The 55,406-nt window shown below is 68.5% G+C and carries 60 protein-coding genes (1 of these 60 only partly in view); 29 read left to right on the plus strand and 31 right to left on the minus strand.

Annotation, left to right across the window (positions count from 1 at the left end):
- Window positions 1-43: 43 nt before the first annotated feature.
- On the minus strand, window positions 44-607 hold the full coding sequence (locus tag IG04_RS0124310; protein WP_051770556.1) for a CGNR zinc finger domain-containing protein: 564 nt from the start codon (window positions 605-607) through the stop codon (window positions 44-46).
- 81 nt (window positions 608-688) lie between these two features.
- Between IG04_RS0124310 and IG04_RS0124315 the strand changes: the two genes are divergently transcribed.
- Both IG04_RS0124315 and IG04_RS0124320 read left to right on the plus strand, forming a co-directional pair.
- Window positions 689-1,117, plus strand: coding sequence for a nuclear transport factor 2 family protein (locus IG04_RS0124315; RefSeq protein WP_245816061.1), 429 nt, complete (start codon window positions 689-691; stop codon window positions 1,115-1,117).
- The gene (locus tag IG04_RS0124320) at window positions 1,114-1,803 is read left to right on the plus strand and encodes an MOSC domain-containing protein (protein ID WP_211257801.1); all 690 of its coding nucleotides are present in this window, start codon (window positions 1,114-1,116) and stop codon (window positions 1,801-1,803) included. Before IG04_RS0124315 ends, IG04_RS0124320 begins: the two co-directional genes overlap by 4 nt.
- On the opposite strand, the gene icmF is transcribed toward IG04_RS0124320, so the two are convergent.
- Window positions 1,800-5,006 carry a fused isobutyryl-CoA mutase/GTPase IcmF gene (icmF, locus tag IG04_RS0124325; RefSeq protein WP_030479015.1) on the minus strand — a complete coding sequence of 1,069 codons (3,207 nt, stop codon included), beginning with the start codon at window positions 5,004-5,006 and terminating at the stop codon, window positions 1,800-1,802. The genes IG04_RS0124320 and icmF overlap by 4 nt on opposite strands.
- A gap of 119 nt (window positions 5,007-5,125) precedes the next feature.
- Window positions 5,126-6,370 (minus strand): helix-turn-helix transcriptional regulator, encoded by a 1,245-nt coding sequence (locus tag IG04_RS48660; protein ID WP_030479016.1) that lies wholly within the window; start codon window positions 6,368-6,370, stop codon window positions 5,126-5,128.
- Window positions 6,371-6,509: 139 nt separating this feature from the next.
- Between IG04_RS48660 and IG04_RS0124335 the strand changes: the two genes are divergently transcribed.
- The gene (locus tag IG04_RS0124335) at window positions 6,510-7,418 is read left to right on the plus strand and encodes an NADP-dependent oxidoreductase (RefSeq protein WP_030479017.1); all 909 of its coding nucleotides are present in this window, start codon (window positions 6,510-6,512) and stop codon (window positions 7,416-7,418) included.
- On the opposite strand, the gene IG04_RS0124340 is transcribed toward IG04_RS0124335, so the two are convergent.
- Entirely contained in the window at window positions 7,379-8,263 is an 885-nt protein-coding gene (locus IG04_RS0124340; RefSeq protein ID WP_030479018.1) for a polyprenyl synthetase family protein, read from the minus strand. The genes IG04_RS0124335 and IG04_RS0124340 overlap by 40 nt on opposite strands.
- A gap of 180 nt (window positions 8,264-8,443) precedes the next feature.
- Between IG04_RS0124340 and IG04_RS0124345 the strand changes: the two genes are divergently transcribed.
- Together IG04_RS0124345 and IG04_RS0124350 are read left to right on the plus strand one after the other, a co-directional pair.
- Complete coding sequence (locus IG04_RS0124345) at window positions 8,444-9,409, plus strand: aldo/keto reductase (protein WP_030479019.1); 966 nt, start codon at window positions 8,444-8,446, stop codon at window positions 9,407-9,409.
- Window positions 9,410-9,439: 30 nt separating this feature from the next.
- Window positions 9,440-9,838 (plus strand): TOBE domain-containing protein, encoded by a 399-nt coding sequence (locus tag IG04_RS0124350; protein WP_030479020.1) that lies wholly within the window; start codon window positions 9,440-9,442, stop codon window positions 9,836-9,838.
- 82 nt (window positions 9,839-9,920) lie between these two features.
- Here the strand turns inward: IG04_RS0124350 and IG04_RS42845 are convergent, their stop codons facing one another.
- Together IG04_RS42845 and IG04_RS42850 are read right to left on the minus strand one after the other, a co-directional pair.
- The gene (locus IG04_RS42845) at window positions 9,921-12,467 is read right to left on the minus strand and encodes an AfsR/SARP family transcriptional regulator (protein WP_036015556.1); all 2,547 of its coding nucleotides are present in this window, start codon (window positions 12,465-12,467) and stop codon (window positions 9,921-9,923) included.
- 89 nt (window positions 12,468-12,556) lie between these two features.
- Window positions 12,557-12,781 (minus strand): hypothetical protein, encoded by a 225-nt coding sequence (locus tag IG04_RS42850; protein ID WP_036015559.1) that lies wholly within the window; start codon window positions 12,779-12,781, stop codon window positions 12,557-12,559.
- Window positions 12,782-12,842: 61 nt separating this feature from the next.
- On the opposite strand from IG04_RS42850, the gene IG04_RS0124365 reads away from it, so the two are divergent.
- Genes IG04_RS0124365 through IG04_RS0124375 form a run of 3 tightly spaced genes read left to right on the plus strand, consistent with a single transcriptional unit; the run spans window position 12,843 to window position 14,651 of the window.
- A complete protein-coding gene (locus IG04_RS0124365) occupies window positions 12,843-13,430 on the plus strand; it encodes a TetR/AcrR family transcriptional regulator (RefSeq protein WP_030479022.1) in 588 nt (195 codons plus the stop codon).
- 34 nt (window positions 13,431-13,464) lie between these two features.
- Window positions 13,465-13,929, plus strand: a complete 465-nt coding sequence (locus IG04_RS47720) for a hypothetical protein (protein WP_030479023.1) — start codon at window positions 13,465-13,467, stop codon at window positions 13,927-13,929.
- A complete protein-coding gene (locus IG04_RS0124375; RefSeq protein ID WP_030479024.1) occupies window positions 13,926-14,651 on the plus strand; it encodes an alpha/beta fold hydrolase in 726 nt (241 codons plus the stop codon). Before IG04_RS47720 ends, IG04_RS0124375 begins: the two co-directional genes overlap by 4 nt.
- Here IG04_RS0124375 and IG04_RS0124380 read toward each other — a convergent pair.
- On the minus strand, window positions 14,621-15,220 hold the full coding sequence (locus IG04_RS0124380) for a TetR/AcrR family transcriptional regulator (RefSeq protein ID WP_030479025.1): 600 nt from the start codon (window positions 15,218-15,220) through the stop codon (window positions 14,621-14,623). The two genes, IG04_RS0124375 and IG04_RS0124380, sit on opposite strands and share 31 nt — an antisense overlap.
- A gap of 81 nt (window positions 15,221-15,301) precedes the next feature.
- Between IG04_RS0124380 and IG04_RS0124385 the strand changes: the two genes are divergently transcribed.
- Window positions 15,302-16,246 (plus strand): beta-ketoacyl-ACP synthase III, encoded by a 945-nt coding sequence (locus IG04_RS0124385; RefSeq protein ID WP_030479026.1) that lies wholly within the window; start codon window positions 15,302-15,304, stop codon window positions 16,244-16,246.
- A gap of 335 nt (window positions 16,247-16,581) precedes the next feature.
- On the opposite strand, the gene IG04_RS0124390 is transcribed toward IG04_RS0124385, so the two are convergent.
- The 4 genes from IG04_RS0124390 to IG04_RS42855 all read right to left on the minus strand — a co-directional run bounded on the left by IG04_RS0124390 (window position 16,582) and on the right by IG04_RS42855 (window position 20,219).
- Window positions 16,582-17,958 carry an NAD(P)/FAD-dependent oxidoreductase gene (locus tag IG04_RS0124390; protein ID WP_051770558.1) on the minus strand — a complete coding sequence of 459 codons (1,377 nt, stop codon included), beginning with the start codon at window positions 17,956-17,958 and terminating at the stop codon, window positions 16,582-16,584.
- Complete coding sequence (locus IG04_RS0124395) at window positions 17,955-18,797, minus strand: ferric reductase-like transmembrane domain-containing protein (protein ID WP_030479028.1); 843 nt, start codon at window positions 18,795-18,797, stop codon at window positions 17,955-17,957. The genes IG04_RS0124390 and IG04_RS0124395 overlap by 4 nt, the downstream gene beginning before the upstream one ends.
- A 178-nt stretch (window positions 18,798-18,975) precedes the next feature.
- The gene (locus tag IG04_RS0124400; RefSeq protein WP_051770559.1) at window positions 18,976-19,692 is read right to left on the minus strand and encodes a DUF4142 domain-containing protein; all 717 of its coding nucleotides are present in this window, start codon (window positions 19,690-19,692) and stop codon (window positions 18,976-18,978) included.
- A gap of 14 nt (window positions 19,693-19,706) precedes the next feature.
- A complete protein-coding gene (locus IG04_RS42855) occupies window positions 19,707-20,219 on the minus strand; it encodes a hypothetical protein (protein ID WP_051770561.1) in 513 nt (170 codons plus the stop codon).
- Window positions 20,220-20,333: 114 nt separating this feature from the next.
- Between IG04_RS42855 and IG04_RS0124410 the strand changes: the two genes are divergently transcribed.
- From IG04_RS0124410 to IG04_RS0124425, 4 genes are all read left to right on the plus strand, one after another.
- Window positions 20,334-20,903 (plus strand): sigma-70 family RNA polymerase sigma factor, encoded by a 570-nt coding sequence (locus IG04_RS0124410; RefSeq protein WP_030479030.1) that lies wholly within the window; start codon window positions 20,334-20,336, stop codon window positions 20,901-20,903.
- Entirely contained in the window at window positions 20,900-21,643 is a 744-nt protein-coding gene (locus IG04_RS0124415) for an anti-sigma factor family protein (RefSeq protein WP_030479031.1), read from the plus strand. The genes IG04_RS0124410 and IG04_RS0124415 overlap by 4 nt, the downstream gene beginning before the upstream one ends.
- 105 nt (window positions 21,644-21,748) lie before the next feature.
- On the plus strand, window positions 21,749-22,159 hold the full coding sequence (locus IG04_RS0124420) for a hypothetical protein (RefSeq protein WP_030479032.1): 411 nt from the start codon (window positions 21,749-21,751) through the stop codon (window positions 22,157-22,159).
- Window positions 22,160-22,187: 28 nt separating this feature from the next.
- Window positions 22,188-22,658: a YkvA family protein gene (locus IG04_RS0124425; RefSeq protein ID WP_030479033.1), complete on the plus strand. Its 471-nt coding sequence runs from the start codon at window positions 22,188-22,190 to the stop codon at window positions 22,656-22,658.
- On the opposite strand, the gene IG04_RS0124430 is transcribed toward IG04_RS0124425, so the two are convergent.
- Window positions 22,593-23,078 (minus strand): GNAT family N-acetyltransferase, encoded by a 486-nt coding sequence (locus tag IG04_RS0124430; RefSeq protein ID WP_211257810.1) that lies wholly within the window; start codon window positions 23,076-23,078, stop codon window positions 22,593-22,595. The two genes, IG04_RS0124425 and IG04_RS0124430, sit on opposite strands and share 66 nt — an antisense overlap.
- Window positions 23,079-23,143: 65 nt before the next feature.
- On the opposite strand from IG04_RS0124430, the gene IG04_RS0124435 reads away from it, so the two are divergent.
- From IG04_RS0124435 to IG04_RS0124445, 3 genes are read left to right on the plus strand one after another with little or no spacing between them, the layout of a single operon-like run.
- The gene (locus tag IG04_RS0124435; protein WP_030479035.1) at window positions 23,144-24,289 is read left to right on the plus strand and encodes a PP2C family protein-serine/threonine phosphatase; all 1,146 of its coding nucleotides are present in this window, start codon (window positions 23,144-23,146) and stop codon (window positions 24,287-24,289) included.
- A complete protein-coding gene (locus tag IG04_RS0124440) occupies window positions 24,286-25,791 on the plus strand; it encodes a sensor histidine kinase (RefSeq protein ID WP_030479036.1) in 1,506 nt (501 codons plus the stop codon). The genes IG04_RS0124435 and IG04_RS0124440 overlap by 4 nt, the downstream gene beginning before the upstream one ends.
- On the plus strand, window positions 25,788-26,228 hold the full coding sequence (locus tag IG04_RS0124445; RefSeq protein WP_030479037.1) for a response regulator: 441 nt from the start codon (window positions 25,788-25,790) through the stop codon (window positions 26,226-26,228). The genes IG04_RS0124440 and IG04_RS0124445 overlap by 4 nt, the downstream gene beginning before the upstream one ends.
- On the opposite strand, the gene IG04_RS0124450 is transcribed toward IG04_RS0124445, so the two are convergent.
- From IG04_RS0124450 to IG04_RS0124470, 5 genes are read right to left on the minus strand one after another with little or no spacing between them, the layout of a single operon-like run.
- Window positions 26,203-26,643 (minus strand): ClpX C4-type zinc finger protein, encoded by a 441-nt coding sequence (locus tag IG04_RS0124450; RefSeq protein WP_030479038.1) that lies wholly within the window; start codon window positions 26,641-26,643, stop codon window positions 26,203-26,205. The genes IG04_RS0124445 and IG04_RS0124450 overlap by 26 nt on opposite strands.
- Window positions 26,644-26,703: 60 nt before the next feature.
- Entirely contained in the window at window positions 26,704-26,853 is a 150-nt protein-coding gene (locus IG04_RS46665; RefSeq protein WP_157512986.1) for a hypothetical protein, read from the minus strand.
- A complete protein-coding gene (locus IG04_RS0124460; RefSeq protein WP_245816060.1) occupies window positions 26,850-27,575 on the minus strand; it encodes a lysophospholipid acyltransferase family protein in 726 nt (241 codons plus the stop codon). Before IG04_RS0124460 ends, IG04_RS46665 begins: the two co-directional genes overlap by 4 nt.
- Window positions 27,572-28,561 (minus strand): MBL fold metallo-hydrolase, encoded by a 990-nt coding sequence (locus IG04_RS0124465; protein WP_030479040.1) that lies wholly within the window; start codon window positions 28,559-28,561, stop codon window positions 27,572-27,574. The genes IG04_RS0124460 and IG04_RS0124465 overlap by 4 nt, the downstream gene beginning before the upstream one ends.
- Before the next feature lie 35 nt (window positions 28,562-28,596).
- Complete coding sequence (locus IG04_RS0124470) at window positions 28,597-28,866, minus strand: GNAT family N-acetyltransferase (protein WP_036015738.1); 270 nt, start codon at window positions 28,864-28,866, stop codon at window positions 28,597-28,599.
- 38 nt (window positions 28,867-28,904) lie between these two features.
- Here IG04_RS0124470 and IG04_RS0124475 point away from each other — a divergent pair, with 38 nt between their 5' ends.
- The 4 genes from IG04_RS0124475 (at window position 28,905) to IG04_RS0124490 (ending at window position 33,906) form a co-directional block, all read left to right on the plus strand.
- On the plus strand, window positions 28,905-29,882 hold the full coding sequence (locus tag IG04_RS0124475; RefSeq protein WP_051770565.1) for an LLM class flavin-dependent oxidoreductase: 978 nt from the start codon (window positions 28,905-28,907) through the stop codon (window positions 29,880-29,882).
- A gap of 46 nt (window positions 29,883-29,928) precedes the next feature.
- Complete coding sequence (locus tag IG04_RS0124480; protein ID WP_030479043.1) at window positions 29,929-30,414, plus strand: hypothetical protein; 486 nt, start codon at window positions 29,929-29,931, stop codon at window positions 30,412-30,414.
- A 293-nt stretch (window positions 30,415-30,707) separates the two neighbouring features.
- Complete coding sequence (locus IG04_RS0124485; protein WP_248782533.1) at window positions 30,708-31,394, plus strand: ABC transporter ATP-binding protein; 687 nt, start codon at window positions 30,708-30,710, stop codon at window positions 31,392-31,394.
- The gene (locus tag IG04_RS0124490; protein WP_030479045.1) at window positions 31,387-33,906 is read left to right on the plus strand and encodes an ABC transporter permease; all 2,520 of its coding nucleotides are present in this window, start codon (window positions 31,387-31,389) and stop codon (window positions 33,904-33,906) included. Before IG04_RS0124485 ends, IG04_RS0124490 begins: the two co-directional genes overlap by 8 nt.
- A 242-nt stretch (window positions 33,907-34,148) precedes the next feature.
- On the opposite strand, the gene IG04_RS0124495 is transcribed toward IG04_RS0124490, so the two are convergent.
- Window positions 34,149-34,988 (minus strand): dienelactone hydrolase family protein, encoded by an 840-nt coding sequence (locus IG04_RS0124495; RefSeq protein WP_030479046.1) that lies wholly within the window; start codon window positions 34,986-34,988, stop codon window positions 34,149-34,151.
- A 241-nt stretch (window positions 34,989-35,229) separates the two neighbouring features.
- On the opposite strand from IG04_RS0124495, the gene IG04_RS0124500 reads away from it, so the two are divergent.
- The 3 genes from IG04_RS0124500 (at window position 35,230) to IG04_RS0124510 (ending at window position 38,563) form a co-directional block, all read left to right on the plus strand.
- Window positions 35,230-37,167, plus strand: a complete 1,938-nt coding sequence (locus IG04_RS0124500) for an endo-beta-N-acetylglucosaminidase (RefSeq protein WP_051770566.1) — start codon at window positions 35,230-35,232, stop codon at window positions 37,165-37,167.
- Window positions 37,168-37,262: 95 nt separating this feature from the next.
- The gene (locus tag IG04_RS0124505) at window positions 37,263-38,099 is read left to right on the plus strand and encodes a DUF1996 domain-containing protein (protein WP_063758306.1); all 837 of its coding nucleotides are present in this window, start codon (window positions 37,263-37,265) and stop codon (window positions 38,097-38,099) included.
- A gap of 2 nt (window positions 38,100-38,101) precedes the next feature.
- Window positions 38,102-38,563, plus strand: coding sequence for a hypothetical protein (locus IG04_RS0124510; protein ID WP_030479049.1), 462 nt, complete (start codon window positions 38,102-38,104; stop codon window positions 38,561-38,563).
- Here the strand turns inward: IG04_RS0124510 and IG04_RS0124515 are convergent, their stop codons facing one another.
- Genes IG04_RS0124515 through IG04_RS0124525 form a run of 3 tightly spaced genes read right to left on the minus strand, consistent with a single transcriptional unit; the run spans window position 38,564 to window position 40,463 of the window.
- Window positions 38,564-39,223, minus strand: a complete 660-nt coding sequence (locus IG04_RS0124515; protein ID WP_030479050.1) for a hypothetical protein — start codon at window positions 39,221-39,223, stop codon at window positions 38,564-38,566.
- Complete coding sequence (locus IG04_RS0124520) at window positions 39,220-40,095, minus strand: ATP-binding cassette domain-containing protein (protein WP_030479051.1); 876 nt, start codon at window positions 40,093-40,095, stop codon at window positions 39,220-39,222. The genes IG04_RS0124515 and IG04_RS0124520 overlap by 4 nt, the downstream gene beginning before the upstream one ends.
- Complete coding sequence (locus IG04_RS0124525; protein ID WP_030479052.1) at window positions 40,095-40,463, minus strand: GntR family transcriptional regulator; 369 nt, start codon at window positions 40,461-40,463, stop codon at window positions 40,095-40,097. The genes IG04_RS0124520 and IG04_RS0124525 overlap by 1 nt, the downstream gene beginning before the upstream one ends.
- Before the next feature lie 64 nt (window positions 40,464-40,527).
- Here IG04_RS0124525 and IG04_RS0124530 point away from each other — a divergent pair, with 64 nt between their 5' ends.
- Together IG04_RS0124530 and IG04_RS0124535 are read left to right on the plus strand one after the other, a co-directional pair.
- The gene (locus IG04_RS0124530) at window positions 40,528-41,346 is read left to right on the plus strand and encodes a DMT family protein (protein WP_051770568.1); all 819 of its coding nucleotides are present in this window, start codon (window positions 40,528-40,530) and stop codon (window positions 41,344-41,346) included.
- Window positions 41,343-42,020 (plus strand): SDR family oxidoreductase, encoded by a 678-nt coding sequence (locus tag IG04_RS0124535; RefSeq protein WP_030479054.1) that lies wholly within the window; start codon window positions 41,343-41,345, stop codon window positions 42,018-42,020. Before IG04_RS0124530 ends, IG04_RS0124535 begins: the two co-directional genes overlap by 4 nt.
- A gap of 4 nt (window positions 42,021-42,024) precedes the next feature.
- Here IG04_RS0124535 and IG04_RS0124540 read toward each other — a convergent pair whose 3' ends face one another.
- The 8 genes from IG04_RS0124540 to IG04_RS0124575 all read right to left on the minus strand — a co-directional run bounded on the left by IG04_RS0124540 (window position 42,025) and on the right by IG04_RS0124575 (window position 50,075).
- Window positions 42,025-42,219, minus strand: a complete 195-nt coding sequence (locus tag IG04_RS0124540; RefSeq protein WP_030479055.1) for an MbtH family protein — start codon at window positions 42,217-42,219, stop codon at window positions 42,025-42,027.
- Between the two features lie 21 nt (window positions 42,220-42,240).
- Entirely contained in the window at window positions 42,241-43,491 is a 1,251-nt protein-coding gene (locus IG04_RS0124545) for a lysine N(6)-hydroxylase/L-ornithine N(5)-oxygenase family protein (protein WP_030479056.1), read from the minus strand.
- Window positions 43,492-43,644: 153 nt separating this feature from the next.
- Window positions 43,645-44,601 (minus strand): ABC transporter ATP-binding protein, encoded by a 957-nt coding sequence (locus IG04_RS0124550; protein ID WP_030479057.1) that lies wholly within the window; start codon window positions 44,599-44,601, stop codon window positions 43,645-43,647.
- Complete coding sequence (locus tag IG04_RS0124555; RefSeq protein WP_084401063.1) at window positions 44,598-45,416, minus strand: ABC transporter permease; 819 nt, start codon at window positions 45,414-45,416, stop codon at window positions 44,598-44,600. The genes IG04_RS0124550 and IG04_RS0124555 overlap by 4 nt, the downstream gene beginning before the upstream one ends.
- A 7-nt stretch (window positions 45,417-45,423) precedes the next feature.
- Window positions 45,424-46,404: an ABC transporter permease gene (locus tag IG04_RS0124560; protein WP_030479059.1), complete on the minus strand. Its 981-nt coding sequence runs from the start codon at window positions 46,402-46,404 to the stop codon at window positions 45,424-45,426.
- Complete coding sequence (locus tag IG04_RS48985; protein ID WP_030479060.1) at window positions 46,401-47,321, minus strand: ABC transporter ATP-binding protein; 921 nt, start codon at window positions 47,319-47,321, stop codon at window positions 46,401-46,403. The genes IG04_RS0124560 and IG04_RS48985 overlap by 4 nt, the downstream gene beginning before the upstream one ends.
- A complete protein-coding gene (locus tag IG04_RS0124570) occupies window positions 47,321-48,964 on the minus strand; it encodes an ABC transporter substrate-binding protein (protein ID WP_030479061.1) in 1,644 nt (547 codons plus the stop codon). The genes IG04_RS48985 and IG04_RS0124570 overlap by 1 nt, the downstream gene beginning before the upstream one ends.
- 115 nt (window positions 48,965-49,079) lie before the next feature.
- The gene (locus IG04_RS0124575) at window positions 49,080-50,075 is read right to left on the minus strand and encodes a LacI family DNA-binding transcriptional regulator (protein WP_030479062.1); all 996 of its coding nucleotides are present in this window, start codon (window positions 50,073-50,075) and stop codon (window positions 49,080-49,082) included.
- A gap of 264 nt (window positions 50,076-50,339) precedes the next feature.
- On the opposite strand from IG04_RS0124575, the gene IG04_RS0124580 reads away from it, so the two are divergent.
- A complete protein-coding gene (locus IG04_RS0124580) occupies window positions 50,340-50,879 on the plus strand; it encodes an MOSC domain-containing protein (RefSeq protein WP_144065291.1) in 540 nt (179 codons plus the stop codon).
- A gap of 274 nt (window positions 50,880-51,153) precedes the next feature.
- On the opposite strand, the gene IG04_RS0124585 is transcribed toward IG04_RS0124580, so the two are convergent.
- Window positions 51,154-51,891 carry an alpha/beta fold hydrolase gene (locus tag IG04_RS0124585; protein ID WP_030479064.1) on the minus strand — a complete coding sequence of 246 codons (738 nt, stop codon included), beginning with the start codon at window positions 51,889-51,891 and terminating at the stop codon, window positions 51,154-51,156.
- 145 nt (window positions 51,892-52,036) lie between these two features.
- Here IG04_RS0124585 and IG04_RS0124590 point away from each other — a divergent pair, with 145 nt between their 5' ends.
- The 3 genes from IG04_RS0124590 (at window position 52,037) to IG04_RS0124600 (ending at window position 55,017) form a co-directional block, all read left to right on the plus strand.
- Entirely contained in the window at window positions 52,037-52,969 is a 933-nt protein-coding gene (locus tag IG04_RS0124590; protein WP_245816059.1) for an anti-sigma factor RsbA family regulatory protein, read from the plus strand.
- A 61-nt stretch (window positions 52,970-53,030) separates the two neighbouring features.
- Entirely contained in the window at window positions 53,031-54,329 is a 1,299-nt protein-coding gene (locus IG04_RS0124595) for a wax ester/triacylglycerol synthase family O-acyltransferase (protein WP_030479066.1), read from the plus strand.
- A 22-nt stretch (window positions 54,330-54,351) separates the two neighbouring features.
- On the plus strand, window positions 54,352-55,017 hold the full coding sequence (locus tag IG04_RS0124600) for an HAD family hydrolase (protein WP_030479067.1): 666 nt from the start codon (window positions 54,352-54,354) through the stop codon (window positions 55,015-55,017).
- Between the two features lie 30 nt (window positions 55,018-55,047).
- Here the strand turns inward: IG04_RS0124600 and IG04_RS44210 are convergent, their stop codons facing one another.
- Window positions 55,048-55,406, minus strand: partial view of a serine/threonine-protein kinase gene (locus tag IG04_RS44210; RefSeq protein ID WP_051770570.1) — the 3' end only. It continues 916 nt past the right edge of the window; the window shows 359 of its 1,275 coding nt (coding positions 917-1,275); its start codon lies off the right edge, out of view — the gene reads right to left on this strand; it ends in the stop codon at window positions 55,048-55,050.

The raw sequence follows: 55,406 nt of genomic DNA on the forward strand, positions 1-55,406 counted from the left end.
CCGTTTAATCGGAATCGGGGCGGCTCATGTTTACCCCCACCGATCAGGAAAACCCGTTCGGACCAGGGGATTCACCCCGATTGCGCCGGTAGTGTCGGGCCGCGCGGACCCTGTTGCCGCACGACGGCGAGCACCATTCCCGACGTGGGTGGTCCTTCACGAAGTACAGCACGCAGCCCGGCGCATAACAGGCGCGCAACAGAACCCGGCGCTCGCCGGTGAACAGGTCCACTGCCTCCGTGGCGATCGAGGCGCGCTCACGATCCGCGAGTGATCCGTCGCTTTCGTTGTGCCGCAACAGTTCTCCGTCGCGCACGGCCAGCTGCGGCCACCGCTGCGCACTGCGCGCCGCACGGTTGACCTCAGCCACGGCCCGCTCCAGATCACGATCCCGCGCGACCGGACGCGTGTCCTCGGTCAGCACGCCCGCGAGGTCGCGCAGTGCCTGCCGCAACGAGCGGAACGCGCCGAGATCGGCCTGGCTCGCCGGAACGCCCAGGAAGTCGCGGAGTCCACCGACAGTCGTCAGGTCGTCGTGGACCTGTGACCGATTGGCCCAGATGGTGTTCATCAGCAGGACCGGACGGGGCTCGTCGGGCGTCAGCACGCCTAACGGTAACACAGGCTTGCATCCGTTAGGTTCTCGTTCTAACGTTTGCAACGTCGCCCAACCGTTGGAAGGACCATCGTGAAACCTCCGTTCGACGCCGAGACCGCCCGCCGCAAGGTGCAGGCCGCCCAGGACGCCTGGAACACCAAGGATCCGGTGCGCGTGGCCGGCGCTTACACACCGGATTCTGTGTGGCGCAACAGGTCCGAATTCGTCCACGGCACCGACGAGATCGTGGCGTTCCTGACGAAGAAGTGGGAGCGCGAGCACGAGTACGTGCTGCGCAAGTCGTTGTGGGCGTTCGGCGACGACCGCATCGCCGTGCGCTTCCAGTACGAGTGGCACGACGACGAGGGCCAGTGGTGGCGCAGCTACGGCAACGAGAACTGGGAGTTCGCCGAGTCCGGCCTGATGCGTCGGCGCGAGGCGAGCATCAACGACGTGAAGATCGCCGAGTCCGAGCGCCGCATCGACCCGAACTCGACCTACGAGATCCCGGCGGAGTGACGGCCGTGCACGTCAAGGCGTTGTGGCGGTTCCCGGTGAAGTCACTGGGCGGCGAAGAACTCCAGCAGGCGAAGTTCACGTCCGACGGCGTGGAGGGCGACCGGCTGGTGCACGTGCAGGGCCCGCGCGGCGTGCTGACCGGGCGCACCCGGTACGGCCTGCTCACGATCCCCGCGACCACCGGCCCGGACGGTCCGTTGGTGGACGGACATCCCTGGGACAGCTGGCAAGCTCACGAGAGGGTGCTGCCGTTCGGCGGCAGGCTGACCCGTTACACCGGCCCGGAGCGGTTCGACGTGCTGAACGTCCTGGTGGCAACGGACGGCCAGGTCGAGGCCGCGGGCGTCGACGTGCGGCGGCTGCGGCCGAACATCCTCATCGGCGGTGTCGAGGCCGGCGAGGAGGACAGCTGGCCTGGGCACGCGCTGGTGGTCGGTGATGTCGTGATCGGCATGTACCAGAAGCGCGCCCGGTGCGTGGTCACGACGATCGACCCCGACACCGGCGCGCAGGACCTGGACGTGCACCGGCGCATCCGGCACGAGTTCGGTGGCGTGCTGTGCCTGGACAGCTGGGTCATTCAGCCGGGCGTGGTCAACGTCGGAGATGCCGTTGAGCTGGTGCCGACCGACGAACTCCCCGAGCACATCGGCGGGTGGATCGTCGGCCGGCCCTACGCGGTCTAGATGTTGCGGCGGTACTGGCCGCCCACCTCGAAGAACGCCTCGGTGATCTGGCCGAGCGTGCACACACGGGCCGCGTCCATCAGCACCCCGAACACGTTCTCGTTCGTCTGCGCCACCTCACGCAGCCGCGCCAACGCCTTCTGGGCCTCGTCGCGGTGCGCGGCCTGGTACGCACGGGTGCGCTCGACCTGCGACTCCTTCTCCTCCTCGGTGGCGCGCGCGAGTTCGATCTTCACGACCTCGCGCGTGCCGTCCTCCGGCAGGAAGGTGTTGACGCCGATCAACGGCAGCGAGCCGTCGTGCTTGCGCTGTTCGTAGAGCATCGACTCGTCCTGGATGCGGCCGCGCTGGTAGCCGGTCTCCATCGCGCCGAGCACGCCGCCGCGTTCGGAGATGCGGTCGAACTCCATCAGCACGGCCTCTTCGACGAGGTCGGTCAGCTCGTCGATGACGAACGAGCCCTGCAGCGGGTTCTCGTTGGCGGAGAGGCCCCACTCCTTGTTGATGATCATCTGGATGGCCATCGCGCGACGGACGGACGACTCCGTGGGAGTGGTGATCGCCTCGTCGTAAGCGTTGGTGTGCAAGGAGTTGCAGTTGTCGTACAGCGCGCAGAGGGCCTGCAACGTCGTGCGGATGTCATTGAAGTCCATCTCCTGCGCGTGCAGCGAACGGCCCGACGTCTGCACGTGGTACTTGAACTTCTGCGAACGCTCCGCGGCGCCGTAGCGGTCGCGCATGGCCACGGCCCAGATGCGGCGCGCCACGCGGCCGATGACGCTGTATTCGGCGTCCATGCCGTTGGAGAAGAAGAACGACAGGTTCGGCGCGAAGTCGTCGATGTTCATGCCGCGCGCCAGGTACGACTCGACGTAGGTGAAGCCGTTGGCGAGCGTGAAGGCGAGCTGGCTGATGGGGTTCGCCCCGGCCTCGGCGATGTGGTAGCCAGAGATCGACACCGAGTAGAAGTTGCGGATCTGCTGCTGGATGAACCACTCCTGGATGTCCGCCATCATGCGCAGCGAGAACTCCGTGGAGAAGATGCAGGTGTTCTGGCCCTGGTCCTCCTTGAGGATGTCGGCCTGAACGGTGCCGCGGACGTTGGCCAGTGCGAACGCCCTGATCCGGTCGTGCTCCTCGGCGCTGGGCTCGCGGCCCTCCTTCTCGGTGAACACGGCGACCTGCTGGTCGATCACGGTGTTGAGGAAGTACGCGAGGATCGTCGGCGCCGGGCCGTTGATCGTCATCGACACGGACGTCGTCGGCGCGACCAGGTCGAAGCCGTCGTACAGGGCCTTCATGTCGTCGAGCGACGCGATCGAGACGCCGGAGGTGCCGATCTTGCCGTAGACGTCCGGCGGGGTGTCGGGGTCGCGGCCGTAGAGCGTCACCGAGTCGAACGCCGTCGACAGGCGCGTGGCCGGGTTGCCCTTCGACAGGTACTTGAAGCGGCGGTTCGTGCGGAACGCGTCGCCCTCGCCCGCGAACATGCGCGCCGGGTCCTCGCCCTCGCGCTTGAACGGGAAGACCCCTGCCGTGTAGGGGAAGAAGCCCGGCAGGTTCTCCTTGCGCAGGAACCGCAGCAGCGAGCCCTCGTCGTCGTAGCGGGGCAGGCTGACCCGGCGGACCTGGTTGCCGGACAACGTCTCGCGCGTGAGCTTGGTGTGGATCTCCTTGTCCCGCACCTTGAACACGAGCTCGTCGCCGGAGTACTGCTCGACGATCGCCGGCCACGCTCCCAGCAGGTCCGCCGTCTCGCGGCCGACCTTGCGCTCGGCATCCGTTGCCAGTTCGGCGATGTCCGCGACGCCCTTGCCCGCCGCCTCCAACGCCTTCTGCGCGCCGGAGAGCTGGAGGTGCTTTCGGACCGCCTCGACCTGCTCGTCGGTCCTGCGGTGGTAGCCGCGCACCGTGTCGGAGATGTCGGACAGGTAGCGCGCACGTGAGGCGGGCACGACCGTTGAGGCGCTCGTGGACGTCTTGCCGGCAACGGCGGCGAGTGCGCCCTCTTCGGCGTGCAGGCCGTGTTCGACCAGGCCGTCGCGCAGGAACTGGTAGAGCGCCGTTACGCCGTCGTCGTTGAACGTCGCGGCGGACGTGCCGTAGACCGGCATGTCCTCCCACTTGACGCCGAACGCCTCGCGGTTGCGCACCATCTGCCGTGCGACATCCCGGCGCGCGTCCTCGGCACCGCGGCGCTCGAACTTGTTGATCGCCACGGCGTCCGCGTAGTCGAGCATGTCGATCTTCTCGAGCTGCGACGCGGCACCGAACTCCGGCGTCATCACGTACAGCGAGAAGTCGACGAACGGCACGATGGCCGCGTCACCCTGACCGATACCGGGCGTCTCGACGATGACCAGATCGGCACCGGACGCCTTGCACGCCACGATGGCCTGCTCCAGGCCGTCCGGGATCTCGCTGCCCGCACGGCGCGTGGCCATCGAACGGAAGAACACGCGGTCGCCGTCGAGGCAGTTCATCCGGATGCGGTCGCCGAGCAGTGCGCCACCACCACGCCGGCGCGTCGGGTCGACGGCGAGCACGGCGATGCGCAGCTTGTCCTGCTGGTCGAGCCGGAAGCGGCGCACCAGCTCGTCGGTGAGCGACGACTTGCCCGAGCCACCGGTGCCGGTGATGCCCAGGACCGGCACCTTGCGCGTGGTCTCGAGGGGTTCCGCGGTGCCGGCCTCAATGTGCGTGATCGCGCGCGCCAGGGCCTCGTCCGCCCCCGTCAGCAGCGCGTCGTGGCTGAACGGCTCCGTCAGCGCGTGGTCGCACTCCTCGATCATCAGGTTGATCATCCGGGCGAGGCCGAGCGTCTGCCCGTCCTGCGGCGAGAAGATCCGCGCGACCCCGCGCGAGTGCAGCAGCTCGATCTCCTCGGGGACGATGACGCCGCCACCGCCGCCGTAGACCCGGATGTGCCCGGCGCCGCGCTCGTTGAGCAGCTCGACCAGGTACGAGAAGTACTCGACGTGCCCGCCCTGGTACGCGCTGATGGCGATGCCCTGCGCGTCCTCCTGGATCGCCGCGTCGACGACCTCCGACACCGACCTGTTGTGGCCGAGGTGGATGACCTCCGCACCCTGCGACTGCAGGATCCTCCGCATGATGTTGATAGCCGCGTCGTGGCCGTCGAACAGGCTGGACGCGGTCACAAAGCGCACCGGGTTCGCCGGCTTGTGCAGAGTGGTCGCCATGAGAATAGTTTGACTTCCTACTATCGGACGTGCAACCGAGCGTGGTCCAGGTCTCTGTATCGAGCAGGAGAGAACATGGTCCCGCCGGCTGCCGGAGGTTCGCTCGCGGAGCACTTCGGCTAACGCGCAGCGCCCCACTCGTGCGCGAGGGCGGCTGCCTCTCCCCGTGAGCCGACACCCAGCTTCTCCAGGATCTTCGCCACGTGGAACTTCACCGTGGACTCGCTGATGTGCAGCTCACCGGCGATGTCGCGGTTCCGCCGGCCACGGGCGAGGCGGCCCAGCACCTCCAGCTCCCGCGCGCCCAGCACGGTCAGCGGGTCCTCGCGCGGGCTCTCCGGCGGCCCGAGCGGCACCTCGATCGTCACGGTCGCGCCCCAGCCCGGCACCGCGTCGACCTCGACCTTTCCGCCGAGCGGCCCGAGGCGTTCGGGCACCCGGCGGCGGTCGAGGCTGCCGCAGGACAGGGTGCCGGGACCGTCGTCCCGCACGGTCGCCCTCAGCACCGCGCCGATGATCTTCCAGCCGATGTGGACGCGGCCGACCCCGCCCTGGTCGTCCAGCATCGCGTGCACGGCGGACCTGACCACCGCAGCGGCCGTGGCGGAGATTTCGGTCGGCACGATCCGGTCCGCACCCTCCTCCGCGCCGGGCGTACCCAGGTCCAGGCGCACGTCGCGGCCGCGCAGCACGCGGCGCAACGATTCGGCGAGCCGTTCGAAGGCCTCGCCCGCCCGTTCCTCGGTCTGCGCCCGGTCCAGATCGGCCCTCGACCGCAGTTCGACCAGCGCGGTGACGGCGAGGTCGACGGACCGCGAGCGGGCGGCCACGTCGTCCACGCCGTGGTCACGCAGCACGCCGAGCAACGCCGTAAGCGAGGCGCCGTAGGCGTCACCGAGGTCGGAGATGGCGACGGCACGCGCCGCCGCGGCTGCCCGGGACACGGCGAGCGTCGCGGGCACCGCCTCGTTGCGCAGGCCCTCCATGTGCGCGGTCACCACGTCCCACAACGCGACCGCGGGCGCCAGCACCTCGTCGGCCACCGGGGTGTCGTCGGTGCGCAGGAGCACCAGCAACGCACTCGGTGTGGACACATCGCTCACCAGCACGATCACCGGCACGTCGGCCCCGGCCATGACCGCCCGCCCCTGCCAGGCACCCCTGTCCGGCAGCCGGGGACGCAACGTGGCGATGTCGGTGATCGTCACCGGCGCCTCGCCACGGAACTTGAACGGCGCGAACGAGCAGTTCGACAGCTCGGCCACGGCCTGGTGCGGGATGGCGCCGGCGATCGCCGCCGACAGCCGCGACAGCGTCTCGCTCAGCGGTGCCCGGATCACGTCGACGGCGGCCAGCAGGTCCATGGTTTTCAGCGTAACCCGCTCAGACGAGCACCCGACTGGCCTTTCGGCTAGGTGGGACTAGCCGAAGTGCGGGGGCGCGCAGGGGCGACCGTCGCTAGAGTTGACATGTCAACCAAACGACGAGCACCGGGAGTCAGAGATGAAGGCGATCACCTACACCACGTTCGGCGGCCCGGAAGTGCTGAGCCTGAACGAGGTCGAGGAGCCGCACGCCGGACCGGGACAGGTGCGGTTGAAAGTGGTGGCCGCGGCGGTCAACCCGCTGGACCACAAGATCCGCAACGGGTGGATGCCACCGCAGATGACGCCCCCGTTCCCGGTGACCCCCGGCGCCGAGGCGGCCGGCATCATCGACGAGGTCGGCGAGGGCGTCACCGGCGTCGCGGTGGGCGACGCGGTCCTGGGCTGGACCGTCACCGGGGCCTACGCCGAGTACGCGCTGGCCTCCGAGTTCGCCCTCAAGCCCGCGGACCTCGACTGGGACACGGCCGCCGCGCTGCCCGTGGCCGTCGAGACGTCGGTGCGCGTGCTCGACGAACTGAAGGTCGGCGAGGGCGACACGCTGCTGATCCACGGGGCCGCGGGCGTGGTCGGCGCCGTCGGCGTCCAGCTCGCGGTGGCCCGCGGCGCCACGGTCATCGGCACCGCCTCCCCCGGCAACCACGACTACCTGCGGTCGCTCGGCGCCATCCCGGTCGCTTACGGCGAGGGGCTCGCCGACCGAGTCCGCGCCGCCGCGCCCCAGGGCGTCGACGCCGTGTACGACGCCGCCGGGCAAGGCGACCTGCCGTTGTCGATCGAACTGCGCGGCGGCACCGACCGGATCGTCACCATCGCCGATCCCCAGGCCGCCGAGCTGGGCGTCACCTTCTCCGGCGGCGGTGCCCCGTTCGGCGCGCGGCTCGCCGAGTACGCCCAGCTCGTGGTGGACGGCAAGCTCGCTGTGCGAGTCGCGCGGAGCCTCCCGCTGGCCGAGGCCGCCAAGGCGCAGGATCTGGTCGCGACCGGTCACGCGCCGGGCAAGGTGGTGCTGCGCCCCGTCGGCTGAGCAGGCACGGCCGGAGCACATCGGGCGGTCGTGACCTCCCTGGCGAGTGCCGTCAGCTTCTCTGCCGCCCGCGCCCTCGGACCGCACTGCCGCAGGTGGTTCAGGGCGCGGGCGAGCAGCAGTTCGGCCTGCTGCTCGCACCACTTCCGCCCGCCGCCGACGCTCATCCCGGAGTTGGCCGCCGCCACGACCGGGAGCGTCCGGCGTCCGTGCGCGAGGTCGTCGTGGAGGGCCAGTACGTCGTCGACGTGCTTGCGCGCCAGGCCGATGTCGTCACCGAACTGCCTGAGGTGCCCGGCCTGGCTCGCGCTCGCACCGGCGGCCAGCGCGCCGAGCTCGCACGCCGCCGCCGTCAGCGAGCTGTGCTTCGCCGCCGCCACACCGAGGTGCTGGGCCAGGTCGACGTCGTCCTCCTCGTCCATGCCGATCTCCTGGACGTAACCGTCCACAACGGACATCAACGCGACGTTGAGGATCATCACCCAGGGCTTGGTGAGCCGCGCGAAGGCGAGGGAGAGGAGAGCGTCGGCCGCCGAGACGACCCTGTCCGCACCGAACGCCTCCCACGCTCCCCTGCGGATCATGAGGTCCGCGTGCAGTTGTTCGTGCAGGTGCGCGAACTCCAGCGCGAGGGCGACCCCGGCCACGTCTGCGTCACCGAACGCCTCGGCGGAGAGCAGTACGAGCGCGGCCGTCGAGAAGTCCTGCCGGGCGAGGCCGAACTCGACCACCTCGCGCGTCTCGTCCGGAAGTTCCGCCAACGCCGCCGGCAGCAACGTCCCGACCGCGGCACGGGTGCGCTCCAGCACGTGCTGCGGTGGCGCGACCAGGTCGATGCTCGTCATTGCGCTTCCTCTCAGACCCCTGGGAAAACGACGCTAAACCTGCTGGTCCGGCAACCACGTCCGATAGCCACTGACGTGTTAAACAGAGGCACGATCCAGCGATGCGGACTACGTTGATGTTGAACGGGTTGTCGTCACCATCACCCGACCGTGATCGTCGTTTTCCTGAGGGGCTGACCCATGCGCTACACCAAGCTCGCCGGCATGGACGTGTCCGAGATCTGTCTCGGCATGATGAGCTACGGAGATCCGAAGCGGGGCGGCCACCCGTGGTCGTTGCCTGAGGAGGATTCCCGGCCGTTCATCAAGGCCGCGCTCGACGCCGGCATCAACTTCTTCGACACCGCGAACATGTACTCGGCCGGTTCCTCGGAGGAGATCACCGGCGCCGCACTGCGTGACTTCGCACGGCGTGAGGAGATCGTGCTGGCCACCAAGGTGCACTACCGGATGCACGAAGGCCCCAACGGTTCCGGGCTGTCGCGGAAGTCGATCCTCGCCGAGATCGACAACTCGTTGCGCAGGCTCGGCACGGACTACGTGGACCTGTACCAGATCCACCGCTTCGACGGCACCGTCCCTCTCGAAGAGACACTCGAGGCGCTGCACGACGTCGTGAAGTCCGGCAAGGCGCGCTACATCGGTGCGTCGTCCATGTACGCGTGGCAGTTCGCCAAGGCGTTGTTCACGCAACGCGAGAACGGCTGGACGAAGTTCGTGTCGATGCAGAACCACTACAACCTCCTCTACCGCGAGGAGGAACGCGAGATGCTGCCGTTCTGCGCGGACCAGGGCATCGCCGTCATCCCGTGGAGCCCACTGGCCCGCGGCCGCCTGGTCCGCGACTGGGACGCGACGACCGCGCGCACCGAGACCGACGAGTTCGGGTCCACCCTGTACCTGGAGTCGGACCGGGCGATCGTCGACCAGGTCGCCGCCATCGCCACCGCCCGCAGCGTCTCGCGCGCACAGGTCGCGCTGGCCTGGCTACGGCGCAATCCCGTTGTCACGGCACCGATCGTCGGCATCACCAAGCCCGCGCAGCTCGACGACGCGGTGGCGGCGCTGGACTTCGAGCTGACCGACGACGAGGCGGCGCAACTGGAGTCGGGCTACCAGCCACACCGCATCGCCGGGCACTCCTGACTCCGCGAACGCGGATATACACTTCCGCCCGTGCCGAACTTGCGGATCAGCGAGGCCGCCGCGCTGCTCGGGGTCAGTGACGACACCCTGCGCCGGTGGATCGACCAGGGCCGTCTCGCGTCCGTCGTCCTGGACAACGGGCGCAAGGGCGTCAGCGGGACCGAACTCGCCGCGTTCGCGCAGAAGATGACCGACGTGGCCGAGCCCGGTGCGACCGTGGCGGCCTCGGCGCGCAACCGCATGAAGGGCATCGTCACCCGCGTCGTCAAGGACGGGGTGATGGCCCAGGTCGACATGCAGGCCGGGCCCTTCCGCGTCACGTCTCTGATGAGCCGTGAGTCCGCGGACGAGCTCGGCCTGGAGGTCGGCAGCGTCGCCGTGGCCTCGATCAAGTCGACGCACGTCGTGGTCGAGATCCCCGAGGCCTAGGGCGTGTCCCGTAAGTCTCGTCCGCGATAGTCGAACGGACTTACGGGACACGCCCTAGGCCGTTCGGAGCACGAACCCGCCTCTAACCGTCCAGCCCGGCCAGCTTCCGCGACGCCTCCGCCTCACCCCACCGGAACCCGATGCGACGCGACAACTCCACCGCCTCGGTGTAGGAGGCACGCGCCTGCGCACCCCGCCCGGCCAGCTCGTGCACGATGCCGCGGTCCAGCAGCACGCCCGCCTCGATCTGCCTGTCCCCCACCGATCGCGCGAGGCCCAGCGTCTCCTCCGCCAGCTCCAGCGCCCGGTCCAGGGAGCCGAGCTGGCGGTGGGCGTCGGCCATGTTCGCCAGCGCGTGCAGCTCGCCGGACCTGTCGCCGCACGCGCGCAACGTCGTCAGCGTCTCCTCGTAGCAGACCAGCGCGGCCGGGAGGTCGCCCAGCGCGGCGTGCACCAGACCCAGGTTGGTGCGCACGTAGGCCGCGCCCTGCGAGTCGTCCAGTTCCTCGCGCAACTTCAGCGACGCCTCCAGCGAGGTCAGTGCGGCGGGCAGGTTCCGGCGGCGCCAGTGGGTGATGCCGAGGTTGTTGAGGGTCACGGCTTCGAGCTGGCGGTCGTGCAGCTCGCGGGCCAGGGCCAGTGCCGCCGTCCAGTGCCGCTGGGCCTCACCGAACTTGAAGCCGCGCTCGCAGGCGGCGCCGAGTTCCTTCAGCACCAACGCTTCCGCGCGGAGGTCGCCCAGTGAGCGGGCGGCCTCCAGGGCGAGCGTGTTCAGCGCGCACCAGTCCGCCACCTCGGACCGGCGGCGGAAGTACCAGGACAGGCCCGCGGCGAACGCGATCGCGTCGGCCGGCGAAGCCTGGTGCGCGGCGGCGATCAGGTTGTCGCGCTCCTCGGCCAGCCAGAGGTCGGCCGGGTTGTCCGCGAGCGCTTCCAGGTAGTGCTTGTGCAGGCGTTCCAGTGCGAGTGAGCGTTCTTCGGCCGACTCCGAGGCGCGGCAGCGTTCGCGCGCGAAGAGGCGCAGCAGGTCGTGCAACGCGAACCGGCCGGGCACCGGTTCCTCGACCAGGTGCGCGCCGGCCAGTTCGGCGAGCAGGTCCTCGACGTCCGGCACGTCGGTCAGGGCCCGTGCCGCGGCGACCGCGAAGTCGGGGCCGTCGAGCAGTCCGATCAACCGGAACACCCTTGCCACGTCGGGAGATCCCAGCTCGGCGTAGCTGACCTCGAACGCCGAGCGGACCGCGACGTCACCGAGCCTCAGCTCGTCGAGGCGGTGCGCCTCGTCCGCCAGCCGCGCCGCCAGCAGCGGTGCGGTCCACTGTGGACGGGCGGCGAGCCGGGCGCCCGCGATGCGCAGGGCCAGCGGCAGTCCGCCGCACCGGCGCACGAGTTCCGCCGCGTCCGAGACCTCACCGGCGACGCCCTCCAGCAGCCGGTACGCATCCTCCAGTTGCAGCGCGCCTAGTTTCACGTACGAGGCACCGTACAGCGCGGTGAGCGGGCGTCGGGACGTGATCAGCACGGCCGAGCCGGGACCGGTCGGCAGCAGGCGGGTGATCTGGCCCGCGGTGGCGACGTTGTCCAGCACCACGAGCAGCCGGCGCGACGCGGTGAGCGAGCGGTAGCGCAGGGCCTCCTCGTCGCCGGGCCGCTCGCCGAGCGCGCGCAGGAACTGGCTCAGAATCCGGTCCGAGGCACCGTCGGAGAGGTCGGCGTAGAGCTGGCCGTCCGGGAACCTCGCCGCGATCTCGTGCGCCGCCCGCACCGCGAGCGCCGACTTGCCGACGCCCGCCTGCCCGGTGATCACACACACCGCGACCCGGTCCTGCCGCGGCGGTGCCTTGATCAGGTTCAGCTCGCGGCCGCGGCCGGCGAAGGTGACCACGTCCGGTGGCAGCTGACGGATCGCCGCCGCCCCAACGGGTTTCGCGCGCAGGAGCTCGGCCTGCAGCCGCCTCAGCGACTCCCCCGGCTCGACACCGAGCTCGTCGGTGAGCACCCGCCGGCACTCCTGGTAGGCCGCCAGCGCCTCGGCCGGACGCCCCGCGCGGTGCAGCGCGACCATCTGCTGCTCGCGCAGGCGTTCGTTCAACGGGTGTTCGCGCACCCACTCGTTCAGGTCCGCGACGATCTCGACGTGCCGGCCGAGGTCGAGCTCCGCCTCGGCGCACTCGACCCGCGCGGCCAGCCGCAGCTCCTCCAGCTGCGCGACGACTCCACGCAACAGGCCGGACGCGGCGAGATCGGCGAGGGCGGGCCCGCGCCACAACGCGAGCGCCTCGCGGTAACCGCGCGGCGTGCGTTCCCTGCGGGCGACCTCGAGCAGCTCGGCGAACCGGGTGAGGTCGAGCTCGGCCGGGTCGATCGACATCAGGTAGCCGGGCGCCCGCGAGAGCAGCCGCGAGCCGACGATCTTGCGCAGCTGGTAGACGTAGACCTGGAGGTTCTTCAGCGCCGTCTTGGGCGGCGCGTCGTCCCACAGCACGCTGATCAGCCGGTCGACCGACAGCACCCGGCCGGGCTGCGCGAGGAGCAACGCCAGCACCGCTCGTTGTTTGGGCGGCCCAAGGCTCAGCCGCGCGCCGTCGTCGGCGTAACACTCGACCGGCCCGAGCACCCGGAACTCCACAGCTCCCGATCGTAACCACCAACCACATACCGGACGCACGCGCAACGAGTTCAACGGAAACTCGTCCTGCGCTGAAACGACCCACCTGCTCACGGGTTAGGAGGGTCGCCTGGCGAGGGGGCCTGCGGGGTACGCCGGGCCTGCGCGTGGACCTCGACGTTCGTCCTGTGCACGACCGGATCCCAGATCTCCTCGAACGGCGCCATGAGCGACTGCCCGCTGCCGGTGCGGCGGGCCCGCACGGCGTACCAGGTGAATCCGGCCAGGGTGAGCGGCACGCTCCCCAACGCGGCCACGCCGAACAGGAGGTCCATGTGCCCGACTGTACAGTGACACGACGTTTCCAGAAACGATGTGTTACTGAATGGGCGAGTGATGATCAGGCTGACACGGGCCGAACAGCAGGTACGGACCCATGAGCACCTGCTGCGCGCCGGCCACGAGGTGTTCCTGCGCCGAGGTTTCCTCGGGGCGACGGTCGAGGAGATCGCCGCCGAGGCCGGCTACACCCGCGGCGCGGTCTACAAGCACTTCGGCGGCAAGGAAGGACTCTGGCTGGCGATCGTCGAGGCTGACGCGGGAACCCATCTGCAGGGCCTGCGCAGCGCACTCAAACAAGCAGCCTGCCGCGACGACGTGATCGCGATTCTCAGCGGCGTGACGGACGAAGAGGCTGCGAAGTGGACCACGGTCGCCGCCGAGGTGCTCGCCGCGACGGCGCAGCAGCCCGAGATCGCGGCTCAGATCGCCGCCCTCCAGCAACGTCACGACGACCAGGTCGTCGCCCTGCTGGCCGAGCACCTGCAGCGCCTGGGACTTGAACCCACGATGCCGTTGCCACAACTCGTCGTCATGATCGGAGCACTGGGAATCGGACTGGCCCTGCGGCAGGTGGTCGTCAAGGGCGCGGACTCGCGCGCCGTCCTCGTTCACGTGCTGGAGGCAATGCTCCCCACTACTTGACAGCAGACGTCAAGTACTTGCTATCGTCTGTCAAGTGGCGACCACCTCGGAACACGTGGACCTGCGCGACGACCTGATCCGGCTCGTCACGAGCCGGCTGCTCGACCCGCTGGAAATCCTTATGCCGCAGGCCGATCTAGCCGGCCTGCGGTCCTCCGTGGGGGCCGACGCCGAGATGTGGGCGGCCCAGCTGCTCGGGCCCGACGACGCTCTCGCCCGGCAGGTGGCCATCCGCCTGATGTCCGTGCTCTACCCCGGCGACACCCCGTTCGACCCGCCCGAGAGCTGGTGGGCGACACCGCTGGGCCGCGTCGCCGCACGCCGCGCCGGCCATCCGAGCAGGGACCACGTCTCCCTCGGCGTAGCCGGGGCGATGCTCGGCATCACCCGCCAGGGCGTGCACGACCTCGTGAACCGCAACAAGTTGCTGCGCCACCCCGACGGCGGCGTCACCGTCGACTCGATCCGCGCCCGTCTCGGCCTGAGGAGAGAACAGTGAAGCTCGCGGCGACCGACTTCGGCGGCGACGGACAGCCGTTCCTGCTGCTGCACGGCCTGGGTGGCGACCGGTCCGTCTGGCAGGCGCTCGCACCGCGACTGGACGGGCGCGCGGTGGCGGTCGACCTGCGTGGGCACGGCGAATCCGGTGACGGCCCGTGGGACTGGGAGGCGGTGCTCGACGACCTGGACGACACCGCTGTCCACTTCGGACTGGAAGATCCCGTCGTCGTCGGACATTCGCTGGGCGGCATCCTTGCGGGCATGTGGACGTTGCGGCATCCGTCGTGCCCGGCGGCGGTGAGTCTGGACGGACATCGTTCCGCCACCACGGATCCGGCGAACTACGCGGGACTTGCCGAGGACGCGGTGACCGAGGGCCTGGCGCGGCTGAACGCGATGTTCACCGCCCAGCTGGAGATGGTCGCGCGGCCGGACCGCTCGATCACGTCGGTCCTGCGGACGTCACCCGAGTTCCTGGACGCCCTGCCGATCTTCGTGAAGGTGGCGGGCCCGTTCCTGCTGGTGCTCGCCACCCGCAACCTGCCGGTGCCGCCCGATCTCCTGCCGTTGATGGACGCCCACCGCGCGGGACTGCGCCGCGACCTGCCCCCGAACGTGCGGGTGCACGAGATCGACGCGACGCACGGCATGGTGTCCGAACGACCGGCAGAGATCGCCGAGATCGTGAATCACTTCGTGAGCAACCGCTTCAACGCCTGACGGGCCCGGCGCGGCGCCGCGCTGTCGTGCTCCAGCTGCAGGAAGTGGTTGAGCGCCAGCATGACCCCGAGGATCTCGTAGATCAGCTGCTCGACGTCCGTGTCCGGCTTCAGTTCTCCGTCGCTCACCGCACGCCGGATGTGGATCCGCAGATCCCTGCGCCACAACGCGTTCATGCCGGCCAGCGCGTCCCGCACCCGCCCGCTGCGCCCGTCGAACTCGGCCGTGGCGGCGGTGAAGAAGCATCCGCCGGGCAGCACCTCGCGTTCGAGGTAGGACACCCAGGCCTCGCAGACGTCGATCAGGCGCGGCAGCCCGGACGGCATCTGCTTCACCTTGCGCGGCACCTCCCGCAGGAAGACCTCCGCGGCCTGGTCGACCACCGCGAGTTGCAGGGCCTCCTTGGTGCCGAAGTGCCCGAGCAGCCCGGCCTTGCTCATCCCCAGCTCCGCCGCCAACCGGCCGATCGTCAGCCCTTCGAGCCCCTCCGCGGAGGCGATGGCGAGGCTCCGGTCGAGGATGCGCTGCCGTGTCTCCAGGGTGTCGGCGACAGATCTGCGCGGGCTCATCTTTGTAGTTTACGTCTCTTTAGCTACCGACCGATCGGTTGCTATATTCGCCGGGTCGCCCTGGCCGAAGGAGAGTTCACCTTGTCCGGATCCCGTGTCGTCGCGCTCGGCCACCACCAGCCCGAACGAGTGCTGACCAACGCCGACCTGGAAAAGATGGTGGACACCAACGACGAGTGGATCCGCCAGCGCACCGGCATCTCCACCCGCCGCATCGCGGCTCCGACGGAAACCGTGGCCGACATGGCCTCCGAAGCGGGCGCGAAGGCACTGGCCGCCTCCGGCCTGGCCCCGTCCGACATCGGCCAGGTCATCGTCGCGACCTGCTCGGCCATCGACCGCAGCCCCTCGACCGCGGCCAGGGTGGCAGCGCGCCTGTCGATCCCCTCTGCGGTCGTCTTCGACCTGAACAACGCCTGCGCCGGCTTCTGCACAGCCCTCGCCACGGCCGACCACACCATCCGGGCCGGTGCCGCCCAGCACGCCCTGGTGATCGGCGCCGAGAAGATGTCCGACCTCGTCGACTGGACCGACCGCTCCTCCTGCATCCTGCTCGGCGACGGCGCCGGAGCGGCCGTGGTCAGCGCCTCCCCGGAAGCCCAGATCGGCCCGGCCACCTGGGGCTCGGACCCGACGCGCGCCAACGCCGTCCGCCTCGTCGACGACTGGCAGCCGCGCTTCGCACAGGAAGGCCAGGCCGTCTTCCGCTGGGCCACCAGCGAACTCCCCGCCATCGCCGCACAGGCCTGCGCACGAGCAGGCATCGAGGTCACCGACCTCGCCGCCGTCGTCACGCACCAGGCCAACCTGCGGATCATCGAGGCGATGACGAAGCGACTCGGCCTGCGGGACGACGTGGTGATCGCGCGCGACGTCGTGGAGTCCGGCAACACCTCCGCCGCCTCGGTACCTCTGGCTTTGTCCAAGATGGCCGAGCGCGGGGAACTTCCGTCCGGCCGGCCCGTCCTGCTGTTCGCCTTCGGTGGCGGGCTGTCGTGGGCGGGCCAGGTGATCACCGCCCCGTAGGGCCGAGCTTGTGTCGCGCGGCAGGCGAAGGCGGCGATGACCGGCACCGGCCCGGTACTGCCTGAGGGACCACCCTCGCAAGGTGACGTGACCGCATCGGCGACCACCCCGCTGGAACGTGACATGCCCCAGAAATAGGCCGGTGTGGCGACTCGGGAGCCCTCCGAGCCGCCACACCGTTGGTGACGCGCGAGAGGAAGGTTCAGGCTGCCGGCGCGGGAACGAGCGCATCGCCGCGTGACGTCATCGGTCCGCCACCTGGCCACGCGGGCGACGTCGGAGTTCGCCGTTCCCGCTTGCCCTGTACCGGCAACCTGAAATCCTCCACTACCTGGTTAGGGCCTCGCGCGTCCTCCGCCCACTCGCACCATCTCCGGCCTCGATCGCGAATGCCTCCGCCGCTGCAATGGCGGCGACATCGACGACGAGACGGACGGGGGAACGGATGATGCGTGGGCGGCGACCGGTTCGGGAACAGGGATCATGGTGGTCGGGAGGACTTCCGGTGCCTCGGCCGCAGCGGGCTCCGGTTGCGTCCACACTGGAACGTTCGTCTCGACCGTGTTCTGCCGGAAGAGTTCCGGGGTCTCGGTGATGATCTTGCCCGGCGATTCCAGGCCCACGATGCCGACGAGCTTGCCGTTGGCGATGAAACCGGTGAGTCCGTTCACGTCGGTGGTGTCGGTGCCCAAGACGGGCAGGCCCGCGCCCTGCACGCGCATGCCGTACTGCTCGGTCCAGAAACGCGGGACCGGGGTGTAGGTCTTGGCGTGGTTGCGGCCCACCAGGAGGTTCTCGGCCGCGGCGCGGCCTCCCTCGACGGCGTTGAGCCAGTGCTCGACCCTGCGCACGACGCCGTTGAAGCGCATGTTGGGCCAGCGGGCCACGTCACCGCAGGCGACGAGGTTCTCGGCGCCGACCACGTGGTTCGTGGAGTCGCACAGCACGCCGTCGGAGATGTCGAGGCCGGAGCCGCGCAGCCAGTCGACGGCCGGGGAGGCGCCGACGGCCAGCACGACGCACGAGGCGAAGAAGACCTGGCCGTCCGAAAGGTGAATGCCGATGCCGCCCGGCTGGCGCACCCAGTGCTTGATGCCGACGCCGGTGGCCAGGCGCACGCCGTGCTCGACGTGCGCCTCGGTGATCTTCTTGCCGATGTCGTCACCGACAACACCGCCCAGCAACGCGGGCGAGCGCACGATCAGGGCGACGTCGCGGCCCATGTGACGGATCGAACACGCGAGCTCGCAGCCGATGAACCCTCCGCCGATGACGGCGACGAGGCCCTGCGACTGACGGATGTTCCTGCGGATCGCGACCGCGTCGTCCAGCGTCCGCAGCACGTGCACCCGCGGGTCGTGGCGCGGAGCCCCGCCCATCGCCCTGGCGTCGACGCCGGTGGCGATGATCATGCCGTCGTACTTGATCTCCTCGCCGCCGGGCACCCAGACGGACTGCTTCTGGGGGTCCAGGTGCAGTGCCGGGGAGTTCAGCCGCCACTCGGCGTCGAGGTCACCCGAGAACGACAGCAACGAGTCGTCCGGGGTCCACTCACCGGTGATGATCTGCTTCGACAGGCATGGGCGGTGGTACGGGAGGTGCCGCTCGGCGGACAGGATGGTGATCTGCCCGTCGAAACCCATCTCCCGCAGCCGTTCCGCGGAACGGACTCCACCGAGTCCACCGCCGACGACCACGATCCGTTCGCTCACTTCACTCGCTCCCTGATCTCGATCGCGCGCATCGGGCACGCGCGGGCTGCCGACCTGGCCTGAGCGAAGTGCTCCTCGGGCGGGCGTCGGTTGTAGGTCAGGCGGTTGTCTTCGATCAACTGGAAAACATCCGGGGCCTCCGCCTGGCAGGTGCCGTAGCGGTGGCACTTCTCGTTGTTGACGCTCACGTCCATCGCGTCGCCCTCGCCGACACCGGGTTCCTTGCCGCGCTCCGGCTCCAGCATGCCGATCCGAATCAGCATCGCCGGCGGCATGAACCGCGCCACTGCGACGGTCACCGTGGGAACGAGGACGGTGAGGCCCGCGAGCCACAGAATCGACAGGTTGTCGTTCGCGATGGCGCCGAACCAGGAGTGCACCACGGTCAGTGTCACCGCGACGTACGCGATCTGGTGCAGCCGCAGCCACTTCCGGTAGAAGAGGCGGTGGCGCAGGCTCGCGGTGATGGCGATGGCCACCATCATCTCCAGTCCGAGGATACCGAGACCGTGGCGGAAGAGTCCGCCGTCGACAATCGGTATCACGAGCCTCACGAAGTTGAACACGGGGAACTCGGGTGTGTCGAACCTCAGCAGCGTGAAGGCGACCCCGTGCAGCCCGCCGAACGCGATCGCGAGAGTAGCGAGCACCATGTGCCCGTTCTTCAGGCCTTCCCTGCCTGTGAGCTTCTCGGCCCACCCCGTCGCGATCAGGACGCCCCAGAAGAGCGTCGCGCACATCAGTACGTAAGCCAGCCTGGCGGAGATCTGGGTCATCTTCTTGATCCCCGAGTCGAACTCGGAGATCTGCGCCACCAGGAGCGGAGTCTGGCTGAACAATCGGTCCTCCGGAAATCACGGCCATGGCGAGCGTTGTCGCGGGAACCCGCCCGGTCTCGACGTGCAGGAGTGGACAGAGGCCGGGGCCGGGCGGGTGGGGAACAGGTCCGCGTTGGAGTGCCTTGGTTCCTGGCCTCACCTCCTCACCGAGTTGGGGGTTGTGCATCAGGCCTGGAGGTCACGTCGCCAGCCGTCGCGGACGGAGTGCCCGGAGAACGGCGATCGTGGTCGCGATACCCGCGAACGACACCACGAGCGCCACGAGCATCCCCGGGCCGCCCTGCGAGGTGTCGACGGATGCGCTGACGATGCCTGTCGCGGGAACCGGAAGCGCGCGACCGACGTCGCTCACCATTCCGGTACTCTCCAACAGGGTCATGTGCTTCATCACGACCGAGCTCGATATCTGCGCGAACGGCCTGATGAGGTCGTTGGCCGTGTTCGAGCGGACGACGGCGATGAACTGGAACACCTGGCCGTGTGCGGAGCGCAGCCGGTCGGCCCATCTGCGGTCGAACTCGGCGCCGGTCAGTCCTTCCAGCTCTTTCATCCAGGTCTGTTGCCCCGGCGTGGGCAGGCCGGGCAGTGGCATGCCGAAGTCCGCGGCGAGCTTGTTCGCCGCCTGGTCCAGCATCATGTGGTCGAGCATCAGCTGGCGGCCGACGACCTTCACGCGATCGCTCTGCGCGTTCGTCTGGGCCAGCTCGCCCATCGGCATCTCCCACAACCCCGCCTGCTTCACCTTGATGATCAGGTCGCGGTCGGCCTGCGAGAACGGGCCGGTGGGAGTGTCCACGGTCGGGTTGTTCTCCTGCGGCTGGGCCAGTGCGGCGGAGGGACCTCCCAGCACCAGGCACAGCGTGGCGATGACAGTGAAAAGGGCTCTGTTGTTCATCGTGGATGGTCGTCCTACTCGCTCTTGCCCGGCACACCGGGCATGCCCGCCGCGGGCGAGGCCTTCTGTCCGGTCGGGCCGGTCGCGAACCACTTGCCGCCGCTGCCCTGGCCCTTCATGTCGCCGGGCGCCTTGTCCTCGGCGAAGGTGTACTGCGGGAACCCGCCGATGGTGAGCTGCCTGGTGCGATCCGACCTGATCAGCGTGCCGAGCACCAGCGGGTCCACACCGGCTGTCATGGGCAGGACGTCCGCGGGCACGGGCCGCCACCTCACCGCACACTCGCCGTTGCAGCTGGATCTCCGCAGCTTCGGCTCGTCGTCGTCGAACCGGTACATGGTGAGTCCGTCCCCGTTCATCAGGTACCAGCCGTTCTGCGGAGACTCCACGATCGCGATCATCGACTTCGCGTCCGGCACGCTGTTCGCGGCATCTTTCTGCTCCTTCTCCGGAACCGGGCCGGCTGTCGGCGCGCAGGCGGACAGCGCCAGTGCCGCAACCGCGATGACGGCTAGGGCAGGTCGCATCAGCAGGTCCTCTCTCGGCTTTGGTACCGAGTAGTACGGACACGATCCGGCAACGGTTCACGAACTTCGTGAGGAATATTTGCCTCTCGACTTCCGCCGCTTGATGGGGCAAGGATGTCCCCCGTGGCGCGGCATAGACGTCAACGTGAGTTAGACGAACAATCACCAAGACCGGGGTCTCTCGAGGAAGAGTTGATCCGTCGGCTGTACGAGGAATTCGGGAGTGCCCTGCTGGGACACTGCATGAGGTTGACGGGCCATGATCGTCAGTGGGCCGAGGACATCGTGCAGGAAACCCTGGTAAGGGCATGGCGCAATGCCGAGAAACTCGAGCGTGACCCCGTGCTCTTGCGGTCGTGGTTGTTCACGGTGGCAAGGCGGTTGGTCATTGACGACAGACGTAAGAGAAGCGTCCGTCCGCAGGAGTTCGAACTGACCCCTTCGGACGAGTCGCCCTCGCGTGGCGAAGAGGATCGCACCCTCGCGGCGATCGTCGTGGCGGAGGCGATGAACGGTCTCTCCGAGGAACACAGGGAGGCTATTCTCGAGACATATCTGCGGGACCGCACTGTCGGTGAGGCCGCGGCTGCACTGGGTGTGCCGCCGGGAACGGTCAAGTCGAGGGTGTACTACGCGCTCCGTGCGTTGCGGCGTGCGTTGCACGATCGGGGAGAGACGCGGTGACAACGGCACCAGATCACCTCGACGTCGCCGCCTACGTACTCGGCATCCTCGATGCCGATGAGGTGGAGGCGTTCGAGAACCACCTGACCGAGTGTCGGCGGTGTGCTCTTGACCTGCGCGACTTCGCGGTGGTGCCGGACCTCATCGACGAGGCCGACGCCGGCGGGATGCTGCGCGGAACGGCTCCGGAACGCCCCGACGGCAAGTCGGTGCGGGTCATGCTCGACGCCGTCGCGGCGCGCAGGAAGCGCCGACGGTGGTTCGTCGCCCAGGGCGTCGCGGCCGCCGCCGCCGGCGTCGTGGCGGTGACCGCGGTGGTCACGACTCTGGTCGTGCGCGGTGGCAACGACGGCTCGAACCAGGCAGCGCCCCAGAACCCCGGCACCTCGACGTCGCAGACGAGGGTGGCGAACAACTCCAACGACACGTCGATGGAGGTCAGGCACCAGGACCCGAACAGCGGCGTCGGCACGAAGATCACCGCGTCCGACACCCCGTCGGGGACCGCGATGGACATCGAGGTCACCGGCATGTCCGGCCCCAGCAGGGGTTCGCTCGTCGCCGTGGGCCGCGCGGGCCGCGTGGCGCAGGTCACGTCCTGGTACGCCCCGGAACCGGTGGCAGGCGACAAGAAGACCATCAAGCTGGCCGCGAACGTGGCCATGCGGTGGCACGAGATCGCGACGTTCCGCATCGTCGACGAGAACGGGAAGACCCTGCTCGAAGTCGTTGCTTCCTGACGTTTCGCGACACCAGCCCACTGCCCCCGCGGGATCCGTGAGATCCTGTGGGGGCAGTTGTCGTTTCGCAGGGATTTTCGCAGAAGTTCGGGGAAGGCTGGCTACGTGGCGATAGGCCCGTCAGCGGTCGAGCGCTGGCTCGATCTGTCCACAGAGGAGCTGCGCGCTCAGGTCACGCGGCTCGTGTCCGCCCGGCTACCGGGTGATCACGCGGTGTGGCAGGCGATCCGGCGTCATCAGGCTCTGGTTCCGCGCATCCGCGGTGTCCTCTCCGGACTCGCGGCCACCTCGGCCGGCAGCAAGGACGAGGCCATGCAGAGGGTCTGGATCTCCGCGGCGCGCGCTGCTCTGGACCAGCCCTTCACGCCTCCGGTGAAGGCCGTGCGCAAGCCTGTGGTCGAAGAGGTTCCCGCCGAGGAACCCGAACCTGCGATCGAGCTCAGGGAACCCGAGCCCGCCCAGCAGAGGCAGCCGCACAAAGCCATTCCGTCGATGCTCTTCCAGGAGCCGAGCTAGTGCCGCGACCACACCACTAGGGAGCCAGATGGTCGTCTTCGGATCGTTCATCTCGCTGTCGGGTCTGCTGATCCTGTTGTTCCGCAACGCCCCGATGGGCGGGCTCAGCCCGGCGGTCGTCGGCTGGGTGCTGATCCCGCTCGGGCTGGTGTTCGCGGGGCTGGGTGTGCTGCGCAACCGCCGCAAGCGCGCGCAGAACGGTCCCGGCCCGGTCGGGAACCCGATCGCGCGCGCGAAGGCGTTGCCGCGGCTGTGGAAGACCTGGCGGGGCGGCAAGTACCCGGAGCTGCCGCGCAGCCAGGTCATGATGTGGGCGGTGGCGCTGCTCTACCTCGTGTCGCCGATCGACGTCCTGCCGGAGTTCCTTCCGGTGATCGGGGTGACCGACGACGCGGGTGTCCTCGTGTGGCTGCTCAGCAGTCTCTCGATGGCCTCAGGCTCGTACCTGCGCTGGGAGAAGGATCATCGCGACACGGGTCGCGGGATCGAGGCCCCGTGAGGCCTCCTCGCGCATGATCCCGGCCAGGCCGGGCGAAGCGTCCGCCACGGCGCGGAACCCGAGGCGCTCGTAGTACGGCGCGTTCCACGGCACGTCGCGGAACGCCGTCAGCGTCACAGCGCGCTCGGAGCGGGCGACGTGCTCGATCAGCGCGGCGCCGATCCCCTGGCGCGCGTGCGAGGGGTGCACGCTGACCTGGTGGACGTGCGTCGCGCCGTCGACGTCACCGACCGCGATGAACGCGACGGGCACGCCTTCCGCGCCGATGGCGACCCAGACCTCGTTCTCGGCGAGGTCCGCCAGGGCCATCGGGGCGTCGTCGGCGATCTCGGGCATCCCGATGTCGCGAAACGGTTCTCCGGAGGCGTTCTCGATCTCCTGGAGGTACGGCAGTTCGGCTGGTTGGGCGAGACGGATCAACACGTCCGCAATCCTGGTAGGTCGGACGCGAGCGGCGCACCCGAATAACGTTAAAGTCCGACCTGATGCGAACGAAGACAGTGCGCGTCCTCCTGGTCGAGGACGACGATGGCGACGCCCTCCTGGTCGAGGCGCTGCTCGAAGAAGCGAGCGCGCCTTTCATCCTGGCGCGCGCCCACACGCTCGCGGAGGCGGAAAGCCTGCTCCCCGACGCCGAGTGCGTGCTGCTCGACCTGGGACTACCCGACTCACAGGGGCTCGACGGCCTGCACCGGCTGCTGGCCAAACCGGACGCGCCGGCGATCCTGGTGCTGACCGGGCACGACGACGAACGTGAGGGCATCTCCGCGGTCGCCGCAGGCGCCGAGGACTTCCTGATCAAGGGCAAGGTCGACGGCGAACTGCTGCTGCGCGGCGTCCGGTACGCGGTCGAACGCCGCCGCGCCGACCACGCCCAGTTCCAGCTGCGCGAGGCCAAGCTCCTGGCGGCCGAACGGAGCAGGCTCGAACGCGGTCTGCTGCCTCCCGCGCTGCTGCAGAACTCGGACGTGAACCTGGAGGTCCGCTACCAGCCCGGCGGCCAGCGGATGCTGCTCGGCGGCGACTTCTACGACGCGGTCGGCCTGCCGGACGGCACCGTGCACGCGATCATCGGCGACGTCTGCGGCCACGGCCCGGACGAGGCCGCGCTGGGCGTCTGCCTGCGGATCGCGTGGCGCGCGCTGGTCCTCTCCGGGGCACCGGCGGAGAAGGTGCTGCGGACGCTCGACCAGGTGCTGGTCGCGGAACGGCACGGTGAGGGCATCTTCACCACGGCGTGCATGGTCACCGTGGCGCCGGACCGCCGCTCGGCGCGCTACTTCCTCGCCGGGCACCCCGAGCCGCTGCTGATGGTCGGCAGGCAGATCGTGGACCTGCCGCCGTCGAAGATCGGTGTGCCGCTCGGCGTGCTGCCCGACTACGCGTGGACCGGGGTGGACGTGCCGCTGCCGTCCGGCTGGTCCCTCGCCTGCTACACGGATGGACTGATCGAGGGCCGGGTACCTGACGACGTCGACCGGCTCGGTGTCGAGCGCCTCTGCGAGATCCTGGCCAGGCATCTGCGGGACGGCTCCGACTGGATGGACTCGGTCATCGCGGAGGTGACGGAGCTGAACGGCGGGCCACTTGACGACGACGTGGCCGTCCTGCTGCTGAAGGACGGCAAGTGAACCTGCCGCAAAGGCTTCCGGCGAGCAGGCTGCTGGGCGTCATCGTGGCGATCCTGCTGGCCATGACCGCGGTGGCGATCTCGTCCACGGTCGTCGCCCTCGACGCGCTGAGCGACAGGCGGGCGCAGTCGGTCGACCGGATCGAGCCCGCCGGGCGCCTCGTGAACGAACTGAACCGCTCGCTGCTGGACCAGGAGACCGGCGTGCGCGGGTTCGTCCTCACCGGCCAGGAGGACTTCCTCACGCCGTACCTCGACGGCCAGAAGGCCGAGACCGAGGCCGCCGGAAGCGTGCGCGACCTCGTCAGCGACGTCAACGGCCGGGTGAACCGCATCGAGGACCTCGCGCGGCAATGGCGTTCGGAGTACGCGGACCCGACGGTCGCCGGGATCAAGCAGACCGGCCCCGGCACCGCGGGGGACATCGAGCGCGGCAAAGTGCTGTTCGACCAGCTCCGCGCCGAGGTGTCGGCGCTGCGCACCGACATCGGCGGGCTCGCCCGGCAGGCTCGCGAGGACCTGGACGACGTGACGAACGTCGTGCTGTGGCTGGTGATCGGCATGGGCGTGCTGCTGGTTGTGGCGATCGGCGGGCTGTCGGTGTTGTTGCACCGCCTGCTGGTCGCGCCGCTGGCGAACCTCGCCGCGCACACCCGGCAGGTGGCGTCCGGCGACTTCGAGCACGAGATCGACGCGGACGGTCCACTCGAGACCGTGATGCTCGGCGAGGACGTGAACGCCATGCGCCGCCGGATCGTGCAGGAGCTCGCGTTGCTGGACCAGCGATCGGCCGAGCTGCAGAGCTCGAACGCCGAGCTGGAGCAGTTCGCCTACGTGGCCTCGCACGACCTGCAGGAACCGCTGCGCAAGGTCGCGTCGTTCTGCCAGCTGCTGCAACGGCGGTACGGCGGCCAGCTCGACGAGCGCGCCGACCAGTACATCGAGTTCGCCGTGGACGGCGCGAAACGCATGCAGGGCCTGATCAACGACCTGCTGGCGTTCTCCCGCGTCGGCCGGATCACCCGCGAACGCACCATGATCGACCTGGACGAGCTGGTCAGCCAGGTCGTCGGGAACTTCTCCGATCGCGTCGAGGAGACCGGCGCCACCATCGTCGTGGGCGAGCTGCCCTCCGTGCGAGGTGAGCCGACTCTGCTCAGCGCGGTCTTCCAGAACCTGATAAGCAATGCGCTGAAGTTCAAGGGGCCGTCGGCCCCGAGGATCACGATCGGCGCCGAACGCGACGGCGAACTGTGGAAGTTCTCCGTCCAGGACAACGGCATCGGGATCGAGCCGGAGTACAGCGAACGGATCTTCGTCATCTTCCAGCGCCTGCACCCGAAGGACGCCTATCCGGGCACCGGGATCGGCCTGGCGATGTGCCGCAAGATCGTCGAGTACCACGGTGGCACCATCTGGCTGAAGACCGATGTGGACTCCGGCACCGAGTTCGAGTTCACCCTGCCCGTCGCCGCAGAAGACCTGGTTGAGGTAACCGCATGACTGAAGCACACCTGAACGTGATCGACGTTCTGCTCGTGGAGGACGACCCGGGCGACGCGCTGATGACGCAGGAGGCGTTCGAGCACCACAAGATCCGCAACGTTCTGCACGTGGTGAAGGACGGCGTGGAGGCGCTGGAGTTCCTGCGCCGCGAGGGCCAGTACGAGGACGCGCCGCGGCCGGGCCTGATCCTGCTCGACCTCAACCTGCCCCGCAAGGACGGCCGCGAGGTGCTGAGCGAGGTGAAGAACGACCCCGAGCTGCGCTCGATCCCCGTCGTCGTGCTGACGACCTCGGAGGCCGAGGAGGACATCCTGCGCAGCTACAGCCTCTACGCCAACGCGTACGTGACCAAGCCGGTGGACTTCGACAGGTTCATCGAGGTCGTCCGCCAGATCGACGACTTCTTCGTCACCGTAGTGAAGCTGCCCCGCTGATCACGGCGGCGCTGAAGTCCAGGCAGGAACGGCAGATCCTGGCGTCCGTCCCCTCGTGGACGGGCTTGGTCTCACTGCAGAACGAGCAGTCGCCGGTCTCGCCGGTCCGGGCCTCGGCGACGCACAGGTCGCAGATCAGCGCGGCCGGTCCGGCCATCAGCTTGCCGACGTCGCCGGCGCCACGCCCGCAGAACCAGCACCGTTCGGTCCGCTTGGACTGCTCCACGATCTGATGCACGCGCTGGTGGCTGATCTGCAGCGCCTCCGCGATCTCGCGCATCGACCCACCGGCACGGTGCAGCCGCAGCACGGTGTGGTGGTAGACGGCCTTGGCGATGTCGGCCTGGTTCTGGGCGGCGGCGGACGCGGTGCCCGCCTTCCGTGCCGCCACCAGCAGTTCCTCGTCCAGAGTCATGCCGTCTACCGTAGCTAGACGCGTCTATGGTGTCTAGACGCGTCTAGGTGTCGTAGACGCTCAGTCCACGCTCCGCACGATCACAGGTTCCTCGTCGGCCTGCACGACCCACTCCTGGGGCTCGCGCGGCTCAGGAACGACCGGCGCCCAGATCCCCGACCCACCGGGACGGCGCTCCCTGCGCAACTCGAATTCCTCTCGCGTGCTCATGCACTCTGGCTACCCGCCTGAGCCGAACGTATGCCTGACAGCATCGTCGTGATGGCCGCCATGACCCGCCGGGTGGCCTCGGCCAGCACTTCGGCGGTGAGTTCGCGGTCGTACAGGTCGGAGAGGTCGACCGGAGCGCCCGCGACCACCTCGATCTTCTTGCGCGGCAGCAACCTCGGCAGGATCTTGCCCCTGGGCAGCAGGTCCTGCGTGCCCCACTCGGCGACGGGGACGACCGGCACGCGGGACTCCAGCGCCATCCGCGCGACACCGGACTTGCCCTTCATCGGCCAGTTCTCCGGATCGTCGGTGAAGGTGCCCTCGGGGAACACCATCACGCACGCGCCGTCGCGCAGCGCCTCGACAGCGGGCCTGAGCGCCTCTGAGGCCTTCACCGTGCCGCGTTCGACCGGGATGTGACCTCCGGAGCGCATGACCCAGCCGAAGACCGGCATGCGCCACAGGGAGGCCTTCGCGAGCACGCGCGGCACCCGGTTCGACATCAGCGCGAACACCACGGCCGCCACGGTGTCCGCGTTGGACAGGTGGTTGAACGCGAGGATCACGCCGCCGTTGCCCGGCACGTGCTGCTTGCCGCGCACCCTGAGCCGCACGAACAGCACGACCACGGGCCACAGGACGTCGATCGCCAGCGAGAACCAGAAGCCTCTGCCCCTGCGGGGCATCTTCCAGGTCCAGGCGGCCAGTTCGCGCGGTGTCACGCGTGGTATTCGAGCACGCCGGCGTTCGAGGTTCGGGTCAATTCGCCACGTTCGACCAGAACGTCGAGGTGCGCGGCCGTCTCACCGATGGCCAGCACCTGGTTGAACATGTCGAGATCGTCGAACCGGCGCTGGCGGCGCGTCCAGCCGATCTTGCGGGCGGTCTCGAACGCGCTGCCCGAGACAGCTCTGAGGATCTCCTCCAGGCGCTGCTCGTGGAACTGCAGCAGCTCGTCGACGCGGGCGTGCGAGCTGTCGGTCACGGGGCCGTGCGCGGGCAGCAGCTTGAGGTCCGGCAGCTGCCGGGTGAGCCGCAGCGACGTCATGTAGTCGCCCAGCGGCAGTTCGGGCCGCAGCGGCTCGAAGCCGATCGACGGCGTGATGTGCGGGAGCACGTGGTCGCCGGAGAACAGCACCTTCGCGGTGTGGTCGACGAACACGACGTGACCGCGGGTGTGGCCGGGCGTCGGGACGATCTCCAGCTCGCGGTGCTCGAGGCCGACGGTGCTGCGGACGAGCCACTCGTCGGGCTCCTCGTAGTCACGCAGCGCCTCGCCCCGGTCGACGTGGTGCATGATCTTGATCCACGTCTCGGCCAGCTCGCTCGCGCCCCACTTGCGCAGGTCGTCGACGTGCTGGTCGTCCTGGCCGTGCAGCATGTGCCGCAGCGACGGCTGTTCGCCCAGCCCCAGCCCGATCTTGCTGCCGAACGTCCTGCGCAGCGACACGGCCATCGTGAAGTGGTCTCGGTGCACGTGCGTGATGAGGAACCGCTTGATGTCCTCGAAGCCCTTGTTCAGGGTGCCCAGGGCCGCTTCGAGCTGGTCGCGCGCCTCGTCCAGCGCCCAGCCCGAGTCGACCATGACCAGGCCGTCGCCGTCCTCGATCGCGTAGACGTTGACCGCGCGCAGGCCGTCGTTCGGCAGCGGCAGCGGAATCCGGTGCACACCTGGTGCGACCTCGAACGCGCCCGGCTCACTCCACACGCTACGCCCACCTCATTGTTAGCGCTCGCAACTATCTACCGGACGGTAACACGGTATTCCGGGTGCTTGTCGATGTACTTCGCGACAAACGGGCACAGCGGGGAAATCTTGACATCCCTCGCCATGACGTCGTCCAGCGCGTACTTCGCGAGCTGGGCTCCGAGGCCCTGACCGGCGTAGGCCTCGTCGACCTCGGTGTGCACGAACGCGAGGACGCCGGCGACGTCGCGGTACTCCAGGAAGCCGGCGAGCTTGCCGTCGACGTGGACCTCGTAGCGGCTCTCGGCCTCATTGTTAGTGACCATGTCAACCATCTTGCCCCGGAAGATGGAAAATGGCGCGCATGGACGTCTACCTCCTGATCCTGGGTGACCACCTGCCCAACCCGTGCACCGGGCAGGAGGTCCCCCAGGCCGACCGGCTGCGGGCGATGGTCGAGCAGGCGGTGGTCGCCGAGGAGTCGGGGTTCACGGGCGTCGCGATCGGCGAGCACCACTTCACCCGCTACATCGTGTCCGCGCCCGAACTGCTGCTGGCGGCGGTGGCGGCGCGGACGAGCACCCTGCGGCTCTCGACCGGCGTGACGCTGCTGGCCCACCGCGACCCGGTGCTGGTGGCCGAGTCGCTGGCGACGCTGGACGTGCTGTCGAACGGGCGGGCCGAGCTCATCGTGGCGCGTGGGGTGGACCAGCAGACCGACGCGGCGTTCGGCGTGCAGCCGGGCGAGTTGCGGGCGCGGTTCGAGGAGCACCTGCGGTTGCTCCTCAAGCTGCTTCAGGAGCCGTCGGTGAGCTGGGACGGGCGGTTCCGCGGTCAGCTGAGCGACGTGACGACGACGCCGCGGCCGGTGCAGACGCCACGGCCGACGGTGTGGATCGGGTCAGGGTCGGCGGTGTCGGCGGACCTGGGCGCCGAACTGGAGATGCCACTGATGCTGCCGTCGACGTTGCGCGATCCGTCGATCTACCTCGAAGTGGTCCAGCGGTACCGCGAGCGCTTCCCCGCCGGACGCGTCGGCGTGCCCAGTCACGTCTTCGTGGCGCGGGAGGACGCGCGGGAGCGCTGGCGGCCGCACCTCGCCGAGTACGCGCGGTTCGCGGACCCGTGGCGGGGGAACGGCGACATCGACGCCGACGCGATCATGGACGGTGCGGCGGTGTGCGGGACGCCGGAGGAGGTGGCGGCACGGCTGAACGCGCTGGCGGAGCACCTGTCGATCGACACGCACCTGGTGATGGTGGACATCGGCGGCATGCCGCACGAATCGGTCGTCGAGACGATCCGCCTCTTCGGCGCCGAGGTGCTTCCGAAACTTGTTTAACGCAAGCGCCGCAACGGGTTAACACTCGGCGAGCAGAATGAACGGTGTGGGCATCACCGTCATCGGCATCACGCATCCTGGGCAGGCCGGGGCACTCCCCGGCGGCACGAACGTGCTGGTGCTGGCCGACGACGGCACGTACGCCGACGAGTTCCTCGACACCGACTTCGGTGCGCACCAGCTGGTGGTGCGCGCTCACGGGCGTGGGTCAGCGTTCTTCGGGGTGGCGGACAAAGCCCGTGAGTTGGGAGCGGAGCGGATCCTCTTCGGTGGCACGTACGACATCGCCGCCTCTCTGGCCACCGGAGAGGACCCCGTGCTCGTCCTCGGCGTGCGCCCGCCGGGCGGCCCGATCGCGTTCAACGCGGCGTTCGGCGAGTGGCTGGCCCGCTGGCCGAGGCCCGCGAGCGCCTATCGCGGCGACGTGGACCACTGGCTGGCCGAGAACGCGTTGCGCGAAGGCCTCCGGGTGGAACTGGTTTCATGGCCGATGGAACCGATCGTCCCCATGCGACGGAAGTTGACGGCCTAGTCATCCGAAGGCTGAAGACACTGTGCCATCGGTGAAATATCGTTCTTCTCGCAACCGCGCGATAGTGCGCACGCACCGCAGTTGAGGGGTTTCTCAGCGTGTCCGCCTGGGGGTTGGGGCACGCTGATTCAGGGTTCATCTCAGGGGAGAACCTGACCCTGCAGTGCGGTGCCTTCGCGGAAGATGGTGCGCACAAGAGAGCCACAGAGGGGAACAGACGAGTGAGCGCGTCCGATGGAGTCGCGGCCAGAGCCGTCGACGTTTGGAAGTCTTATGGGTCCGGCGACGCTGCCGTGACCGCGCTCGCGGGGGTGAGCGTCGACCTGGACAAGTCCAGGTTCACCGCGATCATGGGCCCGTCGGGGTCGGGCAAGTCGACGTTGATGCACTGCCTCGCAGGGCTCGACGACGTCACCAGCGGTGAGGTGTGGGTCGGTGACACGTTGGTCACCGGGTTGAAGGACCGCGGGCTGACGGAGCTGCGGCGGGACAAGGTCGGTTTCATCTTCCAGCAGTTCAACCTGCTGCCGACGCTGACCGCCGAGGAGAACATCACGCTGCCGCTCGCGATCGGCGGCAAGAAGATCGACAGGGCCTGGTTCGACGTCGTGGTCGACACGGTGGGTCTGAGGGACAGGCTGACCCACCGGCCGACGCAGCTGTCGGGTGGCCAGCAGCAGCGCGTTGCTTGTGCGCGCGCTCTGGTGTCGCGCCCTGATGTCGTGTTCGCGGACGAGCCGACCGGCAACCTGGACTCGCAGTCCGGTGCCGAGGTGCTCGGGTTCCTGCAGCGGTCCGCCCGCGAGTTCGGGCAGACGATTGTGATGGTCACGCACGACCCGAACGCGGCGTCGTACGCCGACCGTGTCATCTTCCTCAAGGACGGCCACATCGTCCGCGAGCTGCTGTCGCCGTCGGCCGAAGAGGTCCTCGACACGATGAAGCACCTCGACTCTGTTGTCGCGGTGCCGCATGTTTAAGGCGACTCTCAAGAGCTTGCTGTCGCGCAAGCTCCGGCTGGTGCTGTCCGCGCTCGCGGTGGTGCTGGGCGTGATGTTCGTGTCCGGTTCGTTCGTGCTGACCGACACGCTCCAGCGGTCGTTCACCGACCTGTTCTCGTCGGCCTACGCCAATGTGGACGTTTCGGTGACGCCGAAGGCGGAGAAGGGCAAGCAGCCCGAACCGCTGACGCCGCAGGCGATCTCGGACGTGAAGTCGGTGGCGGGCGTGGCGTCGGCCGTCGGTGACGTGCAGGGGTCCGCGCGGCCGATCGGCAAGAACGGCAAGGTCATCACCACGTCGGGCTCGCCGCGGTTCGGCTTCAACTGGACCGGCACCGGCCTGGAGAAGATCCGCGACGGCAAGGCCCCAGCCGGCGAGAACGAGGTCGCCGTCGGCGGTTACCTCGCGACGACCGGTGGTTTCAAGGTGGGCGACGACATCGCGTTGCTGACGATGGAGCCCAAGAAGACCTTCAAGATCACCGGCATCTACGAGTACGCGGGCGGCCGTGACTCTCTGGGCGGCGAGCTGTCGGTGGCGTTCACCGAGCCGGTCGCGCAACAGTTGTTGCTGGGCAAGAAGGACGTGTTCTCCGGCATCACCGTCACGGCGTCCCAGGGCACCACGGACGACGCGCTGCGTGACGCCGTCGCGGCGAAGCTGGGCTCCGGCTACGACGTCAAGACCGGTGCGGTGCTGGCGAAGGAGCAGGCCGACCAGATCAACGAGGGCCTGAAGTTCTTCAACTACGTGCTGCTCGGGTTCGCCGGCATCGCGTTGTTCGTCGGCATCTTCATCATCCTCAACACGTTCTCCATCATCGTCGCCCAGCGCACCAGGGAACTGGCGCTGCTGCGGTCGATGGGCGCCTCACGCGGCCAGGTCATCGGGTCCGTGGTGCTGGAGGCGTTGGTGATCGGCCTGATCGCGTCGATCGTCGGTCTCGGGGCCGGTATCGGCATCGGCGCGCTGCTGGCGAATATCTTCAGCTCGGTGGGCGGCACCGACCTGCAGCTCGCGAGCATCGGTGTGCCGATGTCGGCGATCATCTCGTCGTTCGCGGTGGGCATGATCGTCACCGTGGTCGCGGCCGTCATGCCGGCGCTGCGGGCGTCGCGGATCGCGCCGGTCGCGGCGATGCGCGAGGCGGCCACGCCGGACCGGCCGCTCACGAAGATCACGATCACCGGTGCCCTGGTGGCCGCCGCGGGTGGCACGTCGCTGGCGTTCGGCTTCAACCAGGCCTCGCTGCCGTTGATCTTCGGCGGCATCCTGGTGGCGTTCGTCGGTGTCGCGCTGCTGACGCCGATCCTGTCCAAGCCGATGGTGTCGCTGATCGGCCGCCTGCTGTCGTGGTCGATGCCCGGCCTGCTGGGCCGCCGCAACTCCGCGCGCAACCCGCGCCGCACCGCCATCACCGCGGCCGCGCTGATGGTCGGCATCTCGCTGATCACCGGCGTGAGCGTGGTGCTGACGTCGGCGACCAAGTCGATCGAGAAGCTGGCCTCCGGTCAGCTGCAGACCGACCTGATCGTCTCCGGCGAGGGCCAGATGGAGGGCGAGCCCGCGACGTTCAGGCGGGACGTCCTGACGAAGATCGAGAAGACCGACGGCGTCAAGTCGGCGGTCGGCTGGTCGCAGGACGGCGTGCTCGAGGGCGAGAACCAGCTGTTCGCGGTCGGCGTCACGGACATGCCCGCGATGGCGACGATGTTCGCCTTGAAGCCGAAGTCCGGCACCATCGCGCCGCTGAAGGACGACCAGCTCGCGCTGCCGGAGGAGCTGGCGGCCGAGAAGGGCTGGTCGGTGGGCAGCAAGGTCACGCTGCAACTGGCCAAGGGTGAGCCGAAGACCTACACGATCGGCTTCATCTGGGTGAAGTCGCAGGTGTTGCAGGGCGCGCTGGTGCTGCCGGAGTCGGCTTCCGCGAACTTCCGGTCCGACCAGATCGCCCAGGCGTTCGTCCAGGTAGCACCGGGCGTGTCCGCGGCAGACGTGCAGAAGCGCGTCGAACCGCTGTTCGCGGACAACCCGGAGATCACCGTCCAGGACCGCAGCGCGTTCGTGAAGCAGACGACCTCGCAGTTCGACACGGTCCTGCTGATGATCCAGATCCTGCTGGCGCTGGCGATCCTGATCGCCGTCCTCGGCGTCATCAACACCCTGGCGTTGTCGGTGATCGAGCGGACCCGCGAGCTGGGTCTGCTGCGGGCCATTGGCATGCGGCGCGCGCAGGTGATGCGGATGATCACCGTCGAGTCGGTGGTGATCTCGGTGTTCGGCGCGGTGCTCGGCCTCGCGGTCGGTCTCGCCCTGGGAATCGCGACCGTGCAGGCGCTGAAGGACCAGGGCATCTCCGAGATCGGGCTGCCCTGGATGACCATGGTCCAGTACCTGGTGGTGGCGGCGTTCGTCGGCGTGATCGCGGCGATCCTGCCCGCGATCAGGGCCGCGCGTCTGAACGTGCTGGACGCGATCGCCTACGAGTAAGCAGAAAGAAGGGGCTGTGCCACGCCGTCGCGTTGTGGCACAGCCCCTTCTTCATGCGTGCGGGCAGATCAGCAGTGCTGTGCACACCGCCGCGTTGTGGTTGTGGTTGTGGTTGTGGTTGTGGCACAGCATTCTGGTCAGCCCTTGAAGCCGCCCCGGCGGTCGCTTGGGCAACTCCCGGCCTGTACTGGTTACTCGTTCAAAACACTGTTACTCGTTCAAAACACAGGCCCTTCGCTTTTTCAGGCGTGCGGGCAGGTGTCCCGGTAGGCGCTGATCAGCGTGTTCGGTGCGGGTGCCGGACACAGGAACTGGTCGTAGCGCACGTCGTCATCGACGAACCGCTTGAGCCACGACAGCGTGTACTTCCGCACGGTCACGTTGTCGCTGCGAGGCGCCGAGTGGTCACCACCGCGCAGTTCGAGGAACGCCTTGTCCGGCGCGGCCGTGATCGAGTTGTAGAACGGCGTGGAGTGCTGCGAGTTGGGTGCGGTGGGGTCGTTCTGGCCGCCGAGCACCAGGGTCGGCACCTGGACCGTCGACCAGTTCTTGGTGGTGTGCCAGCCGGCCATCGGGATCGAGGCCTGCAGGGCGGGACGGGTCGCGGAGGCGCGCAGCGCTCCCCCGCCGCCCATGGAGTGGCCCATCACGGCGAGGCGCGAGGCGTCGACGCGGGGGTTGGTGCGGACCACGTAGTCGAGCGCCGCGAGCAGCTGACGGCCGCGGCTGTCCGGGTCGTCGAAGCCGGACAGGGTGTTGATGGTGATCACCACGAACCCGTAGGACGCCAGTCGCGGGCCGAAGTGCGCGACCGAGGTCTGGGTGGCGGTGAAGCCGGGTGAGACGGCGACAGCGCCGAACGTGAGATCGCTGGTCGGGGTGTAGACCGTGCCGCCGCCGAAGTTCGACTGGCGGGCGACGGCAGCGGACGTCACGGCGAACGTGCCCCGGGAGGACTCGACCGACGCGACCGTGGGCGCGGGACCGCGTTCGTAGGGGTTGGCCGCCGCTGTGGCGACGGCGGGGGCGGTGGCTGGGATCAGCGCCAGGACCAGCGCCGCAAGCATGGGTTTGATGCGCACGACGAAGACACCTCGAGTGGTTGCAGGGGAACCAGAAGCGACGGCGAGCCACACGCTACCGCCCAGTAGCCTCCCTGGGATTCGGCCACATGGATGGTTACGGGGACGTTTCGACGCTGTTCGACAGAATGTTCCCCTGGACCGGCTCGTCACCCAGCGCAGCGGACCGGGACGTTGTCGTCCTGTCCAGTCACCGCAGCGGCGGTATGCGGCGAATCAGACGGCCCACGAGGGTGATCCCGTGCCCACTCGGAGACAGTTCCTCGTTCTGAGCTCCACAGCAGCACTCACCGGTCTGCTGTCCGAGACTCCCGCGTCCGCAGCCGATGTCGCGCAGCCGTACGCGTCCTACTGGCATCCGGCCACGATCCTCGACTGGGATCCCTCGACCGACCGGGACGCGAGGTACAACCGCAGCGCGGTCCCGCTCGCGAAACGCGTCGTCCCGGCCAGACCGGCCAACGCGCACGCCCACCCGAACGAGGCCCGAGTGCAGGCCCTGGTGGCCTACGCGCCCACGAGCGGCAACCCGGCGCAGGGCGCGCTCGACATGAACTACTACGCCACGAACTACTGGCAGTACATCGACGAACTGGTGTTCTGGGGCGGTTCGGCGTCCGAGGGCCTGATCCTCGCGCCGAACCCGACCGTCACCGACGCCGCGCACCGCAACGGCGTGCGCGTGATCGGCAACGTGTTCCTGCCGCCGACGGCGTACGGCGGCCAGCTCCAGTGGGTCCGCGACTTCGTCCGGCGCGAGGGCGACAGGTTCCCGGTGGCGGACAAGATGATCCAGGTCGCACGGCACTACGGCTTCGACGGCTGGTTCCTCAACCAGGAGACGGCCGGCGGCAACACCCAGCTCGCGAACGACATGCGCGACTTCATCGTGTACATGAAGATGTCCGGGTTGCGGGTCATCTGGTACGACGCGATGACCGACAGCGGCAGCGTCAGCTGGCAGAACGCCCTGACCGCGCGCAACCGGATGTTCTTCGAGCAGTCCGACGAGATGTTCCTGAACTTCTGGTGGAGCACGCAGGGACTCGCGAACTCCGCCGCGCTCGCCCGGCAGATGGGCCGCAGCCCGTACGACCTGGCGTCCGGTGTGGACGTCGAGTCCAACGGTTACAACACCAGCGTCGGCTGGAGCTCGATCTTCCCCGAGGACAAGCCGCACGTGACGTCGCTCGGCTTCTACCGTCCGGAATGGACGTTCAAGTCGGCCACGAGCCCCGCCGACTTCTACGCCCGTGACAACAGGTTCTGGGTCGGCCCGAACGGTGATCCGGCGAACACCACGACGACGGCGAACTGGAAGGGCGTCGCCCACTACGTCACCGAGCTGACCCCGATCACATCGCTGCCGTTCGTCACGAACTTCAACACCGGGCACGGCAGGAAGTTCGCCGTCGACGGCACCGTCCGTTCGGCGCAGGCCTGGAACAACCTGTCGCTGCAGGACGTCCTGCCGACCTGGCGGTGGAGCGTCACGGGCACCGGCACGAAGGTCACGCCGTCGCTCGACTGGGACGACCCGTACGACGGCGGCACCGCGCTGAAGATCACCGGCACGCCGCAGTCCGCCAACGACGTCCGGCTGTTCGCGACGTCGCTGAAGCTGACCGGCGGCAGCCAGTTCGAGGTCGTGCACCGCACCGGCACCGGTCCGTCACGCCTGCAGGCGGTCCTGCGGTTCGGCACGACCGAACGCGTCCTGGACCTCGGCGGTGTCAGCGGTGCGTGGCGGCGCAGCGTGTTCCCGCTGGGCGAGCACTCCGGCGCGACGCTCACGGAGATCTCCCTGCGGGTCCTGCCCGGAGCCGCGCTCACCGCGTTCATCGGCCGGATCGGTGTCACGAACCCGGTCATGACTCCCCCGGCGGCACCGTCGGGCCTTCAGGTCGAGCAGGTGAGCCGCACCGACGCCACGACGGTGTCGGCACGGCTCACCTGGACGCGCTCACCCGGTGCTATCCGGCAGTACCGGGTCTACCAGCGGACCGGTTCCGAGCGGATCTTCCTCGGCGGCACGGCGAACGACGCGTACTTCGTGCCGGCGATCCCGCTGAACACCGGCGAGACCGCGCAGGTCGAGGTCGAGGCGGTCAGCGAGGCGTTCGACGTCTCGCCGCCCGCGAGCTGTGTCATTTCCCTTGAAGAAAACCGGTACTTCTGAACATTTCTTGCGGATTGACGGCCGATTACGGACTGCGTCATGCTCGACAAGCGTGAGAGCGCTCTCCCAATCCTGCTGCGGAGAGGAAAGCTTCAATGAGGAAGCCCTTGTTCCACATCGCCGCCGTCATCGGGCTGATAGCCACCGCGCTCAGCATTCCCGGTGCGGCACAAGGAGAACCAGTCCGCGTGGCCGAGTTCCTCGCGGAGTGCCCGATCAGCCACCGGCTGGCGGACGACCCGATCGTCCTGCCGAACCTGGCCGGCGCCTCGCACTTCCACGACTTCTTCGGCAACCACTCGACGAACGCCCGTTCCACCCAGCAGTCGCTGGAGGGCCAGAGCGGCAACTGCAACCCGGCCTCGGACATCTCGTCGTACTGGGTGCCGACGCTGTACCGGAACAACACCGCGATCGCCCCCACCGGCGTCACGTTCTACTACCTCGGTGAGGGCGTGAACAACCCGGCGGCGATCCAGCCCACGCCGTACGGGCTGAAGATCGTGGCGGGCAACGCGAAGGCCACCGGCGATGCCGACAGCATCGCGCGCTGGTCCTGCCTGCACGCCGGGCACGTCAACCCGTCCAAGAACTTCGTGACCTGCCCGGCGGGCACGATGCTCGAGACGTACCTGGACTTCCCGCAGTGCTGGGACGGCCGCAACCTCGACTCGACCGACCACAAGTCCCACATGTCGTACCCGGTCGCGGGCGGCTGCCCGTCGAGCCACCCCGTCTCGGTGCCGAAGCTGCGCATGGTGCTGCGGTATCCGGTCAACGGCAGCACGGCCGGACTGCGACTGGCTTCCGGTACCGGGCAGACGATGCACGGTGACTTCTTCAACGTGTGGCCGCGCGCCGAGATGGAGCGCCGCGTCCGCAACTGTCTCAACGTGGTGATCAAGTGCGACCACAACGGCAACCACGGATGACAATGCTCCTGCTGGCAGGTCTTCTCGCGGCCTGCCAGCAGGCTCCACCCCTACCCTCTCCGTCATCGACTCCAGAGAACGGTTACGGCGCAACGGAACGAGCGTTCGTCGAGCTCGCAATCGCGACCGACGAGCAGGCGCTCAAGCTGCTCGACCTCACGGACTCCGCCGAACTCAGGGAGAACCGGAACATCGAGCTCACCGAACTGAGGAAGCTGCTCGACGCGCCGTACGTGAACAACCACGCCGGGCACGACATGCCGGGCATGCCGACGGACGCCGAGATCCAGCTCGCCTCCACGAACCCGGACGCGCTGAAGCAGTTCGTGCGCGCGCACCTCACGGAGTCGTTGGAGGTGCTGAAGTCGGCAGGCTCGGCGATCACCCACCCGCCGACCGCCGAGGTGGTCAAGCTGATGGAACGCCACCGCACGGCGGAACTGGTGGGGCAGGACGGCGGCTGATCAGGTGGTGCGCAGGCGCACCGGCATGTCCCGGGCGATCGCCCACGTGCAGGCGAGCGCGACCAGGAACGCCGCCAGCGACACCAGGTGCCAGCCGGCACCCAGGTACGACGGGACGTTGCGGATGAACGGCAGGTTGCCCGATCCGGGGATCCGCGCGGTCGTGACCGCCACCAGCACAACGCCGATCGGCACCGAGAAGATGCCACCCGCGCCGAACCTGTCGAACGCCGCCGCGCAGAACATGCCGACCGCACACCACACCAGGAACATCAGGAAGTACGCCTGCGGCAAGCCGTGCTCGTCCGCACGCCAGTCCATCAGCGAGTAGATACCGCCCTCGACGAGGAATCCCAGCCAGGCGACCAGCGTCATCAGGAGCGCAAGCACAACGGTGAACCCGGATGCCCCCGCGAGGAACTCCCGGCGCGTCCGGCCGTGAGCAACGGCGATCGGCAGCATGTTGTGGATGACATAGATGCCGATCCAGAACAGGAACCAGCGCGCGATCTGCGACGTCACGACGTTCCATCCGCTGATCTCGATGCCCCGGAAGGCCGAGACCGCGAACGTGACCACGAGGACGAACACGAAGGCGCCTGCCGCGACCATCGCGCAGAAGATGAGCAGTGAGGCGTTCAGGTGACGGAAGATCTTCACCGCTTCCCTCCGACCGGTTCGGTGAGGTGGACGAACAGGTCCTGCAGGGCGATCGGGCCGAGCTCCAGCCCGAGCTGGCGGGCGCGGACCAGTTGCTCGTCCTCCAGCGCGCCGTAGACCATCGCGGCCTTGGTGCGGCCCAGCGACTTCTCACTCAGGACGGTCAGTCCGGCCGTGAACTCGTCGACGTCGGAGGCGTTGCCGGTGACCTCGGTACCGCGCGAGCGCAGCACGTCGGCCTCCTCCTGCAGCACCAGCCGGCCGTCGTCGATGATCAGCACCTCCTCCAGCAACGAGGAGAGCTCCTCGATCAGGTGCGTGGAGATGACGATCGTGCGCGGGTGCTCCATGAAGTCGTGGAGCAGCGCGTCATAGAAGGCGTACCGGGTCGGCGTGTCCATGCCGAGGTGCGACTCGTCCAGCATCGTCAGCGGCGAACGGCTGGCGAGGCCGATGACGACGCCGAGCGCCGACCGCTGGCCGAGCGACAGTTCGCCGACCTTGGTCTTCAGGCCGATCTTGAACAGGTCGGCGAGCTTCAGCGCGTAGTCGTTGTCCCAGGTGTCGCGCCACGCGGCGCCGTGGTCCAGGACGTAGGCGACCTTGTCGCCCTTGTCCGCGGCGTCGGCGGTGTGGCGGACCAGGCACACCCGGCGCATCGCGGCGGCGTTCTCGAAGACCGGCAGGCCGTCGAGCTGAACGGATCCTGAAGGCTTGCGGTAGCCCGCCAGCGCCGACATCAGGCTGGTCTTGCCGGAGCCGTTGCGGCCGAGCAGCCCGTAGATCTTGTTGCCGGACAAGGAGAAGCTCATGTCGTTGATGGCCGTCACGTCGCCGTAGCGCACCGTCAGGCCCTGCACGTCGACCCGCATCACACGCCCCCGTTGTTCTCGTGCTGTTCGATCCGGCGGATGACGTCGGCGAGCGGAATGCCGATGGCGAGCGCCTCCGCGACCATCGGGTCCACGACCTCGCCGAAGAAGTTCTCCCGCCCCTGTGCCCGCAGCATGTCGCGAGCCCGAGCGCTCACGAACATCCCGATCCCCCTCTTCTTGTAGAGCACCTGTTCGTCCACGAGCTGCTGAAAGGCCTTCGCCGCGGTGGCCGGGTTGATCCGGTAGTAGGAGGCGTACTGGTTGGTCGACATGACCTGCTCGTCCGCCTTCAACGCCCCGCTGAGCACGTCCGCCTTGATCCGGTCGGCGATCTGCCGGTAGATCGGGCTCCGGTCGTCGAACATCGCTAGTTCCTTGGTTCGTTACTCATGTAATGAACCATAGCAGTGGCGGCGTAGCATTGGCCACGTGGTCGGGGTCGCGATCTTGTGCGCGGTACTCGCGGCCGGGTGCAGCGCACTCGGCGCGATGTGGCAGCACGCCGGTGTCCGTGAGACAGGCGATCTGAAGCTGACTTCCGCACTCCAACTCGTGCGGTCCCGCCGCTGGGTCCAGGGGTTCCTGGTGCTCTTCGCGTGCGCGGTCCTGCAGGTCGTCGCGCTGTCACTGGCCCCGGTCTCGGTCGTCGCCCCGCTGAACGCGCTGGCCATCCCGATCATCGCGGTGTGCCGCGCGCGACGGCTGTCCGGTCTGCTCGCCGTCGCCGTGCTCGTCGCGACGGCGGGCATCGTCGTGTTCGTGTCCATCACGGCGGGCGAGGCGGTGCCGACCGAGGTGTCGCCGAAGGTCGCGCTGCACGCCGGGCAACTCGTCGTCGCGGGCGTACTTGTGTGCGTCGTGGCCGCCACTTTCACCGTGGGCGCCGTCCGGGCCCTGGCGCTCTCCGTGGGCGCCGGGATCGCGTACGGGCTCGTCGCCGTGCTGGTCAGGGACGTCACGACCGGGCTTCCCGTGATCGAGTGGTTCTCGCTCGGCGGGCTCGCCGCCGCCTTCCTGACCGGGGCGTGGTTCATCCAGCTCGGGTACTCCGCCGGGCCGCCGGATCTCGTCGTGGCCGGGCAGACGGTCGTGAACCCGATCGTCGCGGCGTGGATCGGCATCAAGCTGCTCGGCGAGGGCACGGGCATGAGCGGGCTGGCGCAGGCGGGTCTGGTGGTGAGCGCGGTCGCCGCGGTGTCGGGCACCGTCGTGCTGGCCTACTACCACCGTGTCAGAGTGACGGCATGACCTTCGTCGTCACAGGTGGCAGCGGATCACTGGGCAGGCACGTCGTCGCAGCGTTGCCGGGCGCACGGTCGGTTTCGCGTTCGAGCGGCACGGATCTGTTGCGCGGCACGGGTTTGGGAGCCCTCAGGGCGGACGTGGTCGTGCACTGCGCGACGTCGTTCCGGCACGAGGTGCGGATGGTGCGGACCATGCTGGCCTCGAAGCCCGCGCACCTGGTCTACATCTCTATCGTCGGCTGCCACGAGGTACCGCTCCCCTATTACAGGCAGAAGCTCGCCGCCGAACGGGTGATCATCGATTCCGGTGTGCCGCACACGATCCTGCGGGCCACGCAGTTCCACTCGTTGCTGCGCAAGATGTTCGACAGCACTTCGAAGCTGCCGTTGATGCTCGTGCCGGGGTTCCGGTTCCAGCCGGTCGACGAGGCCGAGGTGGGCCTGGAGCTGGCGGCGCTGGCACAGGCGCCGCCGGCGGGCAAGGCACCCGAGATGGGCGGGCCGGAGATCCGTGAAGCCGTCGACTTCGCACGGATGTACCTGGCCGCCACGGGAAAGAAGCGCACGCTCGTGCCGTTGAAGGTGCCTGGAGCGACCTACCGCGCCTACCGCGCGGGCGGGAACTTGACTCCCGGCCGCGCGGTGGGCGTGCGAACGTTCGAGGACTACCTCGGCTGACTGCTTACCGGATGGACAGCGGGCGCAGGTCCGTCCAGTTCTCCTCGACGTAGGCCAGGCAGGCCTCGCGGCTCTCCTCGCCGAAGACCTTGGTCCACCCGGCGGGCACCTCCGCGAACACCGGCCACAGCGAGTGCTGCTGCTCTTCGTTGACGAGCACGAAGAAACGGCCCTGCGGGTCCTCGAACGGGTTGGTCATGACAGGTCCTTCCTGGTGGAACTACTTGACTGCCTGGAGCTTCGGTTCTGCCTGCTGCTGCGCGACCCGCCGCAGCACCGAGTCGAGGATTTCACCGACGCGCACGGCCGTGTTCGACAGCAGCGACGACGTGATGCCGTGCGTGTGTTCGGTGCCGCCCTGCAGGTAGATGCCACCGCGCAGGCCGTCGTCCGTGACGACGCGGTAGTCGCGGGTCACCTTCAGCCGGCCGATGTCGTCGCGTTCGCAGTGGCCGGCGAGGTCGCCGAGCAGCCTGAGCGGGTTCGCGGGCCGGTAGCCCGTCGCGTAGACGATCACGTCGGCATCGATCGGCAGCCGGCCGCCGTCGGCGAGCGACTCGACCACGCACTTGCCGTCGGTCGTCACGTCGGTGAGCTTGGAGGTGTTGTGCAGCAACAACCTCTGCCTGCCGACGACCTTCTCGCGGTACACCCGGCGGTAGAGTTCCTCGATCAGGTCGCCGTCGACCACGCCGTAGTTCGTGTTGGCGTGGTAGCCCATGAGCCTGCGCTTGACCTCTTCCGGCGCGGCGTAGAAGTCGTCCACGGCGGCGGGGTCGAAGATCCGGTTCGCGAACGAGCTGTCGTCGGCGGGGCTGTAGCCGTAGCGCGCGAAGACGCCGTGCACCTCGGCCTGCGGGAACCGGTCGTGGAAGAAGGCCACGGCCTCGGCGGCACTCTGGCCGGCGCCGACCACGACGACCTGGCGCGGGTCCTTCAGCGTGTCGACGCGGGTCAGCAGGTCCTTGTTGTGCCAGATCCGGTCGCTCGGCTCGATGCCGTCCGGCAGGTTGGCCTCGAGGCCGGTCGCCAGCACCAGGTTGCGCGTCCTGACCTGCTGCCCGGCGGCGGTGAACTCGAAGCCGTCGTCGACCGCCCGGACCTGGGAGACCTCCGCGCCGTACGACACGTGGTGCCCGACCCGTTCCGCGGCCCACTCGAAGTAGTCGTGGAACTCCTTGCGCAGCGGAAAGAGGTTCTTGTGGTTGACGAAGTCGATCAACCGGCCGCGGTCGCGCAGGTAGCACAGGAAGCTGAAACCGCTGGTGGGATTGCGCAGCGTGACAAGATCCTTGAGGAACGACACCTGCATCGTGGCGTCCTCCAGCAACATCCCCCGATGCCAGCCGAAGCAGGGCTGCCTCTCGAAGAAGCGGGCCCTGACAGGCAGCGCGTGTTCCTCCACGGCGATCGCGAGAGCGAGGTTGGACGGCCCGAAGCCTATTCCGGCCAGGTCTAACACCGGTTCCATCGCGATCCTCTCCTGGCACTCCACGGCGGCGTAAAGTAACCCTAACTTAACTAAGGTATGCCTTAGCTAGTGCTTTTGGGCGTGATCTACACCGCTGGAGCGCCGTTCGACCCGGGATCGAGCACGACCACACGTGCGTTCGACACCGTCACCTCAGACGCGCACGTCCTCCAACCAGCACGCCACGCGGCGGCTCGCCTCGACGGACTCCAGCGACGGCATCCGCTCGCCGCACACGTCCATCGCGGACGGGCACCGCGGGTGGAACGGGCAGCCCGACGGCATCGAGCGCAGGTCCGGGGGCGAGCCCGGAATGCCCTTCAGCTCACGACGCGGGCCGCGCAACGCCGGGAACGACCCCAGCAGGCCCTGGCTGTACGGGTGCTTGGCGGCGCGGTAGATCTCGCTCGCCGGCGCCTCCTCGACCACGCGCCCGCCGTACATGATCGCGATGCGGTCGGAGAACTCGACCAGCAGCGAGATGTCGTGGGTGATGAAGACGACCGAGAAGCCGAGCGTCTCGCGCAGCCGCATCATCTGGCCGAGGATCTGCCGCTGCACCACCACGTCGAGTGCGGTGGTCGGCTCGTCCATGATGACGATCTCGGGTTCCAGCGCGAGCGCCATCGCGATCATCACGCGCTGCCGCATGCCGCCGGAGAGCTGGTGCGGGTACGACGACAGCCGGTCGGTCGGGATGCCGACCAGCGACAGCAGCTCGCGGCCGCGGGCGGTCCGCTGCGGGCGCTTCATCTGCGGCCGGTGCGTGCGCAGCACGTCGTCGATCTGCGCGCCGACCGAGATCACCGGGTTCAGGGCGTTCATCGCGCCCTGGAACACGATCGCGATCTCGTTCCATCGCAGTACCTGCAACTGCTTGTCGGTCAGCGACAGCAGGTCCTGGCCCTTGAACAGCACCTCACCGGACGGCACCTTGCCCGGCGTCTGCAGCAGCCGGGTCGCGGCATAGGCCAAAGTGGACTTGCCGCTGCCGCTCTCCCCTGCCAGACCGAGCACCTCGCCCGCGTTCAGCGTCAGCGAGACGTTGTGCACGGCTCGCAGGTTGCCGTAGTCGACCGAGAGATCGCGGATCTCCAGCACCGGGCTCATGCGCGCACCTTCCGCAGGCGGGGATTCGCGTACTCGTCGATCCCGAAGTTGATCAGGGCCAGCGCCGTGCCCAGCAACGCGATGCACAGGCCGGCGGGGACGAACCACCACCACGCGCCCAGGCCGAGCGCCTGGTTGCTCTGCGCCCAGAACAGGATCGTGCCCCAGTTCCAGGTCGACAGCGAGATCACGCCGACGAACGACAGGGTGATCTGCAGCATGACCGCGAAGATCACCGTCCCGACGAAGCCGGAGCCGATCACGGCCAGCAGGTTCGGCAGCACCTCGAACACGATGATGCGCCAGGTCCGTTCTCCGGACGCCCGCGCGGCCTCCACGAAGTCCCTGCGCCGCAACGACATCGTCTGCGCGCGCAGAATTCGCGCGCCCCACGCCCATGCGGTCAGGCTGATCACCGCCGCGATCAGCACCGTGTCCGCCGACGGCAGCATCGAGGCCACGATGATGATCAGCGGCAACGCCGGGATCACCAGGAAGATGTTGGACAGCATGGACAACGCCTCGTCGGCCGCGCCGCCGAGGAACCCGGCGGTCACCCCGACCAGGATCGACAGGAAGGTCGCGAGCACGCCGCACACCAGCCCGACGACCATCACTCCCCTGGTGCCCACGAGCACCTGGGAGAAGATGTCCTGCCCGGTCATGGTCGTGCCGAACCAGTGCGCGCCCGAAGGCGGCGACAGCAGGTCGTCGCTCATCGCGGACGGGTCGTACGGCGCGATCCACTCGCCGATCACCGCGATCAGCGCGAAGAAGGCCAGGATGCCGAGGCCCAGCTTGGTCTTGAAGTTCATCGGAGAATCAGCCCTCCCGCCGCGTGCGCGGATCCAGCAGCAGGTAGCCGATGTCCGCGAGCAGGTTCGCCACCAGCACCGCCAGCGTGATCACCAGGAACACGCCCTGCATCAACGGGTAGTCCTTCGCACCGATGCCCTGGAACAGCACGTAACCGAGGCCTGGGTAGGAGAACACCATCTCGACCAGCAGGGCGCCGCCGACGATGAAACCCAGCGACAGCGCGAAACCGGAGATCGACGGCAGCACGGCGTTGCGTGCCGCGTAGGCGAACATGATCCGCTTCTGCGTGAGGCCCTTGGCCCGCGCGACGAGCACGTAGTCCTCCGCGGTCACGGTCACCATCATGTTGCGCATGCCGAGGATCCAGCCGGCCACCGAGCTCACGATGATCGTGATGCCGGGCAGCACGGCGTGCTCCAGGACACTGCCGATGAACTCGCCGGAGAACTCCGGCACGAGGCCCGGCGCGTAGCCGCCGGACGCCGGGAACAGCGGCCACGTCACGGAGAACAACGAGATCGCGATCAGCCCAAGCCAGAAGTACGGGATGGACGACAGGAACGTCGTGATCGGGATGAGGTTGTCCATCCACGAACCGCGCTTCCACCCCGCGTAGACACCCAGCAGGGTGCCGAGCAGGAACGCGATGACCGTGGTGACGCCGACCAGTCCGAGCGTCCACGGCATCGACTGCGAGAGCACGTCGGCGACCGGCGTCGGGAAGAACGTGAACGACAGCCCGAGGTCGCCCTGCACCAGGGAACCCCAGTAGTCGACGTACTGCTCCCAGATCGACTTGTTCTTGTCGAGTCCGAAGAGGACGTACAGCGACGCCATCGCGTCGCTGTTCAGCCGCCCGCCGAGCTTGGTGATCATCGCCTGCACCGGGTCGCCCGGAAGCAGGCGCGGCAGCAGGAAGTTCGCCGTGATGGCCGCCCACAGGGTGACCAGGTAGAACAGCGCACGGCGGAGCAGGAACGTCATGCCGCCGCCTCCACGTACAACCAGCAGGCCGCCCAGTGCCCGCAGGAGTCGACCTCGGTGCGCGGTGGTGCCTCGCTCCAGCAGCGGGACTGCACCTTCGGGCAGCGCGGCGCGAACTGGCAGCCGGTGGAGACCTCGGCGGTCTCCTCCAGCGGTGCGTCCAGCGCGACCACCGACCGTTCCGGGTCGGGCGCCGACTCGATCAGCAGCTGCGTGTACGGGTGAGCGGGCCGCTGCGTCACGGACTCGCTGTCGCCGCCCTCGACGATCTGCCCGCCGTACATCACGAACGTCTCGTCCGCGAAGTAGCGCGCCGACGCGATGTCGTGGGTGATGTAGAGGACCGCGAGCTTCAGCCGTTCCTTGAGGTCCAGCAACAGGTTAAGCACGCCGAGCCGGATGGAGACGTCCAGCATGGACACCGGCTCGTCGGCGAGCAGCACCTCGGGGTTCGCGGCGAGCGCCCGTGCGATCGCGACGCGCTGCCGCTGACCGCCCGACAGTTCGTGCGGGTACCGCGCGGCGAAGTCCGGCGGGAGGTTCACCCGCTGCAGCAGTTCCTCCACCGTCTCCGTCCGCTTGTGGATCTTCAGCGGCCGGGTCAGGTGGTAGCGGATCGTGTGGACGGGGTTGAGGGACGCGAAAGGGTCCTGGAACACCATCTGGACCTTGCGCCGGTACTCCCGGACCCTGCGCACCTTCTCGCCGTCCAGCAGGATCTCGCCGGAGGTGGGTTCCACGAGCCGCGCGAGCAGCTTCGCCACCGTCGACTTGCCTGATCCGGATTCGCCGACGAGGGCGGTCACGCGCCCGCGGCGCAGGACGATGGAGACGTCCTGCACCGCGCGCACGCGCTTGTAGGTCTTGACCAGACCTTTCGCTTCAAGCGCTGCCTCAAAATAAGGCACTGTGTTCATCAAGACCCCGCGGGCTTCAGCTTCATGACGATCTGCAGGGCGTTCGGCAGGGTGGCCTGCGGCGGACCGTACGGGTCCTCCTCGGTCGGCCAGCCGACCCAGTTCTTCGTGCTGTACTCCGCACCGATCGGACCGGCGGAGGTCGGGATCATGGGGACCTGCTCGACCATGATCTTCTGCAGCACCGCGAGGGCCTTGGCCCGCGCCGCGTCGTCCGGCGCGTTCGCGTACTCGGCCAGCGCCGCGGTCGCCTCGGGGTTGTTGTACCGGCCGAAGTTCACCGCAGCGGTCTGCCCCATCGGCTTGATCTCCGCGCCGTCCATGATGTTCTGGTACATCTCGTACGGCGTCGCGCCGGTGTTGGTCCAGCGCAGCGAGCCCTGGAACGAGCCGTTCGCGAAGTCGGTCGTCCACGAGTCCGCGGTCTGCGTGCGCACGGTCGCCTCGATGCCGATCTTCTTCAGGTCGCCCTTGATGATGTCGAGGACCGTCAGGTAGTCCGACCAGCCGGACGGGTTCGTGAGCTCGATGGTGACCGGCTTGCCGCCGGGCGCCTTGAGCACGTCGCCCTCCAGCTTGAAGCCGGCGGCCGTGAGCTTCTGCTTCGCCCCGTCGACGTCGATCTTGAACTTCGCGTCCTTGTACTCGGGCGCGAGGAAGGAGTCACCGGCGGGCAACGGCATGCCGGTCTTCGACTCGAGCTTCGGGAACAGGCGGGCCTCACCCTTGACGAAGATCGCCTCGCGGTCGATCACGTCGCTCATCGCGGACCGCAGCGCGGCGTTGTCGAACGGCGCCACCGTCGTGTTCAGCCACAGGCCGTGGATGCCGAGACCCGCCGGGAACCAGAGCTTGTGGTTCGCCGGGTCCTTGTCGACATACAGCTTCTGGTAGTCCGGGATGAAGACGTAGGACCACTGGGTCGCACCCGACGCCAGCGCGGTGGTCTGCGCCGTGTTGTCGTTGTACGAGGTGTACTGGATCTCCGGGACCTTGGGCAGTTCCTGCCAGTACTCGGCACGCCGCGCGATCGTGACGGTCTGCGAGGTGAACGACTTCAGCTCGTACGGACCGGTGCCGACGGGCTTCGGGTTCGTGTAGGTCGTCGGGTCCGGGATGGTGCTCCACACGTGCTGCGGAATCACCATCGCGCTGATGACCTTGTTGCGGTTCACGAACTGCGGGCTCGCGAACGCGACCTCGACCTTGCCGTCCGGCGTGGCCGTGGCGGTCTCGACCTTGAGCGAGTCGCGGTTGTTGAGCGCCGGCCACTTCTTGAGGATCTCGTACGAGAAGGCAACGTCAGCGGCCGTGAGCGGCTTGCCGTCGGACCACTTCACGTTCTCCCGGATCGTGAAGGTGACCTTCTTGTAGTCAGGCGTCCAGTCCCACTTCGTGGCGAGCCACGGCACCGGATCCTGGGCCGGGCGCGTGTTGTTCACGAACGCCAGCGGCTCGTAGATCTGGTAGCGGTAGCCGAGCGATCCCGCCGCCGACGTGGGCAGGAACGGGTTGTGGTTCTCGGTCAGTGGCCCGTTGGGCATGCCCACGGTCAGCACTCCGGCGGCCTTGGTGGCGCCACCAGAGGAGCAACCGGTCGCCGCGAGCGCCAGTGCCAACGCGACGATGACTGTTCTGCGCATGGGGGAATCTCCCGATACGACGGAGCATGAGAGCGCTCTCTCATGCGTACGGCGAACTAGCCAGGCCGCATGCGGTGGCCTGGCCGGTCCGTTCAGTTGTGGTGGAGCGGGTGGGTCAGGGCGCGGATTCGCGCACGATCAACGAGGTCGGCAGCACCAGCGGGTGGTCGGGCATCGGCTGTCCCTCGAGCGTGGAGAGCAGCATCCGCGCGGCGGCGGCACCCATCTCCTGTGCCGGCTGGCGGATCGTCGTCAGCCGAGGTTCGGTGTGTCCCGCGACCGGGACGTCGTCGAAGCCGACCACCGACACGTCGCCGGGGACGGTCCTGCCGGATTCCCGCAGCGCCCGCAGCACTCCGACCGCCGAAAGGTCGTTCTGCGCGAACACGGCGTCGAACGGGATTCCACTCGCGACGAGCTTGTCCACGGCGACTTCACCACCTTCCGTGGTGAAGTCGCCGTCGACGACGAGGTCCGGGTGCAGCGTCAGGCCCGCTTCCGCCAAAGCGAGCCGGAACCCGTCCAGCCTCGCCTGAGTGCACCCGAAGTGCGGTGGTCCGGTGACGACGGCGAACCTGCGGCGGCCTGCCGCGACGAGATGCCTCGCGACATCCGCGCCTCCCTGCCGGTTCGTCGTCGTCACCGAGGGGAACTCCGGGTGCGAGCCGCGATCGTCGATCATGACGACCGGCAGGCCCGCCCGGTAGAGCGTGGAGATGTAGTGCAGGGCGTCCGGGGGCTCGACGACCAGCAGGCCGTCGAAAGCGTTGGCGGACACGTGGTTCGCGAACTGGTTCAGCGACTCGGGCCCGCGGTTCAGCGTGTAGAGCAGCAGCCCGTAACCGTCGGCTTCGAGCGTGTCGACGATGCCCTGCAGGACCTCACCCATCCACGGCCAGGTGAGCGACGGCGCGAGCAACGCGACGGTGCGGGTACGACCCCGGGCAAGGCCGACGGCGCGGGCGCTGGGCACGTACCCGATCTCGTCGATGACCTTACGAACACGCTGCGCGGTAGAGGCGTCCACGTCCGGCTTGCCGTTCAGCACACGTGACACGGTCGCTTTGGACACCTGGGCGCGTTGGGCGACCTCTGCGATCGTGACACGCATGCCGAACTTCCTTCCGCCGCCTCCTGAAACCGGTTTCGGTACCGGTTCCGACGAGGTGTGACGGAGTCAACAGCCTGACCTCAGGATCAGTCAAGAGTCTTGCCGGAAGTTCGTGAGAGCGTTTCCACGGCCCGGCGCATCGGCGCAGGTAGAACACTGTCGAGTGGCACGAATTGAATCACCTTGATCGATTCGTCCTTCCGTGTTCCCTTGCGCCGAACGGAGTATCCGTCGCGTCTCAACTGATCGTGCACAATGGAGCTCATGGGGGTTGTCACAGCGGTCAGCCGCAACGAGGAGTACACGTTCACCAAGCCCGTGCGCGAGAGCATCACTTTGCTCGCCGGACTCGGTGTCGAGGGCGACGTCCACCAGGGCGTCACGGTCAAACACCGATCACGGGTCGCACAGGACCCGACCCAGCCGAACCTGCGCCAGGTCCACCTGATGCACGCCGAACTCTTCGACGAACTGCACGACAAGGGCTTCTCCGTGGCCCCGGGCGAAATCGGCGAGAACATCACGACGCGGGGCATCGACCTGCTCGCCCTGCCCACCGGAACGTTGCTCCACCTCGGCCCGGAGGCCGTCGTCGAGGTGACCGGCCTGCGCAACCCGTGCGTGCAGATCGACGCCTTCTCGAAGGGCCTGCTCAAGGAGGTCGTGGCCAAGGGCGCGGACGGTGAACTCATCCGGCGCGCGGGCATCATGTCGGTCGTGCTGACGGGTGGCGTGGTCCGCCCCGGCGACGAGATCCGCGTCGAACTGCCCGCGGAACCGCACCGCCCCCTGGCAAAGGTCTAGCCCGGCCACCGCAACAGGCCCCGCGCGGTGCCAACCGGCGCCCGCCCTCGCAAGGCAACCACGTACGAAGCCCTGGCGTGGCGATGCGAAGCGAGCCGTCTGAACCTAGGGCGCGGGGTAGCGGTTCGGGCCCTTCAAGCCCCAATCGCAACCCCGCGCAGTTCCGTCACGACCTGACGGACCACCCTCGCAAGGCGACCTCTCGCACGGAACGCGACCAACCCCGCTGGAACCGGCGCCAGCCAACGCAAGCCGACCCGCACGCCCACCCCAGCTACCCGTTGCCAAAGTGATCATCAAGGATCACCGAGATCGTCCGAGGCGCCTCGACCACCGCCAGATGCGCCGCATCCCCCACCACGTAAAGCTCAGAATCCGGCAACTCATCCGCGATGTACCGCACCAACTCGGTAGGCGTCGCATGATCCTGAGCCGCCGCGATCACCACGGTGGGCACGTCGATCTTCACCAGATCCGGCCGCAGATCCATCCCGCGAACGGCCTCGACACAGGCGAGATAGGTCGGCGGGTCGACCTTCAGCAACTCCGCACGGAAGCGCTGGACGACGGCCGGCGCGCAGGCCGGCGTGAACCACAGCGACACCACCGTGTCGGCGACCGCCTCCATCCCCCGCGAGCGCACCAGCGAGATCCGCTCGTCCAGCCGGGCCTTGTCCGGAACCCACGCGGTGGTGCACACGAGCGCCAGCCGGGAGATCCGGTCGGTGTGCGCGGCCAGCCACATCCCGACCATGCCCCCGAGGGACACGCCGCAGTAGTACACCTGCTGCAACCCCAGGTGGTCCAACAGTTCCACGACGTCGCCCGCCAGGTCCTCGATCGAGCACGGCCCGGCGACCGGTGCGCTGGCACCGTGGCCGCGGTGGTCGAAACGCAACACCCGGAACGGCAGGGAGAACTCGCGCCACAGTTCGGTGGTCGTGCCCAGTGCGTTGCCGAGCACCAGCACCGGTGCGTCCTCCGGCCCGGTCAGCGTGTGGTGAACGAGCACGGCGCCACCTCCTAGCGAGACCCCGACAACCGGGAGTCTGCCTGGGGTGTTCGTCGCTCGCACGGCGAATCCCGCCTGCGGCCCGTGCTCGCCGACAACCACCGACCTGGCCCCCGCCGAAACGCTGTTACGAGGAGCAGAATGGGTGCCGCTCGCAGCCACCGACCTCACCGGGAAGCCGATGAACTCCATTGCCCCGTTCGCGCACGAAGCCCTGTTCTACCGGGACGAGGACACCTTCCTCTCCGGTACGGCGAGATTCGTGACGGACGGTGTCGACAGAGGCGAGCCGGTGCTGGTCGCGGTGCCCGAGGCGGGCATCGCCCGGCTGCGCGAACGGCTCGGCGACGCGGCGGAGCAGGTGCACTTCATCGACATGAGCGAGGCCGGCCGCAACCCGGGCCGGATCATCCCCGGTGTGCTGATGGCGTTCAGCGCGAGCACGCAACTGCGGTTCCGCATAGTCGGCGAGCCGATCTGGCCCGGCCGCACCGAACTGGAGTACCCGGCGTGCGTGCAGCACGAGGCGTTGATCAACACAGCGTTCGAGGGGCGGCCGGGCATCATCCTGTGCCCGTACGACGCGGCGGCACTGCCCGGCCACATGCTGGAGGACGCGCTGCGCACCCATCCCGTGGTGATCGAGGGCGGGCGACGCGTGGCGAGCAAGTGGTACACGGAGGCCACCGCGCTGGCCGACATCTACAACGTGCCGTTGCCGCCTCCGCCCGCGGACGCCGAGGAGCACGTGTTCTCCGTCGGCACGCTCGCGCACATGCGCAACCTCGTGTCGGCGTACGCGCACTGGCTGCGCCGCGAACAGGTCGAGGACCTGGTGCTCGCGGTGAACGAGCTCACGACGAACAGCATCCTGCACGCGTCGGGCCGCGGGGTGCTGCGGCTGTGGCGGGAGGGCGGCACCGTCGTGTGCGAGGTGAGCGACACGGGCGCCGGCTTCCCGCCGTCGTTCACCGGCCTGTCCGGCTTCGGGATCGTGATGGTGAACCTGCTGTGTGACCTGGTTCGCACCCACACGAGTCACAGCGGTACCACCGTTCGAGTGTACTTGGGGCGGTAGGGAGTCACCGCCATCTCATCGCAATGCGCACGACACGATGACCTGTTTTCCTTGCACGGATATGACAGACCACCTCTCCCCCCTCGACATCGCTTTCCTCGCTATGGAGGGCGACACCAATCCCTTGCACCTCGGCGCGGTCGCGACCTTCGCACCGTCCACTCCGGTGCATCCGGCCCGCATCGCCGCCGTGCTCTGCGAACGGGCGCAAGAGATCCCGCGCCTGCGCCAGCGCGCCCGCACCTCGTTGCTCGGTGGCGCGCGCTGGGTGGAGGACCCCGGTTTCGCGCCGGAGGACCACGTCTTCACGCACCACACGCGCGGTCGTGACCGGTTCGCCACCCTGGTCTCGCACCTCATGGCGCAGCCGCTCGACCTCGCGCGCCCGCCGTGGGAGCTGCACGTCATCACCGGCCTCGCGGGCGGCAGGTTCGCCGTCGTCGCGAAGCTGCACCACTCGCTGTGCGACGGCATGAAGGCCGTCGGCCTGGGAATTCAGCTCTTCGACCCGTCACGGCTGTCCATTCCGGACGCCGCGGAGCCGGTGGCGAAGTCGATCATTCCGTCCCTCCCGTCGCTGCGCGGGATCAAGGACACGATCGACATCGCGTCGAGCGTGCTGATGAACACCCGCCCGCCGACGCTGAACTCACCGGTGCTCACCGCGTCCACCCGGCCACGCCGCGTGGTCATGTCGCGCCTGGATCTCACGGACATACACCGAATCCGCCGCGCGCACGGCGGCACGGTGAACGACGTGTTGCTCGCCCTCGTCACAGGTGCGTTGCGCCACTGGCTTTCCGCGCACGGCAGCGCCGGTCCCGACTCGGTCGTGCGCGCCCTGATTCCGGTTAACCAGCGCTCACGCTCTGGTGACGGCGCCTCGGGCAACCAGATCTCCGGTTTCCTGGTCGCACTGCCGGTCGGCGAGGCGGACCCGGTGCAACGACTGCGGAACGTCCGCGCGCAGATGGAGTCCGCGAAGGCGGCCGGCCCGGACCGGGGTGCCGGCGCGTTGCCGCTGCTCGCCGACAAGGTGCCGCCGCTGGTGCACCGCCTGGCCGCGCCCGTCATGGGCCGCTGCGCTCCCCTGCTGTTCGACACGCTGGTCACTTCGGTGCCGCTGCCGTCCGTCCCTCTTTCCCTGGACGGCGCCGCGCTGTGCGAGATGTACCCGGTCGCGCCGGTCGCACCCGGCCATGCCGTCGGCATCGCGCTGTCGGTCTACAAGTCGTCGGTCCACGTCTGCCTGAACACGAACCAGTCGTGGATGTCGGACGCGCACTGGCTCGACAGCGTGCTGCGCCGCGAGCTCGCCTCGCTGCAGGAGAGCAGGGAGCTGGTGGGTTTGCCTAGGTAGACGTCCGGGCAAACCTGGTTTCATGAGCAACACCGTGGTCCTCGACGTGGACGGCACCCTGGTCGACACCAACTACCACCACACGGTGGCGTGGCTGCGCGCCTTCCGCACGGTCGACGTCACCGTTCCTGGGTGGCAGGTGCACCGTGCGATCGGCATGGGTGGCGACAAGCTGGTGGCCGCCGTCGCGGGCGACAAGGTCGAACAGGACCACGGCGACAAGGTGCGCCAGGCCTGGGAGCGGTACTTCGACGAGATGCTGGACGAGATCCAGCCGCTGGAGGGCGCACACCGGCTGGTCCGCGCCGCCACCGACCTCGGCCTGGCCGTGGTGCTCGCCAGCTCGGGCAAGCGCAAGCACGTCGAGCACTACCTGAAGCTGCTCGACCCCGGCGACGTCGCGTGGACGACCTCGGACGACGTCGAGGACAGCAAGCCGGCACCGGACCTGATCGAGGTGGCGCTGCGCGAGGTCAAAGGTGAGCGCGCGGTCGTGGTGGGCGACTCGGTGTGGGACTGCGAGGCGTCCGCACGGATCGGGTTGCCGTCGGTCGGGCTGCTGACGGGCGGGTTCGGGGAGGACGAACTGGTCGACAGCGGCGCCTCGGCGGTCTACGCGGACCTGGACACGCTGCGGGCGGAGCTGGCCGACCTGCCGTTCGCCGTGGTGGAGGAACCGAAAGCCTGAAAGAAGCCCGGAACGTCTGACGTTCCAGGTCTACGGCCGAGGAACGGCCGACGGAGTCGGAATATCCGAGGGCTTGCCGCGGTTGTTCTTCTCCTTGCTGGTCTTCGTCGTCTCCCCGCTCGGCTCCACCTCGGTGGTCTCCACGACCGGAGTCGACGACGGCACGACCCCACCGGCACCCGGCTGCGGCGCCCCGGGCACACCGGGCGCGCTCGACACTTCCGACCCGTCCGGCGTCTGCACGACGGTCACGGTCGAAGGATTCACCGTCACGACCTGGGTGCGGGTGTCCGGTGCCACCGGCTTGTCCGCCGCCGGCGCCTCGCTCCCGCCACCGGCGAAGTTCGCCACCACGACGGCTACCGCGGTGACGGCGACGGCCGCGGCCG

Source organism: Lentzea albidocapillata, from assembly GCF_000719115.1.
In the GTDB taxonomy this organism is placed as follows: Bacteria; Actinomycetota; Actinomycetes; order Mycobacteriales; family Pseudonocardiaceae; genus Lentzea; species Lentzea albidocapillata.

Coding starts and splice junctions, on each gene's coding strand:
- IG04_RS48660 (WP_030479016.1), bottom strand. CDS start 6,370: ATGGACCTGCTGGCCGCCGTCGACGTGATCCGGGCACCGCTGAGCGAG.
- IG04_RS0124400 (WP_051770559.1), bottom strand. CDS start 19,692: ATGAACAACAGAGCCCTTTTCACTGTCATCGCCACGCTGTGCCTGGTG.
- IG04_RS0124475 (WP_051770565.1), top strand. CDS start 28,905: ATGGACGTCTACCTCCTGATCCTGGGTGACCACCTGCCCAACCCGTGC.
- IG04_RS0124470 (WP_036015738.1), bottom strand. CDS start 28,866: ATGGTCACTAACAATGAGGCCGAGAGCCGCTACGAGGTCCACGTCGAC.
- IG04_RS0124525 (WP_030479052.1), bottom strand. CDS start 40,463: ATGTTCGACGACCGGAGCCCGATCTACCGGCAGATCGCCGACCGGATC.
- icmF (WP_030479015.1), bottom strand. CDS start 5,006: ATGGCGACCACTCTGCACAAGCCGGCGAACCCGGTGCGCTTTGTGACC.
- IG04_RS42850 (WP_036015559.1), bottom strand. CDS start 12,781: ATGGACCTCCTGTTCGGCGTGGCCGCGTTGGGGAGCGTGCCGCTCACC.
- IG04_RS0124340 (WP_030479018.1), bottom strand. CDS start 8,263: ATGACGAGCATCGACCTGGTCGCGCCACCGCAGCACGTGCTGGAGCGC.
- IG04_RS42855 (WP_051770561.1), bottom strand. CDS start 20,219: ATGCGACCTGCCCTAGCCGTCATCGCGGTTGCGGCACTGGCGCTGTCC.
- IG04_RS0124345 (WP_030479019.1), top strand. CDS start 8,444: ATGCGCTACACCAAGCTCGCCGGCATGGACGTGTCCGAGATCTGTCTC.
- IG04_RS0124520 (WP_030479051.1), bottom strand. CDS start 40,095: ATGCGGGTCGACGTGCAGGGCCTGACGGTGCGCTACGGCGACGTGACG.
- IG04_RS0124570 (WP_030479061.1), bottom strand. CDS start 48,964: ATGCGCAGAACAGTCATCGTCGCGTTGGCACTGGCGCTCGCGGCGACC.
- IG04_RS0124380 (WP_030479025.1), bottom strand. CDS start 15,220: ATGAGCCCGCGCAGATCTGTCGCCGACACCCTGGAGACACGGCAGCGC.
- IG04_RS0124365 (WP_030479022.1), top strand. CDS start 12,843: ATGATCAGGCTGACACGGGCCGAACAGCAGGTACGGACCCATGAGCAC.
- IG04_RS0124560 (WP_030479059.1), bottom strand. CDS start 46,404: ATGACGTTCCTGCTCCGCCGTGCGCTGTTCTACCTGGTCACCCTGTGG.
- IG04_RS0124580 (WP_144065291.1), top strand. CDS start 50,340: ATGGGGGTTGTCACAGCGGTCAGCCGCAACGAGGAGTACACGTTCACC.
- IG04_RS48985 (WP_030479060.1), bottom strand. CDS start 47,321: ATGAACACAGTGCCTTATTTTGAGGCAGCGCTTGAAGCGAAAGGTCTG.
- IG04_RS0124435 (WP_030479035.1), top strand. CDS start 23,144: ATGCGAACGAAGACAGTGCGCGTCCTCCTGGTCGAGGACGACGATGGC.
- IG04_RS0124335 (WP_030479017.1), top strand. CDS start 6,510: ATGAAGGCGATCACCTACACCACGTTCGGCGGCCCGGAAGTGCTGAGC.
- IG04_RS0124545 (WP_030479056.1), bottom strand. CDS start 43,491: ATGGAACCGGTGTTAGACCTGGCCGGAATAGGCTTCGGGCCGTCCAAC.
- IG04_RS0124410 (WP_030479030.1), top strand. CDS start 20,334: ATGTCCCCCGTGGCGCGGCATAGACGTCAACGTGAGTTAGACGAACAA.
- IG04_RS0124540 (WP_030479055.1), bottom strand. CDS start 42,219: ATGACCAACCCGTTCGAGGACCCGCAGGGCCGTTTCTTCGTGCTCGTC.
- IG04_RS0124450 (WP_030479038.1), bottom strand. CDS start 26,643: ATGACTCTGGACGAGGAACTGCTGGTGGCGGCACGGAAGGCGGGCACC.
- IG04_RS0124425 (WP_030479033.1), top strand. CDS start 22,188: ATGGTCGTCTTCGGATCGTTCATCTCGCTGTCGGGTCTGCTGATCCTG.
- IG04_RS0124535 (WP_030479054.1), top strand. CDS start 41,343: ATGACCTTCGTCGTCACAGGTGGCAGCGGATCACTGGGCAGGCACGTC.
- IG04_RS0124550 (WP_030479057.1), bottom strand. CDS start 44,601: ATGAGCCCGGTGCTGGAGATCCGCGATCTCTCGGTCGACTACGGCAAC.
- IG04_RS0124505 (WP_063758306.1), top strand. CDS start 37,263: ATGAGGAAGCCCTTGTTCCACATCGCCGCCGTCATCGGGCTGATAGCC.
- IG04_RS0124510 (WP_030479049.1), top strand. CDS start 38,102: ATGCTCCTGCTGGCAGGTCTTCTCGCGGCCTGCCAGCAGGCTCCACCC.
- IG04_RS0124600 (WP_030479067.1), top strand. CDS start 54,352: ATGAGCAACACCGTGGTCCTCGACGTGGACGGCACCCTGGTCGACACC.
- IG04_RS0124445 (WP_030479037.1), top strand. CDS start 25,788: ATGACTGAAGCACACCTGAACGTGATCGACGTTCTGCTCGTGGAGGAC.
- IG04_RS0124595 (WP_030479066.1), top strand. CDS start 53,031: ATGACAGACCACCTCTCCCCCCTCGACATCGCTTTCCTCGCTATGGAG.
- IG04_RS0124575 (WP_030479062.1), bottom strand. CDS start 50,075: ATGCGTGTCACGATCGCAGAGGTCGCCCAACGCGCCCAGGTGTCCAAA.
- IG04_RS0124490 (WP_030479045.1), top strand. CDS start 31,387: ATGTTTAAGGCGACTCTCAAGAGCTTGCTGTCGCGCAAGCTCCGGCTG.
- IG04_RS46665 (WP_157512986.1), bottom strand. CDS start 26,853: ATGAGCACGCGAGAGGAATTCGAGTTGCGCAGGGAGCGCCGTCCCGGT.
- IG04_RS0124555 (WP_084401063.1), bottom strand. CDS start 45,416: ATGAACTTCAAGACCAAGCTGGGCCTCGGCATCCTGGCCTTCTTCGCG.